53 protein-coding genes (2 of these 53 running past the window's edge) are annotated in these 55,939 nt (G+C 63.6%); 24 read left to right on the forward strand and 29 right to left on the reverse strand.

Features of this window, described 5'->3' with window-relative positions; translation table 11 throughout:
• The 6 genes from AC2YJX_RS10945 to AC2YJX_RS10970 form a co-directional block, all read left to right on the forward strand.
• Positions 1-404, forward strand: partial view of an SAM-dependent methyltransferase gene (locus tag AC2YJX_RS10945; RefSeq protein WP_436129633.1) — the 3' end only. The gene continues 820 nt to the left of window position 1, outside the view; only the last 404 of its 1,224 coding nucleotides appear in the window; its start codon lies beyond the left edge, outside the window; it ends in the stop codon at positions 402-404.
• Between the two features lie 89 nt (positions 405-493).
• Positions 494-991, forward strand: coding sequence for a chalcone isomerase family protein (locus AC2YJX_RS10950; protein ID WP_121421602.1), 498 nt, complete (start codon positions 494-496; stop codon positions 989-991).
• Positions 988-2,283 (forward strand): MFS transporter, encoded by a 1,296-nt coding sequence (locus AC2YJX_RS10955; protein ID WP_487256048.1) that lies wholly within the window; start codon positions 988-990, stop codon positions 2,281-2,283. Before AC2YJX_RS10950 ends, AC2YJX_RS10955 begins: the two co-directional genes overlap by 4 nt.
• 26 nt (positions 2,284-2,309) lie before the next feature.
• A complete protein-coding gene (locus AC2YJX_RS10960; RefSeq protein WP_487256049.1) occupies positions 2,310-2,852 on the forward strand; it encodes a DUF3833 domain-containing protein in 543 nt (180 codons plus the stop codon).
• Positions 2,849-3,631, forward strand: a complete 783-nt coding sequence (locus AC2YJX_RS10965; protein WP_121508179.1) for an SDR family NAD(P)-dependent oxidoreductase — start codon at positions 2,849-2,851, stop codon at positions 3,629-3,631. Before AC2YJX_RS10960 ends, AC2YJX_RS10965 begins: the two co-directional genes overlap by 4 nt.
• 5 nt (positions 3,632-3,636) lie before the next feature.
• Positions 3,637-4,092: a nuclear transport factor 2 family protein gene (locus AC2YJX_RS10970; RefSeq protein WP_055394683.1), complete on the forward strand. Its 456-nt coding sequence runs from the start codon at positions 3,637-3,639 to the stop codon at positions 4,090-4,092.
• A gap of 30 nt (positions 4,093-4,122) precedes the next feature.
• Here the strand turns inward: AC2YJX_RS10970 and AC2YJX_RS10975 are convergent, their stop codons facing one another.
• From AC2YJX_RS10975 to AC2YJX_RS11010, 8 genes are all read right to left on the reverse strand, one after another.
• A complete protein-coding gene (locus AC2YJX_RS10975) occupies positions 4,123-5,028 on the reverse strand; it encodes a sugar phosphate isomerase/epimerase family protein (protein ID WP_487256050.1) in 906 nt (301 codons plus the stop codon).
• A 15-nt stretch (positions 5,029-5,043) separates the two neighbouring features.
• Positions 5,044-5,943: a VOC family protein gene (locus AC2YJX_RS10980; protein WP_487256051.1), complete on the reverse strand. Its 900-nt coding sequence runs from the start codon at positions 5,941-5,943 to the stop codon at positions 5,044-5,046.
• Positions 5,944-5,976: 33 nt separating this feature from the next.
• Positions 5,977-6,840 carry a shikimate dehydrogenase gene (locus AC2YJX_RS10985; RefSeq protein WP_487256052.1) on the reverse strand — a complete coding sequence of 288 codons (864 nt, stop codon included), beginning with the start codon at positions 6,838-6,840 and terminating at the stop codon, positions 5,977-5,979.
• Between the two features lie 131 nt (positions 6,841-6,971).
• Positions 6,972-7,976, reverse strand: coding sequence for a TRAP transporter substrate-binding protein (locus tag AC2YJX_RS10990; protein WP_121508184.1), 1,005 nt, complete (start codon positions 7,974-7,976; stop codon positions 6,972-6,974).
• A gap of 71 nt (positions 7,977-8,047) precedes the next feature.
• Positions 8,048-9,328 carry a TRAP transporter large permease subunit gene (locus AC2YJX_RS10995; RefSeq protein ID WP_487256053.1) on the reverse strand — a complete coding sequence of 427 codons (1,281 nt, stop codon included), beginning with the start codon at positions 9,326-9,328 and terminating at the stop codon, positions 8,048-8,050.
• A 23-nt stretch (positions 9,329-9,351) separates the two neighbouring features.
• A complete protein-coding gene (locus AC2YJX_RS11000) occupies positions 9,352-9,939 on the reverse strand; it encodes a TRAP transporter small permease (RefSeq protein WP_487256054.1) in 588 nt (195 codons plus the stop codon).
• A gap of 179 nt (positions 9,940-10,118) precedes the next feature.
• The gene (locus AC2YJX_RS11005; RefSeq protein WP_487256055.1) at positions 10,119-10,835 is read right to left on the reverse strand and encodes a TetR/AcrR family transcriptional regulator; all 717 of its coding nucleotides are present in this window, start codon (positions 10,833-10,835) and stop codon (positions 10,119-10,121) included.
• 69 nt (positions 10,836-10,904) lie between these two features.
• Entirely contained in the window at positions 10,905-11,519 is a 615-nt protein-coding gene (locus AC2YJX_RS11010) for a glutathione S-transferase N-terminal domain-containing protein (protein ID WP_055394547.1), read from the reverse strand.
• A gap of 119 nt (positions 11,520-11,638) precedes the next feature.
• Here AC2YJX_RS11010 and purB point away from each other — a divergent pair, with 119 nt between their 5' ends.
• Together purB and AC2YJX_RS11020 are read left to right on the forward strand one after the other, a co-directional pair.
• The gene (gene purB, locus AC2YJX_RS11015) at positions 11,639-13,018 is read left to right on the forward strand and encodes an adenylosuccinate lyase (RefSeq protein ID WP_121421591.1); all 1,380 of its coding nucleotides are present in this window, start codon (positions 11,639-11,641) and stop codon (positions 13,016-13,018) included.
• Between the two features lie 186 nt (positions 13,019-13,204).
• Entirely contained in the window at positions 13,205-13,765 is a 561-nt protein-coding gene (locus tag AC2YJX_RS11020; RefSeq protein WP_008903834.1) for a YaeQ family protein, read from the forward strand.
• Positions 13,766-13,840: 75 nt separating this feature from the next.
• On the opposite strand, the gene AC2YJX_RS11025 is transcribed toward AC2YJX_RS11020, so the two are convergent.
• Positions 13,841-14,146: a putative signal transducing protein gene (locus AC2YJX_RS11025; RefSeq protein ID WP_055394551.1), complete on the reverse strand. Its 306-nt coding sequence runs from the start codon at positions 14,144-14,146 to the stop codon at positions 13,841-13,843.
• Between the two features lie 94 nt (positions 14,147-14,240).
• Positions 14,241-14,681, reverse strand: a complete 441-nt coding sequence (locus tag AC2YJX_RS11030) for a DUF3717 domain-containing protein (RefSeq protein ID WP_487256056.1) — start codon at positions 14,679-14,681, stop codon at positions 14,241-14,243.
• 488 nt (positions 14,682-15,169) lie between these two features.
• Between AC2YJX_RS11030 and AC2YJX_RS11035 the strand changes: the two genes are divergently transcribed.
• The 3 genes from AC2YJX_RS11035 to AC2YJX_RS11045 all read left to right on the forward strand — a co-directional run bounded on the left by AC2YJX_RS11035 (position 15,170) and on the right by AC2YJX_RS11045 (position 16,881).
• A complete protein-coding gene (locus AC2YJX_RS11035; RefSeq protein ID WP_055394555.1) occupies positions 15,170-15,904 on the forward strand; it encodes a TerC family protein in 735 nt (244 codons plus the stop codon).
• Between the two features lie 78 nt (positions 15,905-15,982).
• Positions 15,983-16,441, forward strand: a complete 459-nt coding sequence (locus AC2YJX_RS11040; RefSeq protein WP_436129347.1) for a hypothetical protein — start codon at positions 15,983-15,985, stop codon at positions 16,439-16,441.
• Positions 16,442-16,527: 86 nt separating this feature from the next.
• A complete protein-coding gene (locus tag AC2YJX_RS11045; RefSeq protein ID WP_055394559.1) occupies positions 16,528-16,881 on the forward strand; it encodes a phage holin family protein in 354 nt (117 codons plus the stop codon).
• Here AC2YJX_RS11045 and AC2YJX_RS11050 read toward each other — a convergent pair.
• On the reverse strand, positions 16,849-18,450 hold the full coding sequence (locus AC2YJX_RS11050; protein WP_487256057.1) for a M48 family metalloprotease: 1,602 nt from the start codon (positions 18,448-18,450) through the stop codon (positions 16,849-16,851). The genes AC2YJX_RS11045 and AC2YJX_RS11050 overlap by 33 nt on opposite strands.
• Before the next feature lie 68 nt (positions 18,451-18,518).
• Here AC2YJX_RS11050 and moaC point away from each other — a divergent pair, with 68 nt between their 5' ends.
• The 5 genes from moaC to AC2YJX_RS11075 all read left to right on the forward strand — a co-directional run bounded on the left by moaC (position 18,519) and on the right by AC2YJX_RS11075 (position 26,782).
• Positions 18,519-19,004, forward strand: coding sequence for a cyclic pyranopterin monophosphate synthase MoaC (gene moaC / locus AC2YJX_RS11055; protein WP_487256058.1), 486 nt, complete (start codon positions 18,519-18,521; stop codon positions 19,002-19,004).
• A gap of 47 nt (positions 19,005-19,051) precedes the next feature.
• The gene (locus AC2YJX_RS11060; protein ID WP_487256059.1) at positions 19,052-19,981 is read left to right on the forward strand and encodes a glycosyltransferase family 2 protein; all 930 of its coding nucleotides are present in this window, start codon (positions 19,052-19,054) and stop codon (positions 19,979-19,981) included.
• Complete coding sequence (locus tag AC2YJX_RS11065) at positions 19,971-20,699, forward strand: class I SAM-dependent methyltransferase (RefSeq protein ID WP_487256060.1); 729 nt, start codon at positions 19,971-19,973, stop codon at positions 20,697-20,699. The genes AC2YJX_RS11060 and AC2YJX_RS11065 overlap by 11 nt, the downstream gene beginning before the upstream one ends.
• A 415-nt stretch (positions 20,700-21,114) precedes the next feature.
• Entirely contained in the window at positions 21,115-23,019 is a 1,905-nt protein-coding gene (locus tag AC2YJX_RS11070) for a hypothetical protein (protein ID WP_487256061.1), read from the forward strand.
• A gap of 739 nt (positions 23,020-23,758) precedes the next feature.
• On the forward strand, positions 23,759-26,782 hold the full coding sequence (locus AC2YJX_RS11075) for a fused MFS/spermidine synthase (RefSeq protein WP_487256062.1): 3,024 nt from the start codon (positions 23,759-23,761) through the stop codon (positions 26,780-26,782).
• Here AC2YJX_RS11075 and AC2YJX_RS11080 read toward each other — a convergent pair.
• The 9 genes from AC2YJX_RS11080 to sucC form a co-directional block, all read right to left on the reverse strand.
• The gene (locus AC2YJX_RS11080) at positions 26,755-27,573 is read right to left on the reverse strand and encodes a TfpX/TfpZ family type IV pilin accessory protein (RefSeq protein ID WP_487256063.1); all 819 of its coding nucleotides are present in this window, start codon (positions 27,571-27,573) and stop codon (positions 26,755-26,757) included. The genes AC2YJX_RS11075 and AC2YJX_RS11080 overlap by 28 nt on opposite strands.
• Before the next feature lie 141 nt (positions 27,574-27,714).
• Positions 27,715-28,242 (reverse strand): pilin, encoded by a 528-nt coding sequence (locus AC2YJX_RS11085; RefSeq protein ID WP_487256064.1) that lies wholly within the window; start codon positions 28,240-28,242, stop codon positions 27,715-27,717.
• A 371-nt stretch (positions 28,243-28,613) separates the two neighbouring features.
• Positions 28,614-29,405, reverse strand: coding sequence for a 3',5'-cyclic-nucleotide phosphodiesterase (locus tag AC2YJX_RS11090; RefSeq protein ID WP_487256065.1), 792 nt, complete (start codon positions 29,403-29,405; stop codon positions 28,614-28,616).
• A 33-nt stretch (positions 29,406-29,438) separates the two neighbouring features.
• Positions 29,439-31,700 (reverse strand): CHASE2 domain-containing protein, encoded by a 2,262-nt coding sequence (locus AC2YJX_RS11095; protein ID WP_487256066.1) that lies wholly within the window; start codon positions 31,698-31,700, stop codon positions 29,439-29,441.
• 63 nt (positions 31,701-31,763) lie between these two features.
• Positions 31,764-32,417: an FHA domain-containing protein gene (locus AC2YJX_RS11100; protein ID WP_218300858.1), complete on the reverse strand. Its 654-nt coding sequence runs from the start codon at positions 32,415-32,417 to the stop codon at positions 31,764-31,766.
• Positions 32,418-32,461: 44 nt separating this feature from the next.
• Positions 32,462-33,250, reverse strand: coding sequence for a Stp1/IreP family PP2C-type Ser/Thr phosphatase (locus tag AC2YJX_RS11105; protein ID WP_121421578.1), 789 nt, complete (start codon positions 33,248-33,250; stop codon positions 32,462-32,464).
• Between the two features lie 17 nt (positions 33,251-33,267).
• Positions 33,268-35,898: a CHASE2 domain-containing serine/threonine-protein kinase gene (locus tag AC2YJX_RS11110; protein WP_487256067.1), complete on the reverse strand. Its 2,631-nt coding sequence runs from the start codon at positions 35,896-35,898 to the stop codon at positions 33,268-33,270.
• Between the two features lie 357 nt (positions 35,899-36,255).
• Complete coding sequence (gene sucD / locus AC2YJX_RS11115) at positions 36,256-37,152, reverse strand: succinate--CoA ligase subunit alpha (RefSeq protein WP_056056609.1); 897 nt, start codon at positions 37,150-37,152, stop codon at positions 36,256-36,258.
• A gap of 15 nt (positions 37,153-37,167) precedes the next feature.
• Entirely contained in the window at positions 37,168-38,328 is a 1,161-nt protein-coding gene (gene sucC, locus AC2YJX_RS11120) for an ADP-forming succinate--CoA ligase subunit beta (protein ID WP_121508197.1), read from the reverse strand.
• Positions 38,329-38,543: 215 nt separating this feature from the next.
• On the opposite strand from sucC, the gene argC reads away from it, so the two are divergent.
• Positions 38,544-39,476: an N-acetyl-gamma-glutamyl-phosphate reductase gene (gene argC, locus AC2YJX_RS11125; RefSeq protein ID WP_487256068.1), complete on the forward strand. Its 933-nt coding sequence runs from the start codon at positions 38,544-38,546 to the stop codon at positions 39,474-39,476.
• A 162-nt stretch (positions 39,477-39,638) separates the two neighbouring features.
• On the forward strand, positions 39,639-42,332 hold the full coding sequence (locus tag AC2YJX_RS11130; RefSeq protein ID WP_487256069.1) for a chemotaxis protein CheW: 2,694 nt from the start codon (positions 39,639-39,641) through the stop codon (positions 42,330-42,332).
• A gap of 33 nt (positions 42,333-42,365) precedes the next feature.
• Here the strand turns inward: AC2YJX_RS11130 and recX are convergent, their stop codons facing one another.
• Together recX and recA are read right to left on the reverse strand one after the other, a co-directional pair.
• A complete protein-coding gene (gene recX, locus AC2YJX_RS11135) occupies positions 42,366-42,848 on the reverse strand; it encodes a recombination regulator RecX (protein ID WP_487256070.1) in 483 nt (160 codons plus the stop codon).
• A gap of 82 nt (positions 42,849-42,930) precedes the next feature.
• The gene (gene recA, locus AC2YJX_RS11140; RefSeq protein WP_121422935.1) at positions 42,931-44,007 is read right to left on the reverse strand and encodes a recombinase RecA; all 1,077 of its coding nucleotides are present in this window, start codon (positions 44,005-44,007) and stop codon (positions 42,931-42,933) included.
• Positions 44,008-44,148: 141 nt separating this feature from the next.
• Between recA and AC2YJX_RS11145 the strand changes: the two genes are divergently transcribed.
• Complete coding sequence (locus AC2YJX_RS11145) at positions 44,149-44,661, forward strand: MarR family winged helix-turn-helix transcriptional regulator (RefSeq protein ID WP_436131451.1); 513 nt, start codon at positions 44,149-44,151, stop codon at positions 44,659-44,661.
• A 6-nt stretch (positions 44,662-44,667) separates the two neighbouring features.
• On the opposite strand, the gene AC2YJX_RS11150 is transcribed toward AC2YJX_RS11145, so the two are convergent.
• From AC2YJX_RS11150 to AC2YJX_RS11160, 3 genes are all read right to left on the reverse strand, one after another.
• Entirely contained in the window at positions 44,668-45,195 is a 528-nt protein-coding gene (locus tag AC2YJX_RS11150; protein ID WP_487256071.1) for a Clp protease N-terminal domain-containing protein, read from the reverse strand.
• On the reverse strand, positions 45,150-45,440 hold the full coding sequence (locus AC2YJX_RS11155) for a helix-turn-helix domain-containing protein (protein ID WP_487256072.1): 291 nt from the start codon (positions 45,438-45,440) through the stop codon (positions 45,150-45,152). The genes AC2YJX_RS11150 and AC2YJX_RS11155 overlap by 46 nt, the downstream gene beginning before the upstream one ends.
• Positions 45,441-45,510: 70 nt before the next feature.
• Positions 45,511-46,488, reverse strand: coding sequence for a LysR substrate-binding domain-containing protein (locus AC2YJX_RS11160; protein WP_487256073.1), 978 nt, complete (start codon positions 46,486-46,488; stop codon positions 45,511-45,513).
• Positions 46,489-46,596: 108 nt separating this feature from the next.
• Between AC2YJX_RS11160 and AC2YJX_RS11165 the strand changes: the two genes are divergently transcribed.
• Entirely contained in the window at positions 46,597-47,562 is a 966-nt protein-coding gene (locus tag AC2YJX_RS11165) for a Bug family tripartite tricarboxylate transporter substrate binding protein (RefSeq protein WP_121421568.1), read from the forward strand.
• 121 nt (positions 47,563-47,683) lie between these two features.
• The gene (locus AC2YJX_RS11170) at positions 47,684-48,613 is read left to right on the forward strand and encodes an N-formylglutamate amidohydrolase (protein ID WP_487256074.1); all 930 of its coding nucleotides are present in this window, start codon (positions 47,684-47,686) and stop codon (positions 48,611-48,613) included.
• Positions 48,614-48,642: 29 nt separating this feature from the next.
• On the opposite strand, the gene AC2YJX_RS11175 is transcribed toward AC2YJX_RS11170, so the two are convergent.
• From AC2YJX_RS11175 to AC2YJX_RS11185, 3 genes are read right to left on the reverse strand one after another with little or no spacing between them, the layout of a single operon-like run.
• Positions 48,643-49,833 (reverse strand): serine hydrolase domain-containing protein, encoded by a 1,191-nt coding sequence (locus AC2YJX_RS11175; protein ID WP_487256075.1) that lies wholly within the window; start codon positions 49,831-49,833, stop codon positions 48,643-48,645.
• A 50-nt stretch (positions 49,834-49,883) separates the two neighbouring features.
• Complete coding sequence (locus AC2YJX_RS11180; RefSeq protein ID WP_487256076.1) at positions 49,884-51,299, reverse strand: sensor histidine kinase; 1,416 nt, start codon at positions 51,297-51,299, stop codon at positions 49,884-49,886.
• Positions 51,296-51,952, reverse strand: a complete 657-nt coding sequence (locus tag AC2YJX_RS11185; RefSeq protein ID WP_487256077.1) for a response regulator — start codon at positions 51,950-51,952, stop codon at positions 51,296-51,298. Before AC2YJX_RS11185 ends, AC2YJX_RS11180 begins: the two co-directional genes overlap by 4 nt.
• Positions 51,953-52,070: 118 nt before the next feature.
• Here AC2YJX_RS11185 and AC2YJX_RS11190 point away from each other — a divergent pair, with 118 nt between their 5' ends.
• The 3 genes from AC2YJX_RS11190 (at position 52,071) to AC2YJX_RS11200 (ending at position 55,537) form a co-directional block, all read left to right on the forward strand.
• Positions 52,071-52,745, forward strand: coding sequence for a response regulator (locus tag AC2YJX_RS11190; protein ID WP_055394601.1), 675 nt, complete (start codon positions 52,071-52,073; stop codon positions 52,743-52,745).
• A gap of 232 nt (positions 52,746-52,977) precedes the next feature.
• Positions 52,978-54,429: a sensor histidine kinase gene (locus AC2YJX_RS11195; protein ID WP_055394603.1), complete on the forward strand. Its 1,452-nt coding sequence runs from the start codon at positions 52,978-52,980 to the stop codon at positions 54,427-54,429.
• Between the two features lie 106 nt (positions 54,430-54,535).
• The gene (locus AC2YJX_RS11200; protein ID WP_218300871.1) at positions 54,536-55,537 is read left to right on the forward strand and encodes an MBL fold metallo-hydrolase; all 1,002 of its coding nucleotides are present in this window, start codon (positions 54,536-54,538) and stop codon (positions 55,535-55,537) included.
• Between the two features lie 45 nt (positions 55,538-55,582).
• Here the strand turns inward: AC2YJX_RS11200 and AC2YJX_RS11205 are convergent, their stop codons facing one another.
• Positions 55,583-55,939, reverse strand: the 3' portion of a protein-coding gene (locus AC2YJX_RS11205; RefSeq protein ID WP_487256078.1) for an SPOR domain-containing protein. 402 nt of this gene lie beyond the right edge of the window; the window shows 357 of its 759 coding nt (coding positions 403-759); its start codon lies off the right edge, out of view; its stop codon occupies positions 55,583-55,585.

Genomic DNA, 55,939 nt, shown 5'->3' on the forward strand with positions numbered 1-55,939 from the left:
GGCCCACCTATTTCCAGTCGGTGAACCGCCTGCTCAAGCCCGGTGGCAAGGCCTGCATCCAGAGCATCGTGATCGACGACAGCCTGTTCGAGCGCTACATCAGTTCCACGGATTTCATCCAGCAGTACATCTTCCCCGGAGGCTGCCTGCCCTGCCCGCGCGAGTTCCGCCGTGAGGCCGAGGCGGCAGGCCTGCGCGTGGTGGACGAGTTCGCGTTTGGCCAGGACTACGCCGAAACCCTCAAGCGCTGGCGCGAGCGCTTTCTGGCGCAGCGCACGCAAATCCTGCAGCTGGGGTTTGACCAGCGCTTCCTGCACATCTGGGAGTTCTACCTGGCGTACTGCGAAGCGGCATTTGCGATGAGCAACATCGACCTGGTGCAGTACACGCTGGTGAAGGATTGAATGCTATGAAAAACATAGCTATTACCGCTTTATGGATAAGCGCTGGAGCATTTTTTTATTCAAATTCCGCTATCGCGCAGGCCGTGCCAATGGCCCAGGCGGCAGAGTCGGCCACCGCCACGCCCCTGTCAGGCGTGCGCCTGGCGGGCCAGGGCGTGCTCCGGTTTCTGGGCTTCGAGATCTACCGCGCCCGCCTGTGGGTGCAGCCCGGCTTTGACGCCGACAACTACGGCGCCCAGCCGTTGGCGCTGGAGCTGACCTACCACCGCGACTTCACGGCCGAGGCCATCGCCAAACGCTCACTGGAAGAGATGCGCCGCGTGGGCAGCTTCACGCCCCAACAGGCCACGCGCTGGCAGCAGGCGCTGCAGGCCGCGTTGCCGGATGTGAAGTCGGGCGACCGCCTGCTGGGCATTCACCAGCCGGGCGTGGGTGCGGTGTTCAAGATGGCGGGGCGTGTCGTCGGTGAGGTGCCGGACGCCGAGTTCTCGCGCCTGTTCTTTGGCATCTGGCTGTCTCCGCAGACTTCCGAACCCGGGCTGCGCCAGGAATTGCTGGCCGCCACCCGCACTGCAGGCCAACCATGACCTCCACGCAGCCCATCCGCGCCAGCGCAGGCCTGGCCTATGGGCTGCTGGGCTTGCCGCTGGCGTTTGTGGCGCTGCCGCTGTATGTGCTGCTGCCCAACCACTATGCGCGCGAATTTGGCATGCCGCTGGCCACGCTGGGCTCGGTGCTGCTGGCGGCGCGGTTGTTTGATGCGTTCACCGACCCGCTGCTGGGCCGCCTGTCTGACTACCTCTTCGGCCGTTCGGTGCGCGCCGTGCTGGCGGTGGGCGCGGTGTCGGCGGTGGTGCTGGCACTGGGGCTGAGCAGCCTGTTCTTTCCGCTGGTGCGCGGGGCCGATGCGCTCATTGCCTGGGCACTGGTGGCATTGCTCATCACTTACACCGCCTACAGCCAACTCAGCATTGCACACCAGTCCTGGGGCGCGCGCCTGGGCGGCGACGAGCTGCAGCGTGGCCGCATCGTGGCCTGGCGCGAGGGTGCTGCACTGGTCGGCGTGGTGCTGGCATCGGTGCTGCCCGCGCTGCTGGGCCTGCCGGTGATGCTCAGTGTGTTTGCCATCACCCTGCTGCTAGGCTGGTGGGCCTGGACCAGAGCCCCGCGCCCCGCAGCGCATGCGGGTGTCGCCGTGGCCGGTGTGTACCGCCCCCCGCAGCGCGCCAGCCTGTGGCGGCCCTGGGGCCGCCCTGCTTTCCGCCGCCTGCTGGCGGTGTTCATGCTCAACGGCATTGCCAGCGCCATACCGGCCACGCTGGTGCTGTTTTTTATTCAGGACCGGCTGCAGGCCCCGCCCGCGCAGGAGCCCATGTTCCTCGCGGCCTATTTCGTGTGCGCTGCGCTGTCCATCCCGCTGTGGCTGCGTGCCGTGGCGCGCTGGGGCCTGGCGCGCACGTGGTTGGCGGGCATGCTGCTGGCGATTGCCGTGTTTGTGTGGACTGCGTTTCTGGGCGCGGGTGATGTGGTGCCGTTCCTCGTCGTCTGTGCGCTGTCCGGCGTGGCCCTGGGCACCGATCTGGCCCTGCCCAGCGCCTTGCTGGCTGGCGTGATTGCCGCCGAGGGCGACAGCGGCCAGCACGAGGGCGCGTACTTTGGCTGGTGGAACTTTGCCACCAAGCTCAACCTGGCACTGGCGGCAGGCCTGGCGCTGCCCCTGCTGGGATGGCTGGGCTACAGCCCCGGAACGCGCAGCGATGACGGTTTGCAGACCCTCGGCCTGGCCTATGCGGTGCTGCCCTGCGTGCTCAAGTTCACCGCTGCGGCCGCGCTCTATCTCCTCATTCTGCGGCGCCCGCATGGCGCGGCGATTGTTTGAATTCGAACCGACCAAGGCCCACCACCATGATGCAAAGACGTCTCCTCCTTTCGGCCGCTGTGGCCGCACCCGTGGTGCTGTCTGGCTGCGCCAGCCAGAACCTCGATGGCTACGCCAGCGAAAAGCCGGTGCTCGACCTGGCCCAGTATTTCAACGGCAAGATCGACGCCTACGGCATCTTCCAGGACCGCAGCGGCCAGATCGTCAAGCGCTTCACCGTGGTCATGGACTGCAGCTGGAAAGGCAACGAGGGCGTGCTCGACGAAGCCTTCACCTACTCCGACGGCACCACGCAACGCCGCATCTGGCGGCTGATGAAGCATGCCGACGGCCGCTACACCGGCACCGCCGACGATGTGGTGGGCACGGCCAACGGCCAGACGCGTGGCAACGCCTTCCGCTGGAACTACACGCTGGCCCTGCCTGTGGATGGCAAGGTCTACAACGTGGACCTGGACGACTGGATGTACCTCATCGATGACCGTGTGATGCTCAACCGCGCCACCATGAGTAAGTTCGGATTCCGCCTGGGCGAGATCACCCTGTCCTTCACCAAACGCGTACCATGAGCCTCAATCCTCCCCTGCGCGACTGGCATGGCCGCCGGGCCTGGCTCATCGGGGCCAGCAGCGGCATTGGCCGGGCCACAGCGGCTGCGCTGCATGCGCGCGGCGCGCAGGTCATCGTGTCGGCGCGCAGTGGTGATGCGCTGAACGCCTTTGCCCGGCAGCACCCCGGCAGCACGGCGCTGGCTTTTGACACCGCCGAACCGGCACAGGTGCAGGCCGCCGCCGCGCAGGTGCTGGCGGGTGGTGTGCCCGACATGGTGTGCTATTGCGCGGGCTACTACCGCGACATGCGCGCCACCGACTTCGACCTGGACGTGATGCTGCGCCACGAGCAGATCAACTACAACGGCGTGCTGCATGTGCTGGCTGGCGTGTTGCCCGCCATGCTGACCGCAGCGCAGGCCGGGCGCCCGGGCCATGTGAGCCTGATCAGCAGCGTGGCGGGCTTTCGGGGGCTGCCCAAGAGCCTGGCCTATGGTCCGACCAAGGCGGCGCTCATCAACCTGGCCGAGGCGCTCTACCTGGACCTGCATGACCTGGGCATGGGCGTGAGCGTGATCAACCCGGGCTTTGTGGCCACGCCGCTCACGGCGGGCAACGACTTCACCATGCCGGCCCTCATCTCACCCGAAGCTGCGGCGGCTGCCATCGTGCAGGGCTGGGAGCGGGGGCATTTCGACATCCACTTTCCCAAGCGCTTCACGCGGGTGATGAAACTGCTGCGTGTGCTGCCGTATCGGTGGTACTTTCCGGCGGTTCGCAAATTCACAGGTCTTTGAACGGTATGCACCCACCGGAAACCACGATCGCTACGGAAGAAGCCGTTACGCGCGTCATTGCGTTCTTTGAAAACCTGTCGCCCGCCGATGTGGCGACCATCGGCCAGTTCTATGGGCCTCAGGCGCGCTTCAAGGATCCGTTCAACGAGGTGGTGGGCGTGCCTGCCATCCAGGGCATCTTTGCTCACATGTTCGAGGCACTGGAGCAGCCGCGTTTTGTGGTCACCGGCCGCGTGGTGCAGGGGCAGCAATGTTTTCTGACCTGGGACTTCCTGTTCGCCTTCAAGGACTTCCACAAGGGCGTGACGCAGACGGTGCGCGGTGCCTCGCACCTGGTGCTGGACGAACAAGGCCTGGTGAGCTTGCACCGCGACTATTGGGACGCTGCCGAAGAGCTGTACGAAAAGCTGCCCGTGGTGGGCGCACTGATGCGCTGGCTCAAGAAGCGCGCCAACAGCTGATCGTTGGCCGCTGCCGCTTTGACGCGTTGGTCACGCCAGGGTCTTGATGCGCGGGTGTCCGGGCAGCGGCACGGCGCGCTGCAGCACCCCCTCCGCCAGCCACAGCGCACTGTTCCACGCGCGTTGCGCCACATAAGGCAGCGGCAGCTGCTGGTAGTCGTCGTTGAAGACCTCGAAGCTGTAGTCGCCCTGGTAGCCCATGCCATCGAGCGTGCGCACCAGCTCGGCGAGGGCCTGGCTATGCACGCCCTCGCCAGGGAACACGCGAAAGTGCCGCGCGGTCTCAATGCGCTCCTGCACCGTGCGGGTCTCCTGCCACATGAAGTCCGACAGCTGCACCAGATAGATCTTGGCGGGGTCCACGTCTTCCAAGGCCGAGAGTGGCGTGCTGGTGGCGAACTGGTGGTACGAGTCGATGGCCAGACCGAGGTTGGGGCAATCGGCCTGCTCCACCGCGGCCCAGGCCTGGTGCACTTCGTTGATGTGGCGGCCCCACGAGAGTCCTTCAAACGCCACGCGAATGCCGTGTGGCAGCGCCAGCAGGGCGAGCTTGCGCAGGTCGCGCGCAATCGCCTCGGCATCGGCCGTGGCGTGGGATGAGGTGGAGCTGCAGGCCAGCAGCACGGGCGCGCCCAGGTCGCGCGCCATTAGGATCATCTGCTTGGCAATGTCCACCTTGTAGCTGTGCAGGTGGCCCGACAGGCCCTCGAAGTCGCGCAACACCTGAAAGCCCGTCACGCGCAGGCCGCTGTTGCGCACCGCGTCCACAGCGGCTTCGATGCCCTCAGGGTGGCCCACGATGTCGCGCGCGGCCAGCATGATCTGGCCGAAGCCGGCGGCTTTCACGGCGGCCAGCTTGGCCTCCAGTGGGCCCGCCAGGCTGATGGTGTCCATGCCGAAATCGGCGACGTTGCGTTGCATGGTGGATTGGCGCATGGGCGGTCTCCTGGCTCAGCGGGCGCTGCGCACCAGCTCGAAGCTGGGCGAGGCCGCATCGGCACGCGTCAACGCACCGCGCGTGCCGGTGTGCACGCCCGTGGGCGACTCGACAAACTCCACACCGCGCGCACGCAGCGCTTGCACCGTGGCCAGCACGTCGGGTGTGCCAAAGGCCACGCGCTGCAGCAGCTCCTCGGGGTCGGCATCCAGCACATCGACCAGCGGTTCAATCAGCTGCCAGTGCAGCGTGCCGCAGGGGCTGGCCAGGATGCGGCCATGGGTGAGCACGCCAAACGACTGGTCGGGTGCCAGCTCGGCAAAGCCGAACAATTCCGCGTAGAAGTGAATCCAGTCTGCTGCGCGGCCCAGGCCGATGTACTGCACCACGCCAAACAGGTGCAGGCCCTGCAGCGCGGGCGGGCGCGGGTTGACGGTGGGGATGGGCACAAAGTCCACGTCGTAGATCGAGAACTCTTTCCAGCGGTCCACAAAGTAGATGCGGCTCGCGCCCACGCCGTGGATGGCGGGGATGTTCAGCTCCATCACCTCGACCTCGGTGTGCACGGCCCACGCGCCCAGTTCCAGCACGCGGCGAAATGCTGCGGCTGCATTGCCCACGCGGAAGGCGATGGCGGCCAGCACGGGTGTTTCCGTGAGTGCGGGCGGCGCATGCACGCCGGTGCGTTCGGTGTCCTGGTGCGCGTTGACGATGATGTTCATGTCACCCTGGCGGTACAGCAGCACCTCGCGCGAGCGGTGGCGCGCCACGGGCTGAAAACCCATGCGCTCCAGCGCCTGGCCCAGCGCCTGCGGGCGGCTGGTGGCGTATTCGATGAACTCGATGCCCTGCAGGCCCAGGGGGTTGGGCATGTCGCCCAGCGCTTCGCGGGTGGCCACCATCGGGGTGCTCATGGGTTCAGCTCCTTGTGTTGTTGCGCGGAAGGGTCAGCTGGCGCTGCTGACCAGGCGGCGGAAATGCGCGTCCATGCGCGCCGCATCCGGGGCCTCGCCGGTGAACAGCTCAAACGCTCCCACGGCCTGGCCCACGGCCATGCCGCCGCCGTCCGATACCCGGCAGCCCAGCGCGCGCGCGGCCTGCACCAGGGCGGAGTCGAGCGGGAAATACACGACTTCGGACACCCACATGGCGGGGCGCAGCAGGCCCACATCCAGCGGCAGGCCCGGCAGCTTGTCCATGCCCGTGGGCGTCGCGTGGATCAGGCCGGTGGCCTGCGCCATGGCCGATTGGATGTCGGAGGCTTCAGCACGGGCTCCGTAGAGCGCATTCACGTCGGCCGCCAACTGCGTCGCACGCTCGGGTTGTGCATCGACGATGCTCAGGTGCTCGGCGCCCAGCCGCAGCACGGCATGCGCAATGGCAGCGCCTGCGCCGCCCGCGCCCAGCAGCACCACGCGGCGCAGGTCAGCGCCGGGCAACGCGCGGGTAAAGCCCCAGGCCCAGCCCGATCCGTCGGTGTTGTGTCCCACCAGTTTTCCGTCGCGGATAACCACGGTGTTCACGGCGCCCATGGCGCGCGCTTCTTCCGACAGGCTGTCGAGGTGCGGGATCACCGCCTGTTTGCAGGGGTAGGTCACGTTGCAACCCGCATAGCCCATGATGCGCGCTGCCGACAGCAGCGTGGGCAGTTGTTCGGGTGACGACGCCGAGCGGTCCAGGTCGATGAGCTGGTAGTGCAGGCGCATGCCGTGGTGGCGTGCTTCTTCTTCGTGCAGGGCAGGCGACAGCGACTTCTGGATGCCGGCACCGATCAGCCCGATCAGCACCTTGCGGGGGCTAGTGGAAGACATGGTGGACGTGGTGGGGATGACCGGGGGATCGAGGCGCTGGAGGCTCATGGGGCGGGCGGAATGCGGGGTGAGCGCGCTGCCGGGTTGCTGGTGTGTTCACCGCTCGGCAGCGCAGGGGTTGCAGCGGTTGCTTACTTGCCGCCGCGCAGTTTGGCCAGCGTGGAATAGACCTCTTGCACGGTCTCGGCGCCCACCTTCTCGCTGTGTTTTTCAACGACGGGTTTCACCTTGGCGCGCAGCTTGTCCAGCTCGGCAGGCGAGAACTCGGACACCTGCATGCCCGCCTTCTTGAGGTCTTCGAGCGCCACGTTGGCCTGCACGCGCGACACGCCGCGCTGGAAGGTCGTGGCCTCGGCCATGGCGTCGTTCAGCGCCTTTTGGTCGGCGGGGTTCAGACTGTCCCAGAATTTCTTGCTCACGATCACGGCCTGGGGGTTGTACATGTGGCGCGTGACGGTGAGGTACTTCTGCACCTCGGCAAACTTGGACGACAGGATGGTGGAGAACGGGTTCTCCTGGCCGTCCACGGCCTTCTGTTCCATGGCGGTGTACAGCTCGGGGAAAGGCATGGGCACGGCATTGGCGCCCAGCGCGTTGAAGAGGTCGATGTAGATCGGCGACTGGATCACGCGGATCTTGAGACCCGCGATGTCCTCGGCCTTGGTGATGGGTTTTTTGCTATTGGTGAGGTTGCGGAAACCCAGCTCCCAGTAGCCCAGACCGACCAGGTTTTTGGCCTGAAGCTTGTCGAGCAGTTTCTTGCCGAAGGGGCCGTCGGTCACGGCATCGGCCTCTTGGGGCGTGGCGAACAGGAACGGGAAGTCGTAGATGCCGAACTCCTTGGACTGCGCGGCCAGGATGCCCGCGTTGAGCACGGTCATCTCCACCGTGCCGCCCTGCAGGGCCGACACGGTCTGCAGGTCACCGCCCAGCGTGCCACCGGGGAAGAGCTTGACGGCAATCCGGCCGTTGGTCTTGGCCGCCACGAGGTCGGCAAACTTTTGCGCGCCCTGGGCCTGGGGGTGGTCCTTCTGGTTCTGGAAGGCGAACTTGATGGTGCGCTCCTGGGCGTGTGCAGCGGGCAGCAGCGACGCGGCAACGAGGGCGGTGGCGAGCAGGGTTTTGAGCAGCTTCATGGAAATGTCTCCTTGAGTTTTAGGCGGGGCAGAAACGGAGCGGAAAGAAAAGGGCCGGGGCGCAGATGGGGTCAACCACTCAACCAGCGCAGCGGCACCATGACGATGGAGGGGAACAGCACCAGCAGGAACATCACGGCCAACTGGGCCAGCATGAAGGGCGTGACGCCGCGTGTGACCTGCGACATGGACATGCGCCCCACCCCAGCCACCACGTTGAGCACCGTGCCCACGGGTGGGGTGATGAGCCCGATGGCGTTGTTGATGATGAAGAGCACGCCGAAGTACACCGGGTCGATGCCTGCGGCCTTGACCACCGGCATCAGCACGGGCGTAAGGATCAGGATGGTCGGCGTCATGTCCATGGCCGTGCCCACCACCATGACCAGCAGCATGATGGCGATCAGCAGCAGCGTTGGGTTGCCCATGAAGGGCTCCAGCATGCCGATGACCTTGGAGGGCAGGTCGGCCACGGTGATCAGCCAGGCGGACACCATGGCGGCTGCCACCAGGAACATCACCACCGCGCTGGTGCGGGCCGAGGCGCGGAAGATGTCGGCCAGCTGGCGCCAGCTCAGCTCGCGGTAGACCATCATGGACACGAACAGCGCATACACGGCGGCCACCACGGCGGCTTCGGTGGGGGTGAAGACACCCATGCGCAGCCCCACCAGGATGATGATGGGCAGGCCCAGCGCCCACACGGCTTCGCGCAAGGCCACGGCCAGTTCGGCTCGGGTGGCCCGCTTTGGGGGCGCCACATCTTCGCGCCGCACCAGCCACCACCAGGTGAGGGCCAGCGCCACCCCCAGCAGGATGCCGGGCACGATGCCCGCCAGAAACAGCTTGCTGATGGACACGTTGGCCGCCACGCCAAAGATCACGAAACCGATGGACGGCGGGATCACCGGGGCGATGATGCCGGCCGACGCAATGAGCCCGGCCGAGCGTTCCTTGTTGTGGCCCGCAGCCACCATCATGGGCAGCAGCAGGGAGGCCAGCGCTGCCGCATCGGCTACGGCCGAGCCCGATACGGCGGCCAGGATCACCGCCGCCATGATGGCTACATAACCCAGTCCGCCGGGCACATGGCCGACCAGCGTGAGCGCCAGCTTCACGATGCGCTTGGACAGGCCGCCCACATTCATGATCTCGCCCGCCAGCATGAAGAAGGGCACGGCCAGCAGCGGAAAGCTGTCGGCACCGTTGATCACGTTCTGCGCCAGGATCTGCGCATCGAACAGGTCCAAGTGCCACATCAGCGCCACGCCGCTGATGAGCAGCGCAAACGCGATGGGAATGCCGATCGCCATGGCGAGCAGCAGGGAGCCGAGGAAGATGGTGACGGTCATGGTGGAGAGCCTGTGCGGAGGGTTCAGGGGCGGCGGCTGCCGGGCGCTTCGTGGGATGCATCGGTGCCCGCAGGGCGGTGCGCCAGGGCCCCCAGTTCTTCGCTCTCCTGCACCATGACCAGCTCGTGCTCAGCCAGCGGAACGAACAGCGTGCGCAGCAGGTCGTGCAGCAAGATGGCAATCCCCGACCCGCCCATCAGCACGCCACTGGCGTAGAAGATGCCCACCGAGGCGCCGGTCACGGGTGCTTCGGTGTCCCAATTAATCAGCATTTGGGCCCAGCTGCCACTGAGCAGCAGCCACGACACGTACAGCATGGCGATCTGTGCCAGCACCAGGCAGGCCTTCTTGCCCACAGCGGGTAGGCGCGACACCAGCGCATCCGTGCCCAGGTGGCCGTGTTCGCGCAGCGCCACCACGGCGCCCATGAAGGTCAGCCACACAAACAGCCAGCGCGAGAGTTCCTCCGACACGGTGATGCCGGAGTTCAGGGTGTAGCGCAGCACCACATTGCCAAACACCAGCACCACCATCACCGCCAGGCACAGGCCAGCCAGTACATCCAGCACGCGGGTGTATCCCCGCAGCACGCGGTCGGCCAGTGCAAACATGGTGTCTCCAGTCGTTGTATTGAAACGCTGGAAGAATTTTGTACGAACTGGTTAGTATTTGATCTAGGTGCAAACCCTGCATGGTTTGTCATGGCAGCACGCAGCCATGCACGGCGCGCGACCAGGGTGCCGATGAGGAGCTTTTTGATGTGGGCCGGTGTGCGCCCGGGCCGGGAGGGTCAGGGCCGCAGAAAGCGCACGATCATCTCGATGATCGATTCACGGCGTTGCGCCGTGGCGGCAGGGGTGTCGAGGGAGCGCTTGAAAATTGCGCCAAAGGTGTGGCGGTTGGCCTCGTTGAAGAAACACAGGGCCGAGATGGACATGTGCAGGTCCACCGGGTCCACGTCCGGTCGGAACACGCCCGCCGCCACACCACGCTGGTACACATCGCGCACGGCATGGATGACGGGGATGTTCAGTTCCTGGATCGTGGCCGACTTGGTGATGTACTCGCCCCGGTGCATGTTCTCGTTCATCACCAGGCGGATGAAGTCGGGGTTGGCGAGCTGGTAGTCCACCGTGAAGCCCACCAGCGTGCGCAGGGCCTGCTCGGGCGCCAGGTCTTCCAGGTGCAGCTCCGATTCGATGCGCCGGATGCGGCGGTAGGCCTCCTCCAGCACCGCGACATACAGACCTTCCTTGCTACCGAAGTAGTAGTAGATCATGCGCTTGCTGGTGCTTGTCAATGCCGCGATCTCGTCGATGCGCGCCCCAGCCAGGCCCTTGTCCGCAAACTCTGCCGTGGCTACCTGCAGGATGTTGGCCATCGTGCGGTCGGGGTCGTTGACGCGCACCCGGTCCGCCCCGGGCGTGGTGGCGGCCTCGCGCGCCGCGCGCTGGAGGGTAGCCCGCACATCGCCAGGTTTCGGAGGGGTTTGAACCATTTCGTTCATAAGCGCCCAAGCATACGGCAAGCTCGGCGCAGGGGGGGCAAAAAACCCATGCCCGCTCTCGCTGGCCGCTCAGGACGGTTTGGTATCGGCGAAGCTAGGGCGCAGCATCAGCTTGTCGAGCAGCTTGCCCAGGTTGGGGTACTCGCTGCGCCAGGCGATGTCGGGGAATCGGAATTCCAGCCAGCCCAAGGCGCAGCCCACGGCGATGTCGGACAGACTGAGGTGGATGCCGCTGCAATACGGCTTGTCGCCCAGGCCCTGGCTCATGGACTTGAGGCCGTCGTTCACCTTGATCAGCTGGCGGTCGATCCAGGCCTGGCTGCGCTCGCTGTCCTTGCGGTGGGCCCAGGTGGCTTCCAGGCGGGCCAGGATGGCGGCATCCATCACACCATCGGCCAGTGCCTCCCAGGTCTTGACCTCGGCGCGTTCGCGGCCTTGCGACGGGATCAGCTTGCCCACGGGCGACAGGGTGTCGAGGTATTCGACGATCACGCGGGAGTCAAACACCGCCTCGCCGCCTTCCATTACCAGGCAGGGCACTTTGCCCAAGGGGTTGGAGGTGGAAATATGGGTGTCGTCTGCCCAGACGTTTTCTTGCACGAACTGGTAGTCGAGCTTTTTCTCGGCCATCACGATACGTACCTTGCGTACGTAGGGGCTGGCGGTGGCTCCGATCAATTTCATGGTGTGTCTTCCAGGGCGCGGGATAGGCTGAACGATTCGAGATTGATTCTATCGGCAGCTGCCCGCCCGCAAGCTGACGGCTGCGTGGCGCTTACACACCACGCCTACAATGGCGCGCCATGAGCCTGTCCACCATTACCGCCCTGTCGCCGCTTGACGGCCGTTACGCCAGCAAACTTGCCGCCCTGCGCCCCATCATGAGCGAACACGGCTACATGCACCGCCGTGTGCAGGTGGAAGTGGCCTGGTTCATTGCCCTGTCGGATGCCGGTTTTGCCGAGTTCAAGCCCCTGACCACGGGCGCCCGCGCCTATCTGCTCGGCCTGATCAAGAACTTCTCCGAAGCTGACGCCGCCGCCATCAAAGAGATCGAAAAAACAACAAACCACGACGTCAAAGCCGTCGAATACTGGATCAAGAGCAAGTTCGAGGCGCGCCCCGAGCTGGAAAAGGCCTCCGAATTTGTGCACTTTGCCTGCACCAGCGAAGACATCAACAACACCAGCCACGCGCTGCAGCTGCGTTCAGGTCGCGACCAGGTCATCCTGCCGGGCCTGGACCGCATCGTGCTCAAGCTGCGCGAAATGTCGCACGCCTTTGCCGACGTGCCCATGCTCAGCCGCACCCACGGCCAGACCGCCAGCCCCACCACCGTGGGCAAGGAAATGGCCAACGTGGTGATGCGCCTGCAAACGGCCTGCGAGAAGATCGCCGCCGTCAAGATCATGGGCAAGATGAACGGCGCCGTGGGCAACTACAACGCCCACCTGTCCGCCTGGCCTGAGTTTGACTGGGAAGCCTTCAGCAAGAAGGTCATCGAAACGCCCGAACCGCTGGGCCTGGGCCTGACCTTCCAGCCCTACTCGATCCAGATCGAGCCGCACGACTACATGGCCGAGCTGTTCGATGCCGTGGCCCGCGCCAACACCATCCTGATCGACCTGTCGCGCGACATCTGGGGCTACGTGAGCCTGGGCTACTTCAAGCAGCGCCTGAAGGCGGGCGAGATTGGTTCCAGCACCATGCCGCACAAGGTCAACCCGATTGACTTTGAAAACGCCGAAGGCAATCTGGGCCTGGCCAACGCGCTGCTCAAGCACCTGTCTGAAAAGCTGCCCATCAGCCGTTGGCAGCGGGATCTGACCGACAGCACCGTGCTGCGCAACATGGGCGTGGCCCTGGGCTACGCGGCGCTGGCCTATGCCTCGCTGTTGACCGGCCTGAACAAGCTGGAGCTGAACGAAGAAGCGCTGGCCGAAGACCTGGATGCTTCGTGGGAAGTGCTGGCCGAGCCCATCCAGACGGTGATGCGACGCTTTGGTGTGCAGGGCGCTTACGAAAAGCTCAAGGAAGTCACGCGCGGCAAGACCGTGACGGCCGAAGCGCTGCATGGGCTGATTGCCTCGCTGGAAATCCCCCAGGCTGAAAAAGACCGCCTGCTCGCGATGACTCCGGGTAGCTATGTGGGCAAGGCCGCCGAACTGGCACGAAGGGTGTGACCCCCCTGAGACGCTGCGCGCCTTCCCCCCGAGGGGGACGCAACCCGTGGCCCGGCAAAGCCGGTTCCACGGTTGCGCTGGCTTGGGCACCGCCGGTTGCGTGCGCTGCCGGTCTTTTGAGATATTTTTTGCCTCTGGCGCTTTTCCGATAAGCGGCGGCAGCTATCAATTTAATAGTGAGGCTGCATGGCCATCAAATCCACCATCTTCAAGGCGAACCTCCAGATCGCCGACATCGACCACGGCTACTACGCTGACCACGCCCTCACGCTGGCGCGCCACCCCAGCGAGACCGACGAGCGCATGATGGTCCGGCTGGCTGCTTTGGCCATCCAGGCGCACCAGCTCAACGACCTCTGCAACGGCGACGCCACGCTGGCATTTGGTGCGGGGCTGTCGGACCCGGATGACCCGGATGCCTCGCTCACCGACTTTACCGGCCGCAAGCGCGTGTGGATTGAGGTGGGCCAGCCCGAAGACAAGCCGCTCACCAAGGCCTGCAGCAAGGCCGATTCTGTGATCGTCTACTGCTTCAACCACGCCGCAGAGATCTGGTGGAAAGGCATCGAGACCAAACTGTCACGCCTGGAAAAGCTGCAGGTCTGGCGCATCCCCACGGAGGCATCCCAGGCACTGGCGCAGCTGGCCGAGCGCAGCATGCAACTGCAGGCTACGGTGCAGGAAGGCGCGATCACCCTGAGCAGCACGCAGGGCAGTGTGCATGTGGAGCCCGTGCGCTGGAAGTGACTGGAATACTGTTCAAAATGGCCTCTGGCGCTTGATGGATAAGCGCTAACAGCTATCAATTTGGTAGTTTCTGGCTCAGTCTCGTGGCATGAGCGCGCCACACTGCCAGCACTGCTCGAATCCGCCTTCGACCGTCTCGCCGCACTGGCATGCCCAGCGGCGCTGTGGCAAATCCTGAAGCTCCTGCAGCAGCGCGCGTGCGCGGGTGGCGTGTTCGTCGTAGTCCAGCCAGATTTCGGGCAGGCACTGGTCCGGCGGCAGGTGCCCCGCAGCGGCACCCAGATACTGGCGCTGCACGGAGGCCGTCATGCCCGCTTCGCACAACAAGTCCGCCCACAGCGTGGCGATGGCGATGTTCGGGGCTTGGGTGAGGCGCAGCATGGGCCCACCATAGCCGTTTGACCGCCGGGCGTACAGCCCCCGTATGTTTGCAGCTTGCGAGGCGGGGCGACGTGTTGAAAAGAAAAGGAGCGGGTTAGGTCGCGTTCGCTGGCGCCGGCGCTTTGGAAACCCCTTCGGCCGCCCGTTCTGCATAGCGGTTGAACCGCCACGCAGAGTGCTCCAGCGTGATGCGTCGCCACACCGCGCGTTTTTCGGCAGGGCCCATCGCGGGCCAGAACTGCACTTCGTCAAACGTGCGCCCGCACCCCTTGCACAGGTCGTCGCCCTGGCTGGTGGAGCAGATGGCGATACAGGGCGTGTCGGGCGTGGTGCCGTACCAGGCATGCCAGGCATCCAGGGCATCCGGGGGCAGGCGGTCTTCTTCCACCACGTCCTCGCGCCGGAACACCATCTGCGCATAGACCTCTGCCAGCGCGCGGATCTCCGGGGCCAGGGAGACTCCGTCGGGCGAAGGCACCCGGCTGCGCCAGTGGTTGATGGCAGCTTCGATGTCGGTGATGTGGATGGCGGCCATGGAGGTTTGAGCGAAGGGGCTGGATCATAGCCGCGCGGACAAGGCAACCCTGGCAAAGGTGTTTTGTAGGGAGCAACGGCCCCTTTCTGGCAGCCCTTGAGGGGGCGTGTACGCAATAACCACAATCGTGCTGCCCTTGCGCGACCGTGCGGGCGATGTTCCAATCGACGCTTCGAAGGGGAGTAGCTCCCGACTTGCATTCCGGCATTGCCAATTTTTGGTGCGTGGGGGCGCGAGGCATCGGAACCGTCGTCAGTACGAAGCGAAACATCGCTTCCGGCGGTCCGGGTTCAGCGCATACCGCAAGGGCGCCGGGCTGAGCAAGACCTTTGATGGGCCCGCTGGGGCTGATCAAGGCCGTCCTTTCGTTGCTTGCCCTGTCAGGGCAGTCCTTGATCCCCCGACCGCAGGCCCTTTATCCCATGGGTGGACTCGGCGCTACAGTGGCGGCGAACTCCCCCTTCGCGTGTATTGATACTGAGGAATTTATGGACTTTTTGGCTTCGCCCGAATTCTGGCTCGCACTCGGCCAGATCATCATCATCGACATCTTGCTGGGCGGCGACAACGCGGTGGTCATCGCGCTGGCCTGCCGCAAGCTGCCTCCGGCCCAGCGTACCAAGGGCATCATCTGGGGCACTGCCGGGGCCATTGTTCTGCGTGTGATCCTGATCGCCTTTGCGATGACCCTGCTGGCGCTGCCGTTCCTCAAGTTCGTGGGCGCGCTGTTGCTGGTGTGGATTGGCGTCAAACTGCTGGCTCCCGATGAAGAGGGCCACGGCGACGTGCAAGGCAGCGACAAGCTGCTGGCCGCCATCAAGACCATCATCGTGGCCGACCTGGTGATGAGCGTGGACAACGTGATCGCCATTGCGGGCGCTGCGCAGAATGCGGGCGAGCACCAGTTCCTGCTGGTCGTGCTGGGCCTTCTGATCTCTATCCCGATCATCGTCTGGGGCAGCCAGCTGGTCATCAAGCTCATGGAGCGTTTCCCGATGATCATCACGGCGGGCGGCATGCTGCTGGGCTGGATCGCTGGCGGTATGCTGGTGACGGACCCTGCTTTCTCGAACCCCGACAAGTGGCAGTGGATGCTGAAACTGCCACAGACAGACATGATCAAGTACGGTGCCAGCGTGGCGGGTGCGCTGCTGGTTCTGCTGGCTGGCAAGATCATCGTTGCGCGCCGCGCGGCGGCGGCACCTGCCGAGCAGCAGGGCTAAAGGCAGGCATACGGAACCGACCATTACAAAAGGGGGCTCTATGCCCCCTTTTGTCCTTGGTCCTCAATGGGAGTCGGTATGGACAGAGTCATCGTGTATGTAGACGACGCGGTTTATGCGCAGCAGGTGCTGGCACCTTTGTTCGCGCGCGACGCGGCCGCCAGAACACAATGGGTGCTGGTGGCCTGCGCGCCCCGGATGACCCACCGCATCAGCAAGTGGGTGAGCCACAGCGCCCGTGAAAACTGGCGCGCCAAGTGGGCTGACAAGCTGTTTGCCCAGATCCTTCCCGCGTTGCGGGTGCCCACAGACAGAGTGACCACCGTACTGGCCAAGGGGCCGCTGGCGGAGCTGACCGATCAGCTGCAGGCTGCAGGCGCCTCCGCGGCCCAGGTGGTAGATGCGCGCCGGCCCAAGACGAATATGGCACAAGAGCCTGCGCCTGTGCGCCCGGACAAAGGCTGGTCGCCAATGCCAGGAACGCTGGGCAGCCTGCTCACGGGTTGCGGAGCGTTGTGGATGCTGGCTTTCGAATAAGCAGTCAGCGCAGGGGCAGATTGCCAGGGGCTTGGCTCCCGCTTTGCGCATTTCTTGGTTCCCTCGGCCGGTGCTATTCTCCGGCCATGAAACTCCTCCTGAAATGGCTTCTCAGCGCCGCATCTCTGCTGTTTGTGGCCTATGTCTACAGCGGTGTGGAAGTGCAGAGCTTCACCTCCGCGCTGATCGCGGCCTTTGTCATTGGCCTGTTCAACGTGGTGTTGCGGCCCGTGCTGGTGGTGCTGACGCTGCCGGTCACCATCGTCACCGTCGGCCTTTTTCTCTTCGTCATCAACGCGCTCATGTTCTGGGCCGCCGCCAGCGTACTGGACGGGTTCCACGTCAATGGCTTCGGCGCGGCGCTGCTCGGGTCGCTGATCTATTCGCTGCTGGGTGTGCTGATTGAATCAGCGCTCGGCGGCCTGTTCGCGAAGAAGTGACTCCACCGCGCGCAGCCGGGTGTCGATGATGGACGCCTCAATGTGGTCCACCTGCGGTCCACCCCGCCGTGCCAGATCCTGACCCGCCTTGAAGCGGTCTACCGCAGCTGCATAGTCATAGCGCGCGGCGTGGGCCTCTGCCTCGGCGCGCACTGCGCGCAGTGCCTGGCCTTGGGCCTGCCAGGTGGACGCCAAAAGCTGCCACGCCGTCGCATCCCGGGGGTTTGTGGCTACCCAGGTTTGCAGGGCGCTGGTTCCTTCACCAGCGCGCCCGGCGCGCAGCAAGGCCTGTGTGCGCAAAACCAGTTCAGGGCGCCGGTTGCTGCTGCTGCCGCTGCTGGTGTTGTTCGCATCGGCAGCCAGTGCGTTGACAGCGGCCGCAGCGTCGCCTGCTGCCAGTTCGATCTCGGCGGCGAGCAGCTTTGCCAGTCGGTGGGCCGCGGCATCATTGCGCACCAGGTCCTCCAGCTTCTTTGCGGCAGCGCGTGCACCTGCAGCGTCTCGAAGCTGGTTGCTGCCCAGCGCAGCCGCGTACAGCACGCCCACGCGCCGGGAGGCGGGCAGGGCTGCAAAACCGGAACCTTGCGGCTCGGCAATCCACTGGCGCAAGGTGTCCACGCCGGGGTTGGCCAATACCCGAGCACGCGCTGCAACCATGGCGTGTTCCAAGGTCGATGGCACTGTGGCCGCTGCGGCAGCCTCTCCGGGCGGAAGGCGCGAATGCATGTCTGCCATGCGCTCGGTGGTCAGCGGGTGGCTGCGCAGATATGGCCACGAACCGTTGTCGTTGAGCCGGTTGGCCTGCTGGAGCTTGTCAAACATGCTGACAAAGCCCTGCGGCGCGAACCCGGCAGGAGCCATCAGGCCGTAGCCAATACGGTCCGCCTCCCGCTCCATATCGCGAGAAAAGTTCAGCTGGTTCTGCATGGCCAGCGCCTGCCCCCCCACCACCAGCGCCTGCGTGGCGCCCGGATTCTTGCTGGCCGCCAGCGCGCCCAGAATCATCGCCCCCAGCAGCAGGGGCGTCTGCTTGCTTTGCTGGGTGATCAGGCGCGAGATGTGGCGCTGGGTGACGTGGCTGAGCTCGTGGGCCAGCACCGAGGCCAGCTCGTCGCGGGTGGTAACGACCCCGATCAGGCCGAGGTGCACGCCCAGATAGCCGCCCGGCAGCGCAAACGCGTTCACCGTGCGGTCGCGCCCCAGCAGGATCTCCCACGCGAAGCGCTCATCCAGCTCCGGCGAGAGCTCCCCGCGCGCCTTGGCTGCAGCCATCAAAGGGCGCCAGATACCCTGCACATAGTCGGCAATGACGGGGTCGTCGATGTAGTCGGGGTCTCTGTAGAGTTCGCGGATGATGCGGTCACCCAGGCGGCGCTCGGCGCTGGTGGTGAGGTCGCTGGGGTCGCCGAGGGTGGGGAGGCTAGTCTGGGCTATCGCGGGGACCGTCCAACCGATGATTGCTATAAAAAAAGAAGTTTCTAGCGCTTTCCTAATGAGCGCTAGAAGCCAGTTTTTATCAAAATATCTGCCAGGCAGATCTCTGAGACAAAGCAAAATCGTGGTGCGCATGCCCGTATGATGCCTCGCCCCCCTGTATGTTTCATACCCTGTAGTAAACCAGTGCACCTGCCTGATCCATGAGCAACCCCCCCCTCACCCATTTCGACGAGCACGGACAAGCCCACATGGTGGACGTTGGCGGCAAGCCTGCGACCCACCGCGTGGCCGTCGCCAAAGGGCGTATCGACATGCAGCCGCAGACGCTGGCGCTCATCGAATCAGGCACCGCCAAGAAAGGCGATGTGCTGGGCATTGCCCGCCTAGCAGGCATCATGGCGGCCAAGAAGACCAGCGATCTGATCCCGCTGTGCCACCCCCTGGCACTGACACGCGTGGCCTTGGAATTTGAACTGCTCCCCGCCGAACAGGCCGTGCTATGCACCGCCACCGTTGAGACCGTGGGGCCGACCGGGGTGGAGGTGGAGGCGTTGATGGCGGTGCAGGTGGCACTGCTCACCATCTATGACATGTGCAAGGCGGTGGATCGGGGGATGGTGATCAACGTGGTGCGGGTGGCGGAGAAGCGGGGGGGGAAGTCGGGGAGTTTTGTTGCGTTGGGCTAAATGGGAGCGCCGGACGGACCCGAAAAACATAGGCCAGAAAATAATTCATGATTTCACTTGCATGCCCTTTTTATAACGAAGCCGCCGTAGTTGACTCCTTTATTGAAAGGGTGGCGATTGTTATGCAGAGCCTGGGTATGGCATATGAAATTGTTTGCGTCAATGATGGGAGTACTGACGATACGCTGAATTTGCTGCGTGCGCATGCCCGAATCAATCCGGCTGTGCGTGTTATTGATTTGTCTCGCAACTTTGGAAAAGAGGCCGCGCTCTCGGCTGCTATCGATCACTCGAGAGGTGCTGCGGTCATCCTTATTGATGCCGATCTACAAGATCCTCCCGAACTGATCCCGGAAATGATCGCCCGTTGGCTCTCAGGCAATGAAGTGGTTCTGGCCCGACGCAAGGACCGCTCCAACGATAGTTGGCTCAAGCGAAGTACCTCGCATGCTTTTTATCGCCTTCACAACGTTGTAGCTGAGAGGCCAATACCTGCAGATGTCGGCGATTTCCGGTTGCTGGACCGCAAGGTGGTACGCGCTATTCAAAGGCTTCCTGAGCGTCGTCGCTTCATGAAAGGGCTGCTTTCGTGGGTAGGCTTTCAGACCACTATTGTCGACTATGTTCGTGAACCTCGTGCAGCAGGTAGTACAAAATTTTCAGCTTGGAAATTATGGAACTTCGCCCTGGAGGGTATCACTTCATTTAGCACTGCTCCACTTCGAATTTGGACCTATATTGGCTTTGTTGTGGCCTTTGCATCATTTTGTCATGGTATATTTATCGTGATTTACACTTTGTTGGGTGGGGTGGATGTGCCGGGATATGCGTCCCTTCTCACTGCTATCTTGTTCTTGGGTGGAGTGCAATTGATCGGAATAGGTGTTTTGGGGGAATATATCGGTCGAATTCACGCTGAGTCTAAGCAAAGACCTATATACATAGTCCGCTCAATATATCCCCACGATGTCACCTGAAGTCTACGAGGAAATGGCCCGGCTTGAGGATGAGCACTGGTGGTTCGTAGCTCGGCGCGCAATTTTACAAAGCGTCTTACAGGCATTACCACTGCCCGCCACCCCCCATATTCTGGAGCTTGGATGTGGAACGGGGGGGAATCTTCCAATGCTGCGGGAGTTCGGAGCAGTCACGGCAGTGGAGATGAATGATTCTGCCCGCAGATATGCACACGCGCGCAATGACTGCAGTGTGTTGCCGGGCCATTTACCCCACCATCTCCCCTCATTACCTCCAGTTGATCTGGTCTGTCTTTTTGATGTGCTTGAGCATATCCCCGACGACTTTGCCGCGCTTCAAAGCATTCTGAACAATGTCAAACCCGGGGGGCATCTTGTGCTGACCGTACCAGCATATCAGTGGCTTTGGAGTGAACATGACATCGCCCATCACCATCAGCGAAGGTACCGGGCCGGTCCCTTGCGCGCCATGGCCGAGCGAGCGGGCTGGCAGGTCCGCCGAGTAGGTTACTTCAATACGTGGCTATTGCCTCTGGTGGCCGCGCATCGCATCAAACAGCGGCTTCTTTCAAGGAGCAACACGAAAAGTGATGCTCGCCTACCTGCGCGCTGGGTTAACTCGTTACTCCAGCGCGTTTTCGCTTCAGAGGCGCGCTGGCTGCGCCAACATACTTTTCCTTGCGGTGTATCCATTGTTGCTGTGTTGGTGCGCAAGTAATGAATAGCCCAAAGATTGCGTAATGCTCATTTAAACGCTCGATGCATTTGAGTCAATATTATTTTGCCGCTCAATGATTTTGAAATAATTATCAATGTTTTAATATGTGTATTGATGCCGTAAAATTTTATCGAAAATATCGAAGACTGTAGAAAAGGCTCTCTAAATATCTAGCTGAAATTTATTTGTTTGTATATTTTATTTTATTATTATATTTCTTGATATTTTATATTAATTGCCCTCCTCGGGCAAATTCTTACCTCTGTTTTTTCATCCACATTTGAGGCGAAGGCGAATAGAAAATTTAAAGTAATAATGTAAATGGCCGTATCGAAAGAGTTCTGACTCCAAATGACATCTCCGGGGTGCGACAACTAGCGGATGTGAGGCATGTAACGCGGCAACAGTTGCACATATGCCATGCACCACGCCTATCAATGACTCCACCATTTTCCATATGCCCAATGGTTTCAAATTTTCGTCTGCCACGCACATAAAGCTGCAACGGCCATACTCGGATTGCTTTGCGCTACTTTGCTTGGTCTTGCTGGTGTTCGCACTTCACCAGAGTGCTTTGTCGGGCTCCTGGCGTTGGGACGACGGCATGCATCTGCTCCATACGACCCAGTATCCATGGATCAGTGTGTTTCTTGATCCAGATGTCATGCGATCTGTGTCAGGCAACCAGTTCGCGCCATGGAATCTATTTTTGTACTACGTCAACAGAGCGCTCTTTGGTGCCAACGTACGCTGGTATTACGCCCATCACCTTCTGTCACTTTGGGCTGCAGCTGCTGGGTTGTACGTGCTCTTGCGACAATGGCTTCCGGCACATCGCGCATGGGTGACCCCGGCTTTGCTGTTGGTCGGCGTCCCGGCGGCTCAGATGGCTCAGCAATTGATGGTGGGGCACTACATTGATGGGCTGGTATTTGCTAGCTTCGGACTTGTATTGCAGATACGCGCCGTCAATGCCTGGGAAACTGCCCATGGCAAAGCTCTGGGTATGAGCCTTGCTGGGGCATTGCTTTATGGATTGGCATGTCTATGCAAGGAGATCTATGTCCCCTGGATATTGATGTGGCTTGTTGTGCCATGGGTATTCGTGCCATCAGCGCGCAGAGTTGCGGTTTGTGCTGCACCGGCCATGCTGGTGGCCTTGGCGTACACCTTGGCGCGCTTGCAAATTTTTGATGGTGCAGGGGGCTACTACGGCGGCGGTGGAAGCAGTTGGGAAGTTTCCAATGTTATGCGCAGTCTCGCTTCTATTCCTGGCGTCCTGTTTGGAGACGCTGCATACGGCCTGATAGCCTTTTCCCTGGTGTGCATGGCATTGTTTGGAGGAGGTCGATATTCATTCGCTTGGGGCGTGGTGTGCGCCTCTGCTCTTGTCGTTACGCTACTGCCCCTGGTGGTTCTGGCGGGTAGCAATCCTCCGTGGGCACTACACGCACGTTATCTCTGGGCCCCATGGATTCTGGTTTGCTTGATCTGGGCCGTTCCATGGAAGGGGGCGCTCCGCTGCATGCAGTGGTTCGCCTGCCTGCTTTTTGCAACTTTGGTCATGTGGCAAATGGCTATCCTGCGCCCGGACGATCAACAGCGCGAAGCGCTGTTCGACGCCCACTCCCGGATGGTGCTGCAGCCGACTTCCGAGATAACGCATTGGGTACCAGCGGTATTCAACGGCGCTAGCTATGTGACCTTTGTAACTTACGCCGCTCACGAAGCGTTGCGTCGCACCGGCCACGCTGTGGGCAACCCGCCAAAAATCCTGCGTACCTTTTCCAGCAACACTGTCGATCAAGCGTCAGTACAGGTCTGGGACGCATTGTGCAACTGCTTTCGGCCACTCCTGACGCTGACATTGGTTGAGCGTGAAGCAGCGCTTGCCCGAGCGCAATCCGAAAAGGGCCTGCTGTTGCCAGGCATCCACCCACTAGCAGATGCCTATCAGGGGCCCACTCCCGAGATGCGTGTGGAGGGCAATAAATTGCTTGTATCCGGCATAGCGGCCTCGGAAGGCGCTGGGCATGTGCTGATCTTGGCCGGCTGGGCGCCAACTAGATTGGTTGCATCCAGCGTGACTGTGCAAGCACGTACGGATAACCCTGCGGCTAAGGACATGAAGTTCGAGATCGTGCTCGAGGCTCAAGATGCCACTGCCATACGCCAAACTCGAGACCGTCTATGTATATTGATGCAAAGTCAGACCCATCCATATACTTTCATTGCGCTGGACGCCGCGGCACCCTCCACCGCATGCCGCGCCCTGCTGACACCGTTGGGGCTGCGGCAACCGCCCGAAGCATCACCGTGAAAGAAGCGTATCGCCCCAGAGCGTGCCTGAAGCGACCCGAGCATTCGTCTTTATTCATACCTGATGTGTTTGGAGGAGGTGTTCGCCGAAGCGACCTGGGGCACTAGTGCCCAGATCAACGCCATCGCACAACGGGTCCGAGGCCGCTTGGGCCGTGGTCTGCGAGGGAATGAGATTGAGTCTCTTCAAAAATAATAGCAACAAACGATTTACCAGTGTGCGTAAATGGTCAATAACGGTTGTGCTTTGTGAGTTGGATGACGTCCACGCCTCGCGCGGGGGCTGCGCGAGTAGGCGGAGGCGCGGTCCGCCTGCACGTATGATGGTGTGCTCCGCTGTGGTTTCAGCGGAATCTACTGTCTCACGGACTCCGGCCCGTCATGTCTCTGATCACGCAATTCAACGCCCAAAGTCAAGCGTGCATGGTCGATGTGGATGTCAAGCCCGTAACGTACAACATTGAGATGGCGCATCAATTTATTACAGGCATAAATCCTAGTCATCATCGCGTCTGGAGGCGCTCGGTAGCGTGACCCAATCGGCATCGTCCGCATCAGGTCGCCCAGCAAGCCGACGGCCCGATCCTGCTGCGCGATCAGCGCGCGCTGAGTGGGTGGCGGTCAAGTTCAAACTTCTGCCCCCGAACCAGCAATCGCCTGTCCGAAGGCGCAGGAGGTTTTCAAACGGCATCAATCTTGCTGCAATCTTTAATCTGCAAAAAACCCCGGAGATGTAACGAATGAGTTCCGAGATCACCAAGAACCGCCAGCAGGGCTGGTTGCTTGCCATATTTATTCTTTCGGGTTTTGCAGGGCTCATTTACCAGTCCATTTGGTCTCACTATCTCGGTCTTTTCCTGGGCCATGCTGCCTATGCGCAGGCACTCGTCCTTGCAATCTTCATGGGCGGTATGGCTGCAGGGGCGGCCTGGATCGCGCATGCCGGGCAGCGCTGGCGCAATCTGATTCGCTGGTATGCCCTCATTGAGGCGGCGATCGGCCTGCTGGGGCTGTTGTTCCATTGGGTGTTTGGTGGCGTCACCGCGTTCAGCTATGAATGGCTAATTCCAACACTGGGGGCTCCCGCGGCTATTGATATCGCGCGCTGGTTGATTGCTGTTTTACTGATACTGCCGCAGACCATTTTGCTGGGTATGACGTTCCCACTTATGAGCGGCGGCCTCATCCGCCGCTTTCCTGGCAGCGATGGCAGGTTGCTTGGAGGGCTCTACTTCAGCAACAGTATTGGCGCGGCTGCGGGCGCGCTGGTGGCTGTCTTCGTGCTGCTGCCTTGGATCGGACTGCCAGGAGCCATAACAACAGCTGGCCTGCTCAACCTGATAGTTGCCGCCTTGGCTTGGTGGCTCGCTCGTGATCCCGAGCCTGCTGCCCCTGTTGCAAGCGCCGCGCACACTGAAACTGAGAAACGTCTCGCCAGGAGTCCTTTGCTGCGCGTCGTGTTGCTCAGCACGGCACTGTCCAGCGCTGCCTCTTTCGGGTACGAAATCATCTGGATCCGTATGCTTAGCATGGCCGTGGGCAGCACTATGCACGCCTTCGAACTAATGCTTGCCGCGTTCATCGGTGGCTTGGCTTTGGGGGGGCTGTGGATTAGCAAGCGCGCCGATACGACGGACAACCCACTGCGGTTGGTGGGCTGGATGCAAATTCTGATGGGCGTTGCTGCGCTGGCTTCTCTGGCCGTGTACGCCAACGCCTTTGCTTGGGTGGGTTGGTTGATTGATTCTTTGACCAAAACCGATGGTGGCTACGCCCTCTTCAACCTGGGCACTGCCACCATCGCCATCGCCATCATGCTGCCAGCCGCTTTTTTTGCTGGCACCACACTACCGCTGTTCACCGTCGCCCTGTTGCGTGCGGGGCATGGTGAGCGGGCCATTGGGCGGGTCTATGCCTGGAATACCCTCGGCTCTATCGTCGGCGTTTTTGCGGCAATCCACCTGCTGATTCCCGTGATTGGCCTGAAATTGGCCCTGTGCGTAGCAGCATTGGTGGATTTGGCCATTGGCTTGGCTTTGCTGCGCTGGCAGGCCGATAGCCAGCGGCAGATGCTGCGGTTCGCTTTGGCCACAGGGTTGGCCGCAGTGGCTGCGATCATCGCTGTGCGCATTCCCTATGATCCGCTAACGCTGGCATCTGGCGTTTTCCGGCATGGCCGCACGCAGGTGGGCGAGGGATCGCGCATGCTGTTCTATCGGGATGGCAAGACAGCCAGCGTGTCGGTGTTCCATGCGCCCAATGGTTTTACGACTATTGCCACTAACGGAAAACCAGATGCAGCTCTGCAAATGGCCAAGGACGGCCCCCCAGCGGCCGATGAACCGACGATGATTTTCGCTGCGGCTTTGCCGCTGGCATTGATGGACAAGCCGCAGGAAGTTGGTGTCATTGGCTTCGGCTCTGGTTTGACAACGCATACCTTGCTTGCCGATCCGCGCGTGAAGTCAGTTGATACGATTGAGATTGAGCAGGCGATGGTGGATGGGGCGCGCGCCTTCGGGCCCCGTGTGGCACGTGCCTATACAGATCCGCGCTCCAATGTGGTGATCGATGACGCAAAAGCCCACTTTTCCGGACAACGCCGGAAGTTCGATCTCATCATCTCCGAGCCTTCTAATCCGTGGATTAGCGGAGTGGGAACCCTTTTTTCTAAAGAGTTTTATAAGTTTGTGCCGCAACACCTGACGGAGAACGGCCTTTTCGTCCAGTGGGTGCAGCTTTATGAGATTAATGACGAGCTCGTAGGCTCAGTGCTGCAGGCGCTTACCCCCGCTTTTTCTGACTATGCCGCCTGGATTTCCAACCACTCCGACCTGATCATCGTTGCCAGCCCACACGGTAAGCTACCTAAGCTGGATTTCGGGCGCTTGGCGCCTGAACTGCAAAACGAGTTGGCAGCGCAGGGCGTCACTAAAGTGGAGCATCTGGCCTTCCGGCAGGTGGCAAATGCTCCCTTGCTACGCGCCTTTGCCTCTGCCCATTCCACTCTGCCGCCGAATTCCGATTTTCTCCCTGTGCTGGGCTTGAAAGCTCCGCAGACACGTTTCCAGATGACGGCAGCCCAATCTATGCTGACCCTGCCTTTCATGAACTCCACCTTGCTGGATGCCATGGGAACGCGCTCTCCTATGCCATCCAATGTGAGCTTGCCAGATTTCACACACTTCCCTGCGGAAGAAGCAACGAAAAAAGCACGCTCTTTGGCAGAAGAAATGCGTGGCACCTCCCTCAGTGGGAGCCATCCCGGTGCCGTGCTTTTGAAATCGATGAGCGGGCCAGATTGCTGGGCGTTTCGGCAGGATGCGGATGCCCGCGCGCGCTGGTCCAACCAAGTGCGCGCGCTCTACGACGTGACACTGCAGTTCCTGCCCCCCGATTTGCTCCAGGGCGTATGGGTTGCGCCAGCCTGGCAGCGCTGCACCACTCTTGGACCTGATTTTCAGCGGGTACTGGACATGATAGCCAGTCACGCCCGGCGCGACTACGTCGCGATGGAACGCCTGGGGCGGGAGTGGCTAACAAACAAGCCGAGCCAGGGCAACGCTTTCCTTCGCCGGGACTTTGATCCTGTTGCGCTGTCAGGTCTGTTGCTCGCCCTCGTACATCAGCAGCGTTGGGGCGACATCGAGGCCGCGCTTGATCAATACCGCGCCGTTCCCGCACCCGACCAAGAACACCGCGCCCAGCGCGAGCTCATCGCGGCACTCGCACGCACTCAGAAGAATCCGTCCAGCGGAATGTAGCTGACGAGGGCTGCGGTAGCTGGGTCGATAAGCACCACCCAATCCGCAGTCCTACGGCCGACCAATGGCAACCAGAGCAATGGCGCATTTCGATTGCCGGCAGCGCGCTCGACGGCCGCATCGATGAGTGCCACGTCCAGCGGGTAGCGGGCGCGCAACGCCTGCAGTGGCCGAGCGCGCTCCAGTACGTCAGCCCGGCTCAAAGCAAAATCCTGCCAGCGCACTGGCCGCTGAGCGGCATCCACTCCCTGGAGCGCGGCTTGCACGCTCGCTGTCTTGGCCTCCAACTCTAGAGCTTCCGGCTTGGTGAGGCCCATCAATCGCGGCGGCTGCAGGTTCCACGGCGTAAACCATTCGGTACCTACCGCCTGTGACAACTCCTCTTCAGGCACGTCTGCGTGGCTGATAACGCGAAATCGGTCAACCTCGAACACCACGGCCAAGGGCCGCGCCTGGGCCAGGGCATGCACACCATAGCCAAGAGCGCCAAGTTGCAGGCATACGATCAGTGACGCATCAACGGCCAATGCACGACCGGACTTGCCAGGCCGAATCAGCAGCCAAGTGAGCAGCGGCCCGCAGACTACGTCCACGCCCAATATCCACCAGAACAGGCGCATGCCACCACCCATCTGGTGGTGCGGCGTGGGAAACCAGAAGCCATACACCAGCAACCCTAGTCCCAAAGCCAACAATAGCGACAGCCCCAAATGCCAGAGCGGCAGCCACTGCAGTCGTCGGGAGTAGTTCAAGCGGGAAAAGAAAGAATTCAAGGCAACGCTGCTTTTCATGGTGAATAGAAAGAGGAAACTAGAATATGGTGATGCCCGCACTTACCGCAAGCTAGTCAAAAAAAAAGCGCCCGCAATGCGGACGCTTGAAGACTTATCTGTTTTTTGCCGCAGCGAGCGGCAAAAAACGTACCGCTTTACTCAACGGCACTCGGAAGGAGCGTACTTCGCAGGAAGAGTACCCAGCACCACGTTCTTGAGACTTCGCGCGGTTGCTGTGAGCGTTGTGTTGGAACCGCAGGCCCAGTCGATGGCTCCCTGAGCACCGGCAACGGGGACTACGCCGTTGACGTTGGGTGCAAAAGTGATGGTTTGGCCATTCAAGCCAGTAGGAATACCGTTTTTACCGTCTGCCTTGATTGCCACGGAGAAATTCCAAGGTGTCTTTGTGGCAGTGACAATGTCGTTCACGTACTTGGACTGCTTCTCGGCCGTTGCAACCTTTGCATATGCAGCTGCTGCGTTATCGAGACCCGTGATGCTGTCAGTCTGGAAGGCTTCGCTGTACAGCGACTTGACGGATGAACCGGCAATAACGGCTTCAGACACCTTGGCGCGAACCGTATAGTCTTGGTAAGCAGGCAGGGCCACTGCGGCCAAGATACCGATGATCGCCACGACGATCATCAGTTCAATAAGGGTGAAACCCTTTTGCATGAAACGCTTCATAAGAAACTCCTTGGGAGGTCAATTGCAATTGATAACCTGCAGAAGAATTCTTCAGGTTCATCAGATCCCAGCATCTTTCGTGCCATGTTGCATTCCTTCTAGGCGGCGGCGAGTGCTACGGCAAAGAGCCGTGAACTGACCACACGCGTAAAAATACAGAGCAAATTCCGCTATGAATGACATTTTTGCGCTGCCAAGAATGTCACCAATTGCATCCTCCTCGGATCATTGGAGCAAGATGGGGCCGTTCGGTCCCTGCGGCCCATCCAGATCCTCCCGCACATCTCAACCCTCGATCCAAATTATTTGTATAGCAATAAATCCAACGCCATTCAGCGCAAAAGCTGAATCAGAACGTTCAATTCTCACACCTAGACCACCAACTCTTGTCCTGCCTGCAGCCACCGTATGTCGTGGAGCGCGGCGAAGCCTCGTGGCGTGTACGCATCGAACTGCCGGATCTCCTCCATGATGAGCCCGGTTTCCGATGGCTTGGTGTGTGTGATGTAGATAGGGTAAGGCGCGCCCGGCCGTATGTTGGACAGTTCTTCGGCCAGGGTGGAGGGTGACAGATGTAGGCTGCGGCTGGCGAGGTCGCGCTCGCGGTTGCTGAAGGCGGTCTCGATGACGAGCATGGCTACGGGCAGAGCGTTAACGCGGACCCAGAAGGCGGGGTTGCGCTCGGTGTCGCCGCTGAACACCCACCAGCCGTTGCTGCCTTGGGCCGCAAAACCAACGGCGGGCACCGTGTGCACGGCGGGCAGGGCCTCCAGGATGGTGCCGTCGATGTCGATGCGCTGGCCGGCTTCGATGGAGCTAAAGCGCATGAAGGGCTGGGCGGGGGTGGGGATGGCGCTGAAGTCCGGCCAGATGATGTTGTTGAACACATGGGCCTTCAGCGCAGCAATGGTGCCGGGCAGGGCGTGGACCTGCACGGGGGTGCCGCGTAGAGACGAAACAGCGTCAAGCATCAGCGGCAGGGCCGCGATGTGGTCCAGGTGCGAATGCGTGAGAAACACATGGTCGACGCGGCGCATCTGCTCCAACGTGAGGTCGCCCACGCCGGTGCCGGCGTCGATCAGGATGCTGTCGTCAATCAGGAATGAGGTAGTCCGGCAATCTTTGGCAATGGCTCCGGAGCAACCCAGTACGCGAACCTTCATGAACCCGCCTTGTCCTATTGGTTGTTCATTGGCTTACTTGGTATCGAAACTGGTGGCGCTGTCCCACGCGGGATCGAAAGGCTGCCCTCGCAGGGCCTGCACGCGGTTGGCATACAGGCAATAGAGCGAGGAGTGCGGGGCGTTGTGCTGCAAGTCTGTCAGCAGTGTGCCGCATTGTGCCCAGTCCTGGGCACGATAGGCTTCGAGAAAGTGTTGCCAAGTGGATATTTCTGAGGTCCGCACGGGGGACAGTTTGCCTAGGGGGGACATTGGCGAGTAGATAACGACCGCCTGGGCCTTGCCCTTGACGCGCACGCGGTCGAGTTCCTGCCAGGCGAACTGGGGCACTCGGGCGTGGGTAGTTTCGCTCACCACGGTACGCACGCCATAGTGCTTGGACAGGCCTTCCAGGCGAGACCCCAAGTTCACCGCATCTCCGATGACCGTGTAACTGCGTCGGATGTCCGAACCCATGTCGCCCACGCACATGGTGCCGGTGTTAAGCCCTATGCCAATACCGATTTCCGGAAGCCCGCGCTCCCGGTGCAACAGGTTGATCTGCTCAACCGCACGCTCCATGTCCAGCGCTGCCTGCACTGCGAGTTGCGCGTGTTCTGCGGTTGGCACCGGCGCTCCCCAAAACGCCATGACGCAGTCCCCCATGTACTTGTCGATGGTGCCTCTGTGGCTGCGAATGATGTGGGTCAACTGGCTGAACACGTCGTTGAGCAGGGCTTGCAGCTGCAGGGGCTCCATCTGCTCTGACATGGCGGTGAACCCCCGCATGTCGCAGAACATGACGGTCAGTTCGCGGCTGGTGGCCTGCATGCTGTAGTTTTCGGGCTGCTTGACCATCTCGTCCACCAACTCGGGTGGCACGTAAGTGCCAAACAGTGCAGCCAGTTCCCGCTTGGATCGGCTTTCCACAAAGTAGCCGTAGACCATGTTGAGCGCGAATGCCAGTACCGCCATCACGATTACCGTCGCCAGTGGCATTGCCAAGCCTTGGGCGAGATAAAGCCACAGGTTGAGGCCTGCCAGCGCTGCAACCACCCCCAGGCTGAGAAGCACCGCGTAGGTGGCTGACAGCGCGGGCAGGGCGAGGGCCAGCAAAACACCTGCGCAGAGCAGTTGTGCAGCGTCAAAGCCCACCGCGTAGTCGGGTCGCACGATGCTTTTGCCATCGAGAAAGGCGGACAGCATATTGGCGTGGGTTTCCACGCCGGGATAGGTTCGGCCTACGGGGGTTACGCGCAGGTCGAGCAGACCGGGGGTTGTTGAGCCCACCAGAATCAGTTGGCCTTGCAGGTTGTTGGCAGGCAGTTTGCCCTCCAGTACATCCGACGCGGAAACATAGCGGAATGACCCTCCGCTCACGTCGCCGGGGCCGCGAAAGGGTATGAGTGTTGCTAGCCGGTCGTCTACAGGCAGCGCAAGTTCGCGGCCATCCTGGCGCAGCACGATGCTGTGCAAGGTGTCGTGGGTGCCTTGGGGGGCGGCGCTGACATAGTTGGGATGTACTTCCGGCAAGCCAAGCAGCGTGCGAAACATCGCAAGCGCCAAGGATTCGTAGTACTTTCCCTGGTGCTCCGCAAGGAGAGGAAGGGAACGGACAACGCCATCGTCATCGGTAACCGAGTTGAAAAAACCCGCAGCAGGCACAGCATTGGCCAGTTTTTCAATGTTGCTGCCGTATCCACCCCAGGAGGTGGCCCGCAATGCGAGACCACGAAGTCTTTCAGTGGGCAAGGCAGGAGGGGGTAGAACGCCTTTTGTTCTCCCGTCCCGGTCACTGGTGAAGTAGTAGCCTAGAACCGCAGGTCGGCCTTGCAGAGCGTGGGCAAAGAGTGCGTCGTAGTCAAGAGTGGGAGCCAGGCGCGCCAGTTGTTCCTTGAAGCCCGTCTGCGCCCGCAAAGGCCCTTTGGCCAAACGCTCCAGGTTTGCGAGACCCGAGCTTCCGTCTGCTTCCGCGAAGAGGACGTCAAACCCCACCAGCGCGACCTGTTGCCGTTCAAATAGCTCCTGCGTCAAAGCAGCAAGCTTGTCCCGTCCCCAAGGCCAATGCCCCACCCTATCAAGGCTTTTTTCGTCAATATCCACGATGACGATACGCTCATCCAGCGTACGCGGCATGGTCGCACGCAGCCGGGTGTCGTAGATGATGTTTTCGAGCCGCTCCAGCACCTGGAGATGAAGGGCGCCTGAAATGTGCAGCAGTGCAAACGCTAACGGAATCAGGGTGACTGCCGTGCGGCGAGCGTGCCGTCGGAACAGATGCAAGAGTCTGGATTGCATGGGTTCCGGCGACAAGGTCGGCAGATAAATTGCCAGATGGGGCGCGAGGCCCGGGTGCGGCCGTCAGCTTTGTTCGAACTGCATTTCCGTACCTGCCAACTCCAGCCGATCACCGTGTTTGAGAGGTACAGGAGATGTGCCGATGGAAGCACCATTGAGCAGAGGCATGTCGGGGCCCTCGACATGGGCCAGCACAAAGCCCTGATGCCGCTTGGTAATGGAGGCCACAGCAACGCCAGGTTTGCCGATGGTGGTAACCACCTTTTGCAGCGACACTTCCCGCCCCGCAGCGGCACCAGACATCACACGGATGACCCCGGAGATGGGCGGGGCAGTGGCAGCACCCAGCGGGGCAGGCCGGGATGCCGTGCCCAACGGAGGCACCATTCCCGGTTTGAAGATCATGGTCTTCTCGAAGTTTTGCCCTTCAGCCTCGTGCATGAAACGGATCTTGTACTTGCCCACCTCAACGGTGTCGCCATTGCGCAGTTCCTGGCGCTTGACAGCCTTGGCGTTGACGTAGGTGCCGTTGGTGCTCCCCAGGTCTTCAATTTCCACATCCTGGCCTGCCATGTGAATGACGGCATGTTCGCCGCTCACGGCGAGGTTATCGATCACGATGTCGTTGTAAGGGCGGCGGCCGAGCGTAGTGCGCTCTTTGGTCAGTTGCACTTCCTTGATGACAACCCCGTCGATTGAAACGATCATTCTGGGCATGATCCACTCCTGATGTGATGAGTAATTGTTGTAGTCGGCGCCACTTACGCGGCCCCTAGCAATCGGGACATAAGGCCGCGTTTCTTGCCCCCCGCAGCCGCTTGCACCAGCAGTACGCTGACGTTATCACGCCCACCGTTCGCATTGGCAGTGTCGATGAGCAATGTGGCTTTTTCCTCCAAAGGCAGTGGTGTTCGCACCAGTTCCGCCAAGTCAGAGTCAGCGACCATGTCCGTGAGGCCGTCTGAACACATTAGGAACAAGTCATTGGGGGCCACCTGAAACTCGTTGACTTCCATCATGACATTGGGCTCTACGCCCAGCGCACGGGTAACGAGATTGCGGTTGGACGACAGCGCGGCTTGCTGCGCTGTAAGCAGGCCGGCATCAACCTGTTCCTGGAGCCAGGAGTGGTCACGTGTGATCTGCTGCAGGGTGCCATCGCGCAGGCGATAGCAGCGGGAGTCGCCAATATGTCCGAGGATGAGGCGGCTGCCGTGGAAAACCCCGACCACCAGGGTGGTGCCCATTCCCGCATATTGGGGGTTGGAAAGCGAGGCACCCAGAATGGCATGGTTGGCGTTCTCGACGCAGATCTCCAGGGCTCGCCGCACGTCGGTCGATTGGGGAGTGCTGCCGGCCTGCCCCAACCAGCGGGCCATCTCGGTGCGGATGAACGTGGTGGCCATGCCGCTTGCCACTTCACCAGCGTTGTATCCGCCCATGCCATCGGCGAGGATGGCGACCTGAGCATCCCGGTCGACCGCCACCGCATCTTCATTGTTGGTGCGCACGCGGCCTTTGTCGGTGCGTGCGAAAAATTCGTAGGTCATGGATGTTGGGGCGAGCGTCATCGGGCGCCTGAAATCGGCGGGGATGCCGCGCCCCGCCCAGCGGGTTGCTCCATCACGGTTCTCTGAAAATCCGCCATTTCATGCCCTGTTGCATCGCGGTCCGCATCATAGACGACTGCTCCCGGCTCCGGCGATCCCGCCTGTCCGGCTGCCACGCCCGCCTGCCGCAGGTCGGCGGCAAATTGCCGGCCCGTCTGGCACCGGGCCTCCGGGCGTTTCTGAAGGGCCTGGGCCACCACGCGCGCCGCGGCGGGGGAAAGCTCGGGGCGCAGTTGCCGAATGTCGGGCGCCTCCGTGTTGGCGATTTTGTGCATCAGCTCCGTCATCGACTCCCCGCGCAGCGGCAGCGAGCCCGTCAGCAGCTGAAACAACGTGACACCCAATGAGTAGAGGTCTGACCGGCCATCTACCTTCTTGCCTGCGAGTTGTTCCGGTGACATGAAACTTGGGGTTCCCAGAACCAGTCCTGTGCGTGTCTTGCTGGAATCCGTGATGCGTGCAATGCCAAAATCCGTCACCTTCACGGCATCCGTGGCGGCGTCGAACATGATGTTGGCAGGCTTGATGTCGCGGTGCACCACGTTGTGTGCGTGGGCGTAGTCCAGCGCCTCGGCAACGCGTGCTCCGATGGAAAGCACCGTGGCCACCGGTAGAAGATGCCCAGCATGGCAGGCCCGCGCCAGGTCTGCGCCCTTGAGGAACTCCATGGCGATGTAGGCCAGATCGTGTTCCTCGCCAGCATCAAAGATCGTCACGATGCAGGGGTGCTGCAGGCGCCCCGCTGTTTCTGCCTCGCGAAAGAACCGGGCTCTGGCGTCGATGAGTGCGTCGCCCTCGAACTCTTCGCCGAGCGCCAGGGTCTTGATGGCAACCACGCGTCCAATCTTTGGGTCTCTTCCCAGGTAGACCACGCCCATCGCCCCTTTGCCAATCTCCCTGTCTATCTGATAGCGGCCCAGCATCGGTATGCCGGTTGCGGCATCACCTGGCAGGCGCGGCGCTGGGGTGGGGGGAATCGATGCGGGTGTGCTGGACGGGGCGCCAGTTTCCTTCTGCAAGTGCGCCCGCACACGCTTGTACCGTGCATGGGCATCCTTGTATCCCTTGTTGTGCTGCAGGATGTGTTTGTAGACGGACTTGGCCTTGGCAAAGTTGCGCTTGCGCTCAAAGTCCTGAGCCAGGTGGTACAGGTTGTCCATCAGGGCATCGCTGGGCGGCACTCGGCGCAAGCGCTCGAAGGCCATGTCCAATTGGCCCTGCCCTTGCAGCGCAAGCCCCATCATGCGATCGGTTTCGGCGGTTTCCGCTGATGGGGGCGTACCTCTTGCGCTGAGCTTGCCCAGCACGGCAAAGGCTGTGATGCCTCCCAACAAAGCCAGCACGCCGGGCGCCAAAGGAATCCAGAGCCCTGCGTAACGCAGCAGGCCCCACTCAGTGGCGGCGAGCAGGAGCAGGAGCCCTGCGCCCAGCACTCCACCGGCTGGACGAGAGAGTCTCGGAAGGGCCAGCGCAACAAAGAGCAATGCTCCCAGTGCGCTGCCCCAGGACGCCGTCCATGCCCACTCAGGCCGTTGCACCCCGAGGCCCAGCCTTATGGCGGACAGCGTTTGCGCCAGTACCTCCACGGGATACATCGTGCGCGTGCTGGACTGGACCCACGGGGTGACCAGCGCGTTGCTTGTCTCACCCAGCAGTACCACTTTGTCCTTGAAGTCCTGTGGCGGAATCTTGCCGCTGGATACCTGGGCAAAAGACACCACAGGGAATGCGGAGGCACCGTCCGGCGCCGCGTGAAATCGCGGGTGCATCACCGCCGAACCGTCGGTCACAACGTGCAGCCCACCCATGCGAATGCCCTGAGGCTCCGTCTGAACCCGCAGTTCGTTTTGGCCCAGGTGCAGACTGTGCCTGGCCGCGAGCAAGGCCAAGGAGGGCACGCCGACGTCGTCGTACCGCAGCAGAAGGGGAATGCCGCGAAGGTGTCCATCTTCGTCCAGGGCGACCGAAAGATGACCGACGCCTGCCGCCACCGAACCGATCCCGGCTACCGGGTTTTGCGCCGATGTGGCGGGGATCGCAAAGCTTGCCGGGTTCGGCAAAACGCTGCGGTGCACATAGGCGGGCAGCGGTGTGCGGGCACCGCCCGCCAGGGTGTAGCGCGAGGCCAGGAAAACGTTGCCGGCCCGTTGGATGCTGGCGGCCAGGCGCGCGTCAGAATCCAGAGCCTTCTCCGCCTCGTCTACGGTGCGGCTCAACTCCGTCGCCAGCGGGGATGTGTCCCCCGCCCGCGCCATCGTGTCCCGCATTTTGCGAAGGTAGGCAAGGCCACGGTCGGACTGGGGTTCGGCAAAAGACGGGGTCAGGACAATGGTCTTGGCGCCAGCCGCCGAAAGCTGGTCGATCAACTTGGCGTAGACATCCCGAGACCAGGGGCCGTTGCCCAAGCTTTCAAGGGTGGCATCGTCGATGCCGATGATGGCAATTTCAGGCAGCGGGGCTGGCGTGTGGATGCTGGTCGCAGCGTCATACACGCGGTACTCCAGCCACTGGAACAGACCCGTGGCTGCGCACAGTGCAACCAGCACCGCCGCAGCCAATGCGCCCCGCAAACCATCGGTACGCCACATGCCAAGCCACCGCCCCGAGGTTGTTCGTCCCACTGCTGATATTCCACTCTCTGTATTGAGAGCTGTTCAAAGCAATATTTAAGCCGGGGCGCCAGGGGGCTTGGTGTGACCCCCAACCGCGTGCGACGGGTGGTTCATCGAGGATTCGATGGCGGTTCTTGTCGGGGCAGGCAGGATGCGTGAATCGGGTGTGCCATTTTTGTCACCCGAATGCGACGAGCCACCGGACACACTTTGGCCCACCCATGCAAAAAGCGCCCGGAGCGTTGGTTCCGGGCGCTTTTTTTTGAATTCGCCTTCCTCTGCGAGCCCTCAAGCCCGAGATGTCCGCGGTGACGCGGACGGGCGTAGCGAGATTTACTTCAGCTGGGCCTTGAGCAGCTTGCCCAGTTCCGAAGGATTGCGGGTGATGATGAAGCCCGACTCTTCCATGATCGCCAGCTTGGCATCGGCCGTGTCGGCGCCGCCAGAGATCAGCGCGCCAGCGTGGCCCATGCGCTTGCCGGGAGGGGCCGTCACGCCAGCGATGAAGCCCACGATAGGCTTCTTCATGTTGGCCTTGCACCACTGGGCGGCTTCGGCTTCGTCAGGACCGCCGATTTCGCCAATCATGATCACGGCGTCGGTGTCTGGATCGTCGTTGAAAGCCTTCATCACGTCGATGTGCTTGAGACCGTTGATGGGGTCGCCACCAATGCCCACAGCGCTCGACTGGCCCAGGCCAACTTCGGTCAGCATGGCCACGGCTTCGTACGTCAGCGTGCCCGAGCGGGACACCACGCCGATACGGCCCTTGCGGTGGATGTGACCGGGCATGATGCCGATCTTGATTTCGTCAGGCGTGATCAGGCCAGGGCAGTTGGGGCCCAGCAGCAGCGTCTTCTTGCCGCCAGCGGCTTCCTTGGCCTTCATCTTGTTGCGCACCATCAGCATGTCCTTGACCGGAATGCCTTCGGTAATGCAGATGGCCATGTCCAAGTCGGCTTCGACGGCTTCCCAGATGGCATCCGCAGCGCCTGCTGGAGGCACGTAGATCACCGACACGGTGGCGCCAGTCTGTTGGGCGGCTTCCTTGACGGATGCGTAGATCGGGATGTTGAAGATCGACTCGCCCGCCTTCTTGGGGTTCACGCCCGCCACGAAGCAGTTCTTGCCGTTCGCGTATTCCTGGCACTTTTCGGTGTGGAACTGGCCAGTCTTGCCCGTGATGCCCTGGGTGATGACCTTGGTGTCTTTGTTGATGTAGATCGACATGTGTGTTCTCCGGGCTTACTTGACGGCAGCAACGATCTTGGTCGCAGCTTCGGCCATGGTGTCTGCAGCGATGATGGGCAGGCCGGACTCGGCCAGCATCTTCTTGCCCAGCTCTTCGTTCGTGCCCTTCATGCGCACGACCAGCGGCACGTTCAGGTTCACGGCCTTGCAGGCGGTGATCACGCCGGTGGCGATGGTGTCGCACTTCATGATGCCGCCGAAGATGTTGACCAGAATGCCTTCGACCTTGGGGTTCTTCAGCATGATCTTGAAGGCTTCGGTCACCTTCTCGGGGGTGGCACCGCCGCCCACGTCCAGGAAGTTGGCTGGCTCGCCGCCGAACAGCTTGATGGTGTCCATGGTGGCCATGGCCAGGCCGGCGCCGTTCACCAGGCAGCCGATGTTGCCGTCCAGGCTGATGTAGGCCAGGTCGAACTTGGAGGCTTCCACTTCGGCCGGATCTTCTTCGTCCAGATCGCGGAAGGCCACGATTTCGGGGTGGCGGAACAGCGCGTTGGCGTCAAAGTTGAACTTCGCGTCCAGGGCCATCAGGTTGCCCTTGGAGTCGCAGTTCAGCGGGTTGATTTCCACCAGCGACGCATCGGTGTCCATGTAGCATTTGTAGATCTTGGCGAAGATGTCCACGGCCTGATCGATCGATGCACCGGTCAGGCCGATGGCTGCTGCCACCTTGCGGCTCTGCGCCTCAGTGATGCCGGTCAGCGGGTCGATCATCTCGGTGATGATCTTCTCGGGCGTGGAGTGGGCCACTTCCTCGATGTCCATGCCGCCTTCGCTCGAAGCGATCAGGGCGACCTTTTGCGTGGCGCGGTCGGTGACCAGCGACACATACAGTTCGTTCTTGATGTCGGCGCCGTCTTCGATGTACAGGCGGCGAACCTTCTGGCCCTCAGCGCCCGTCTGGTGCGTGACCAGCTGCATGCCCAGGATTTCGCTGGCGCGTGCCTTCACGTCGTCAATGGTCTTGGCAACCTTCACGCCGCCGCCCTTGCCACGGCCACCGGCGTGGATCTGGGCCTTGACCACCCACACGGGGCCGCCGAGCTTCTGGGCTGCTTCAACGGCTTCTTGCACCGTGAATGCGGGAATGCCACGCGGAACGGGCACACCAAAATTGCGCAAGATTTCCTTGCCTTGGTATTCGTGAATCTTCATGAGGTCTCTCTCAGGGAAGGGTGGTAGTTACCCGTTTACCATGAACAGATGTCTGGCCGCGGGCTTGGGACATGGCAACCCGCGACTGTATCATGTTGCAACGCACCATCCTTGTGCCTAACTTACACCCTGGGCTGGGCTGGTAGCCTTCCCATACCCCCTTTTTCTCTTTTCTATTCCGGCAGCCGCTGCCGCCTTTTTGCAGGAGCACCTCCATGTCCAAAGTCTTTATCGATGGCGAAGCCGGTACCACGGGCCTGCAGATCCGCGAGCGCCTGCAGGCCATGCCGCAGATCGAGCTGGTCAGCATTGCGCCCGAGTTGCGCAAAGACCCGGCCGCCAAGAGCGACCTGATCGCGGGGGTGGACCTGGTGGTGCTGTGTCTTCACGACGATGCAGCGCGCGACACCGTGGCCATGGTGGACGAGATCGAGCGCACCTCGGGCCGCAAGGTCAAGGTGATCGACGCCAGCACGGCCCACCGCACGGCCGATGGCTGGGTGTACGGGTTTCCAGAACTCGCTGCATCGCAGGCGCAGGCGGTGCGCGACGCCACCCGTGTCTCTAACCCCGGCTGCTACGCCACGGGCGCGATTGCCATGCTGCGCCCGCTGGTGGACGCTGGCCTGATCCCTGCGGACTACCCTTTGAGCCTGCCTTCGGTGTCGGGCTATTCCGGCGGCGGCCGCACCATGATCGAAGCGTACGAGGCAGGCACTGCAGCGCCGTATGAGGCCTACGCCCTGGGCCTGACGCACAAGCACATCCCCGAAATCCTGCGCTACACCGGCCTCACACGCCGCCCGGTGTTCATCCCCGCCGTGGGCAACTTCCGCCAGGGCATGCTGGTGCAGTTGCCGCTGCACCTGGACCTGTTGCCCGGCGCCCCCAAGGCCCGCGACCTGCACGACGCGCTGGCCAGCCACTACGGCCGCACCAACACGCCCGAGCAGTGGGTCAGCGTGCTGCCGCCCACCTATGATTTGAAGCTCGCCGCCGACACGCTGACCGACACCAACAAGCTGGAGCTGCGCGTGTTTGCCAACGAGCAATACCGGCAGGCCGTGGTCATCGCGCGCCTGGATAACCTGGGCAAAGGTGCCAGCGGCGCCGCAGTGCAGAACCTGCAGCTGATGCTCGGTCTCTGAACCGCTACGGATTTCCCCACCCTCCTGTCTGCCCGGCAGGTTTTCGACGCGCCAGACCTGGCGCGTTTTTTCTATGGGCCTCCCTGGCGGAATCGTTTAAGCTGATTCCAGACCGCTGACCACGCCAGGCCCACTGGCGCACGCCGTATGTTTGGGGGGCTGATGGGTTTTCCACTGTCTTATGACATCGTGGCGCCGCAGATGCGGTCGCTGCAGAAGCTCGAAGCTGCGTTGCAGCGCCTGGATCTTCGCTGGGAGGTCATCGACACCACTGCACGCATCGTGTGCCCGGGCGAGGCGGCGGGTTTCCTGCATACCCTGGACCAGACGCGTACCGCGTTCGCCACGCTGGCCCAGGAGATGGTGGAGCACATTGCCACCACCCACCTGAGCAACCGCATGGGCGACCTGGCGTCCCGCGCCCAGGTGGCCATCGATATTCTGGTGCGCAACCTTTTCGAGCGCACGGCCGATGTCGGCTTCATCGCCACCGATGGACCGCTGGTGGCTTTTGTGGAGGCTGCGGCAGTCCAAGGCGACCCCGATGCCGCCACGCTGCTGCGCCAGCGGTTGCAAGAGTACCGCGCCAAATACACCGTCTATGACGACATCCTGCTGCTGGATGCCTGTGCCCATCCGTTGCTGGGCCTGCAAGACCGGCAGGTGACTGAGGCCTTGGTTGTGCAGGAGCCCTCCTGGTGGCGGGGTGCGATGGACAGGTCCGGTTATGGCGAGCACTACGGTGCCTCGGGCTGGTATCCCGGCGAAGGCGATCTGCTACTGTATGTGCACCGCGTTGTATCGGCGCAGGGGCGCGCCTGCGGGGCCGTGGTGCTGCGCTTTGGACTCCATTCCGAGCTGGAGTCGATCTTTGCCGACCTGCGCGACCCCGAGGACCGCGTGGCGCTGCTGCTCGTAGATGGCAGTGACCGTGTCATTGCGTCCAGCAAGCCCGCTGAATTCTCGGTGGGCGAGGTCCTGGCCACTGGCTCTCTGCAGTCGCTTGACGCCCGCCCCTGCACCCACCGGGGCCACGACTACCTGGCGCAGGCGCGCACCACCCGGGGCTATCAGGGCTACCAAGGCCTGCCCTGGCGGGCGGTGGCGCTGGTGCGGCTGGATGCGGCGTTCAAGGGCGAGCAAGGTATGCAGGAGTCTGCAGGGGGCGGTGGCGCGCAGGCGACGGCTGAGGCAGCGCGCATGGAGGTGGACGATCCCATGCTGCGCGCCATTGTGGAACGCGCCCGCGCCATCGAAGAAGGGCTTACCCGCGTGATCTGGAATGGCAAGGTGGCCGAATCGGCGGTGAGTGCAGGCTCGTCGATCCATGCCGTGTTTGACCAGATCGGGCGCACGGGCAAGGACACCATTGCCGTCTTCGACGGTGCCATCCAGGAACTGCGCGGACTGCTGCTGGCAGGGCGCCGCGCCGAGATGAAGGCCCATGCCGGCCTGGCGGTCCGCATCATGGACCGCAACCTCTACGAACGTGCCAACGACTGCCGCTGGTGGGCGCTGTCCGAAGAACTGGCCCATGCGCTGGGTGACATCCAGGCGCGGGGCGCGCCCGGGCAATCAGCCGCTGCAGCACAGCGCGCGGCACAGATCCTCGCGCACCTCAACAGCCTCTACACGGTGTACCGGCGCGTGGCGCTGTTTGACCGCCAGGGGCTCGTGGTGGCCGTGTCCTGCGATGCCAACACGCTGCCCGCCGACCTGCAGCTGGATGCCGACCTGGTCCGGCGCACCCTGGCCTTGCAAGGTTCGCAGGCCTACGCCGTGTCGCCCATGCAGCCCCAGGCGCTGGCCGATGGCTTGCCCGCCTATGTGTACTGCGCCGCGCTGCGCGCTGCGCCGGGCGGCCCGGTGGTGGGCGGCATCGCGCTGGCTTTCAACTGCGCCACCGAGCTGAAGGCCATGCTGCGCGACGCACTGCCGCAGGGCCAGGGCATGCGCGGCTTCTTCACCGATGCGCAGGGACGCGTGCTGGCCAGCGCTGACGAGGATGGCCCGGATGCCGCTCTGGGCGGTGCCCAACCTGTGCTGCCTTTTGTGGCAGATATCGCACGGGCCGCAGTGCCACCCGCCGCCGCAGGGCGGCAGCCCGGGCAGGGCGCAAGAACTTCCTCTGCGGCGACTGCGTCTGTCCTGCCCGCCACCGCGCAGCGCGTGCACTGGCAAGGGCGGGACTATCTGGCGGGTGTGGCGGTCAGCACCGGATACCGGGAATTCAAGCGCGACGATGGATACCGGGAACCCGTGTACTCCGTATTGCTGATGCCCGTGCAGCCCGCCGTGGTCAGCGGCGGTGCCCTGGCCTTGCCGCAGTCATCTGTGCAGGGGGCGGGCGGCAATGTGCGCCGCTATGGTGTGGTGGCCTGTGGCGCCCTGCTGCTGGCCATTGACAGCATGCACGTGCAGCAGGCCATGTCGGCCGCGCGCCTGGTGCAGGTGCCGGGCCCGGCGCAGCTGGCCGGCATGCTGGAGATTGCCCACGAAGGCGGCACCCGCATGGCGCCCGCCTATGACGCCTGCCGCATTGCGGGCCTGTCTGCATTGGCCGACCCTCGGCGGGCCGTGGCGGTCGTGGTCAAGAGCCAGGGCCGCCCGGTGGTGCTGTTGGTGGAGCGTCTGGTGGGCGTGGTGTCGCAGGACAGCGTGCACCCTGTGCCGGGCAGCGTGTCCGCACATGCCCCATGGATCACGGGCATCCTGAGCGACCGAGGCTCGGGCCAGGCCATCGTGTATGTGGTGGACCCCAATGGCCTGGATGCCCGGTGGGTACCCTTGCCACCCGAGGTGCTTGCGGCACCCTCAGCCAGCAGTACCTCTGCAGAGTTGACAACACAGCGCTGACCGGGCCTGGTCTGTGGACGCTGCCCGGTTGGGTCAGGTGGCGCCGCCAGGGTCCTCGTCATTCGTGTCGCCGTCCGTATCGCCACCAATGGCTTTCTGGATGGCATGCATCGTGAAGCCGCGTGCCATCAGGAAGCGGACCTGGCGCGAGCGTTCTTTCATGTCCAGCGGCACCTGGCCAAACTTGCGCTGCCATACCTCTCGGGCACGCTGCACCTCGGTGGTCAGCAGCGGGGCCGTGGCCTCGCGCACCAGCTCATCGGCCACTCCCCGGTTGCGCAGTTCCCGAACGAGGCGGGCTGCACCCAGGCGGGGGCCACGGCGGTGCACCAGGGATTGGGCCGCGCGCTGGTCGCTCAGCCAGTCCTGCTCCACCAGCATGTCCAGCAGGGCGGCCAGCTCCTCGGGGCTCTCTGCATGGGGCGCCAGCTTGGCGGCCAGCTCGCTGCGGGAATGCTCCCGCTGGCTTAGCAGGCGCAGGGCCCGGCCCTTGAGCGAGAGCGTGGTGAACCCCATGAATCTATTTGCTTCAAATTTAATAGCTGCTGGTGCTTGCCAATCAAGCGCTAGCAGCCAATTTTGCTTGAAACTTCGGAGTTCACTCGTCCGCAGTGGCGGCAGGGGCCTGCAGTGCGCCAGGCAGCAGCGCAATGCCCAGGCCTTCGCGCACCTTGTTCTCGATCTCGCGGGCGAGGTCGGGGTTCTCACGCAGGAACTCACGCGCGTTGTCGCGGCCCTGGCCGATTTTTTCGCCGTTGTAAGCGTACCAGGCACCGCTCTTTTCCACGATCTTGGCGGTCACGCCCATGTCGATGATTTCGCCCTCGCGGCTGATGCCCTCGCCGAACAGGATGTCGAACTCTGCTGTCTTGAACGGGGGCGACACCTTGTTCTTGACCACCTTGACCTTGGTTTCGTTGCCGATGGCTTCGTCGCCCTTCTTGATGGTGCCGGTGCGGCGGATATCCAGGCGCACGGAGGCATAGAACTTGAGCGCGTTACCGCCGGTGGTGGTTTCGGGCGAGCCGAACATCACGCCGATCTTCATGCGGATCTGGTTGATGAAGATGACCATGCAATTGGTCTTCTTGATCGTGGCGGTCAGCTTGCGCAGCGCCTGGCTCATCAGGCGGGCCTGCAGGCCGGGCAGCGCGTCGCCCATCTCGCCTTCGATTTCGGCCTTGGGCGTGAGCGCGGCGACCGAGTCCACCACGATCAGGTCCACGGCGCCGGAGCGCACCAGGCTGTCCACAATTTCCAGCGCCTGCTCGCCGGTGTCGGGCTGGCTGATCAGCAGGTCGGACAGCTGCACACCCAGCTTCTGGGCGTACTGCACATCCAGCGCGTGTTCGGCATCCACAAACGCGCAGGTACCGCCCAGCTTCTGCATCTCGGCAATCACCTGCAGCGTGAGCGTGGTCTTGCCCGACGATTCCGGGCCATAGATCTCGACCACACGGCCACGGGGCAGACCGCCCACGCCCAGCGCGATATCGAGGCCCAGCGAGCCGGTGGAGACAACCTGGATGTCCTCGATCACCTCACCTTCACCCAGGCGCATGATCGTGCCCTTGCCAAACTGCTTCTCGATCTGGGCGAGCGCAGCGGCCAGGGCCTTGGCCTTTTCGGTGTTCACGGGCAATGCGGGGTTGGTGCCTTTGACTGCGACGTCCATGAGAAACTCCTTGAAAAACAACAGGTTGGATGCTTGCATCGCTCTGCGGTTAATCACAGGCTGGATGCTTGAACAGTAGTTTATGCGAGCTGTTGCAAGGTCTTCAAGGATAATTTAGTCAGTTTGCCTGACAATTCGGTGATGCCTGATTTGCCCCTTCCATCCCCTGCCGAAGACGGCTGGCGCCAGACCCACCTGGGTCGCCTGTTCGGCCACGCCATGCGGCGTTTTGACGCGCGCGTGCTGCAGCTCATGGCGCGCAATGTGGAGGTGCCGCTGGCGCTGTCCAACCTGGCGGCGCGCGACCAGGTGACGGCCGCGCATGTGCACATCACCCGGCACCTGGCCTTGCAGGGCGACCGACTGACCGACCTGGCCCAGCGGGCGGGCATGACCAAGCAGGCCATGGCCAACCTGGTGGACCAGTGCGAGGCCTGGGGCCTGGTCACGCGCGAGGCCGACCCGCTGGACGCGCGCGCCCGCCGCGTGTGTTTTACGTCCACGGGGTTGGCCTGGCTGCAGGCGTTTCGCGATGCTGTGGCGCAGGCGGAGGCCGAGTTCCGGGCCGAAGTGGGCCATGACGTGGCCACTGTGGTGGCGATTGGGCTGGAGGCCTATGCGGGCGGCGATGGGGCGGGCATGTTGATGCGCTGAACCCGGCTAGTCGGCTGTACCCGTTGCGGTTGCTGTTGCCGTTGACACCTGGGCCTGCGCCACTGCCACCAGCTGGTCAGCGTCAATGCCCATGGCACGCAGCGTGCGTGCCGCCACGCCGTGCGGCATGGTGGCCACCGCTGCCACCACGTGGGCGCCCAGAAGGGGGCCGCCCTGGCTCTTGCGGGAGCGCGCCAGCGTCTGCATGACCTCCTGGCCCGATGGCTGTGCCCGGTAGAGGCCCGGGGCCGGTGGCGCGAGGGCTGGCGCCTCCGGCAGGGTTGCATCCAGCCCCACGCTGCGTAGCGCATCGCGGTACTGCTGCTCGATCGCATCCCGCACGGCGGCGGGTGCGACGCCCATGCTCTCCAGCGCACGCCGGGCCGACCCATCGGGAAGGTCGATGGCGGCCAGCAAAAAATGCTCTGCCCCCGGTGCGGCTTGGCCGCTTGCGCGGGCATGTGCCTCGGCGCCGGTGCACAGGCGGCTCAGGGTGCGCATGCTCTGGAAGCGGTGCTGCAATTGGCGAAACATGGTGATAACTCCTTCTCAAGAACGGGGCGCTGTGGGGCCTGGGGCATGTGGGGTGACAGGCGCTTGTGCGCTGCCTGCTTGCTCACGCCCAGGGCCTGGGCAATCTGTGCCCACGACCACCCTTGCTCCAGCGCCGCAGCCACGGCGGCAGCTTCCAGCCGGTCGGCCATCAGCCGCAAGGCGACTACGGCAGCCAGCGCGGCCTCGGGGTTGTCGGGTGAGGGGAGTGCGGGTGGCGCTTGCATTCGTCAACTATAGTTGACGAATAGCTCTATCGTCAACCCATGTTGACGACGGCCTGTTCACAGCAAGGCGTCACCGCGGAACGAGCGCGATCGGCCCTGCACCCGGTGTGGGTGGCGAAAGCACTGTCTCACCCCCGGGCGATTCACACGCCAGCAACCACTGTCGAAAGCACTGCAGCGCCTGCAGCTGCGTGCGGCCCTCGGGGTAACAAAACCAGTAGCCCATGTCGCTGCGGAAGCCGCCGCGCAGCGGATGGCCGGCAAGGGGCTCGCGCACCAGGCCCGCCGTGATTTCATCCTGCACCAAGCAGCGCGGTACCAGCGCCAGGCCCATGCCGGCCATCACCGCGCGGATCATGGTTTGGAACTGGTCGAACTGCGGCCCGGCCAGCGGGTCGATGAGGGCTTCCACCCCGTGTGTCTCGCTCCAGCGCAGCCAGGCCTCGGGCACCGTCACGTGGCGCATCAGTGTGTGGTGGGCCACATCGCCTGGCGTGTCGATGGTCCAGTCGGCCACGCGGGTGCGCGGGGCGATCAAGGCCACCTCGTTGCCCGTGATGTAGTGCGCGTGTGCGCCGGGCCAGTGGCCTTCACCGAACAGGATGGAGCAGTCCAGCTCGGGCCGCTCGAAGTCGTAGCTGTGCACGTAGGGCACGAAGTGCAGCGTGACCTGCGGGTGCAGCTGCTGGAACTGCGGCAGGCGCGGGATGAGCCACTTGGCCGCAAACGTGGGCAGACTGGACAGGTGCAGCGCCCCGCCACCGTCGTCGCTGGTGATCAGCTCCAGGGTGGCGGCCTCCAGCTGCGCCAGCACCGCGCGCACGGCTTTCTCGTAGCGTTCGCCCGCGGGCGTCAGCGCCAAGCGCTTGCGGCTGCGCTCAAACAATGCCACGCCCACCCAGCCCTCCAGCTCCTTGACCTGCTTGCTGACCGCGCTTTGCGTGAGGTGCAAAGCCTCGGCAGCGCGCGAGACGCTGCCAAACCGCGTGACCATGGAAAACGCGCGCAACAGGTGCAAAGGGGGCGACAGCCGACGAAGGGAGGACATGGTTGTTGGATTTAATCATTCCAGAATGGAATGTTATCAGGCGTATCCATTGCTTGGCGGTTGTGTATGCCTCACTTAACCTTGTGGCTCCTTATAGGAGAAGAACCCATGCAACGCCGTCACATGCTCTCAGCGCTGGCCGCTGTATCTTTCGTTCCTGGAATGTCCTTGGCGCAAGAGGTCAAGCCTCTGCGTATCATCGTGCCCTTTCCCCCCGGCGGCGCTACCGACATTACCGCCCGCAGCTTGCAGGAGTCACTGGCCCGCATCCTCAAGCAGCCCGTGGTGCTGGAAAACCGGGGCGGCGCAGGCGGCTCCATCGGCATGGCTGAAGTGGCGCGGGCTTCTGCGGACGGTCTGACCCTGGGCGTGGCCACGTTGTCCACCCACGGTGTGAACCCCGCCGTGTACAGCAAGCTGCCTTACGATCCGATCAAGGACTTTGTGGGCGTGACCGAGATCGTGAAAGCGCCCGGCGTGGTGGTGGTCAACCCCGCCGTCCTGCCCGTCAAAGACCTCGCCGAGCTGGTGAGCTATCTCAAGGCCAACCCCGGCAAAGTGGCTTATGCCACTCCGGGCAACGGCACCATCGGACACATGTGGGGCGAGCTGTTTAAGCGCAGCGCAGGTGTCTCCATGGTTCACATCCCTTACCGCGGTGCGGGTCCGGCCATCAACGACGTGCTGGCTGGCCAGGTCGGGGTGTACTTTGACCAGGTGGCTTCCTCGCTGCCCCACATCAAGGCTGGAAAGCTCAGGGCGCTGGCCGTGTCGTGGCCAGTGCGGCTGGAAGTCCTGCCCGATGTCCCCACCTATGCGGCGGTGGGCTACAAACAGGCCAACGAGCCCTCCTGGTTTGGCATGGTGGCCCCGGCGGGGACGCCCGCCGCGGCCATAGACCGCATCCAGCAGGCCGTGGCCCAGGCCCTCAAGGAACCCGCCGTGCGCGAGCGCCTGGCGGGTCAGGGCCTGTACCCCTCCGGTACAACCTCCAAGGAATTCACCGCACAGATCGCCCGTGAGATCGAGAAAATGAAGGGTGTTGCCGCCTACGCCAAGGTGGTGCTTGATTGAACCCACACCGGGCCCGCGGGCCCGGCGGCCATAGCCGGGGAAGACCATCACAGGGATAACCATGGTCTTCGCCCGGTCTGGACGGCTAGGCCAGCCGCCCCATTTTGCGCACACTCTGCCTATGCATTCAGCCTTGAAACTGATCCACCACCGCTTTCAGCACGCCCAACCGGGAGCCACCGGTTCACCCGGGCAGGCCACGCAACCATCTGCCACCGTCACTGCGGTGTCCGGCAGCACACCGCTGGTGCTTGACTCTCCCCACAGCGGCACTCAGTACCCCGCCGACTTTGGCTCCGCCCTCGCCTTGGCCACCCTGCGCCGTGCGGAAGACACCCATGTCGAAAAAATCTACGCCTTTGCCCCTGCGCTGGGCGTGGCCTGGGTCGAGGCCCACTTCCCCCGCATCTACCTGGATGCCAACCGCGACACCACCGAGCTGGATACCAGCCTGATCGACGGCGAATGGACCGACCCCATCTCCACCGACCCCAAGGTGCTCAGCAAGGTGCGCCTGGGCAAGGGCCTGATCTGGAAGTTCACCGACGAGGGTGAGCCCATCTACCACCGCCAGCTCACCGTGGCCGAAGTGCGTGCGCGCATCGACCAATGCTGGCGCCCCTACCACGCGGCAGTGGCCCAGGCCATCGATGCCGCCCATGCGCGCCACGGCTACAGCATCCACCTTAACTGCCACTCCATGCCCGCCGTGGCCGGGCGCTTTGCCACCGAGTTTCCGGGCCTCGAACACGCCGACTTCGTGGTGGGCGACCGCGACGGCACCACGGCCAGCCCCGCGCTGTCCGCACTGATCTGCGATCACCTGCGCGCGTGTGGCTACAGCGTGGAATACAACCACCCCTACAAAGGCGTGGAGCTGGTGCGCCGCTATGGCAACCCAGCGCAGCACCGGCACAGCGTCCAGGTCGAGATCAACCGCAAGCTCTACATGGACGAGCGCACGCTGGCGCAGGTGCCCGAGGGCATGGCGCGGCTGCAGGCCGACCTGCAGGCGCTGGTGCGCAGGCTGCTCGCGCACGATCCGCGCTGACGGGGGCGAGCCGCTTTCAGAACCGCTTCTCAGGCCAGCAGTACCGAAACGCCTTCGTACAGCAGCGCGATGCTGTCCTCGGTGGCGATGTTGCTGTGCGCAAAGGCGGCGCGCGACCCGTCCATGGCCACCAGCGACAACGCCTGAAACCCGCCGGTTTCGCCCGTGTGCAACAGCCAGCCTGCGCCCTGCATGGCGTGCGTGATCCACCCCAGCGCATAGCGGTTGGCAGGAGCGCGTGCCAGGTCTTGCAGCCCCTGCACATAGCTGCGGGGCAGGGGCGTGGCGCCGCCCTTGAGGGCGTGCAGGTGCCATTGCAGCCACAGGGCGTCGTCCCGCGCGGCCAGGCTCACGGCGCCGGCTGGGTTTAGGATCTCCAGCCATGCGCGCTCGGGCGCCCCGGGCAAGCTTTGGGGCTGTAGTTGCCCACCTTCCAGTGCATGGCCTGCGGGCTGGTCGCTGCCCCTTCGCAAAGGCTCGCCCACGAACAGGGAGATGCCCAGCGGCTGGGCCAGACGTTGGCGCAGCAGGTCTTCCCAGTCCTGGCCCGTGGCGGCGCGCAGCATGTGGGCCGCAAGCGCATAGCCAGCGTTGGAGTACGCAAAATCCGGGTCGGCCCCCGTGCCCCGGACAGGGGCCTGGCGCAGCAGCCACTGCAGGAAGAAGTCCTCCACTTCGGCGGGCTCTTGCAGTCGGGTGAGCACGTCGGTGCCGACTTCGCCGAGGAACATCGCCACATCCTCCGGTTTGTTGAATGCCATCACACCCGCACGGTGGTCCAGCAATTGCCGCAGCGTGACACCCTGGTAGGCGGGCAGGGCCTCGCGGGCCAATCCGGGCAGCGTCTGCGCCAGCGTGCTGTCCCAGCGCAGCAGGCCCTGGTCCACCACGCTGGCGGCCACACACGCCGTCATGGCCTTGGTGTTGGAGCCAATTGCCATCAGGTCGCCGCGCTCCAGCGCGGCGGTGCCGCCCAACCTGCGCAGCCCGGCCACCGCCACCTGGGCGCGCGTGGAATCCGTCCAGCCGGTGGCCGCACCCACAACGCCTTGGGACACCAGCTTGCTGGCCTGCGACTGCAGGCGCTCCAGCAAGGCGTCAGCGCCATCGTCGCTACCGCCGCCACAGGCGGTCACCAGGGTGCCCAGGCCAGCTGCGGCCAGCCAGCGGCGACGAGAGAGGACGGCGCCGCGCGCCGCAAGGAAATTCAGGAAGTTCATGGCATCTCGCAAAGAAAAGATGCCCGATTGTTGGAACGCGAACCTTGGGCCTACCCAAAGGTCTCAGCTGGCCAGCGCAGCGTGAAGCCCACGCCCCGGCCCTGCAGGCCCGTGCCGACAGTGACCCGCCCGCCCAGGTGTCCCATGGCCTGCTGCGCGATGGTGAGCCCCAGGCCGGAGCCGCTGCTGCGCGCGCGTGGCGAACGCCAGAACCGCTCGAAGACCCGTGTCTGCTCGCCGGCCTCAATGCCTGGGCCGTCATCGGCAATCCAGACCACCACGTCGCCACCGTCCTGGCTCACGCGCAACTGCACCTCGTGCCCGGCGCCCGGTCCGCAGCCATGCTTGAGGGCGTTGTCCAGCACATTGCCCAGCGCCGACCACAGCAGCTGGCGGTCAAAGGCCAGCACCCAGGCATCGGGCCCTTCGAGCGACAGCTCCACGCCCGTCTCGTCCGCCCAGCGCATGCGCTGCGCCAGGCAGTCCTGCAGCAAGGCCATCAGGTCCTGCCGTTCGGCGCTGGGGGGCGGGGCTTCCTCCAGCGCAGCCAGCGTGAGCAATTGCTCGCTCAGGTGGGCCGCGCGCTCAACGGCGTGCATCAGCGCCTCAGAGGCCCGCGCCCGCGCGGGGCCCTCGGGCGCCTGGAGAAGCACGTGGGCCTGGGTGGCAATGACTGCCATGGGCGTGCGCAGCTCGTGGGCCGCGTCGTGCACCAGCGCCTTCTCACGTGCCAGATGGGCGCGCAGTCGGTTGAGCAAGTGGTCGAATGCCTGGGCCAGCCCGCGCAGTTCGCGCTCGGGCGGTAGGTCCTGTAGGGGGCGCAGGTCGTGGGCAGAGCGCGCCGCGATCTGGGCACCCAGCCGCGCCAGTGGGCGCAGGCCCGTGCGGACGGCCAGCCACAGCGGCAGTCCCACCAGGGGCAGCGCCAGCAGCACCGAGGCCGCGAGGTCTTCGCCCATGAAGCTGAGCAGGCGCGCGTCGGACAACAGGGGCTCGGCCACCAGCACGCGCCACGCGCCCGAGGTTTCCCACGCGGCCCAGTGCGGGCGCCCGGCAATCACCATCTTGGCGTGGCCGGACGGGCCGGCCAGGGCCACGGCGGGGAGGTCGGCGGCGCTGCTGTGAAACAGCTGCCCGTGCGTGTCCTGCAGCTGCAGCACGACTTTCTCGCCCTGCAGCAGTTCCACGTCCAGGCGCATGGCGTTGAACGTCTGTGCCGTGCCGCGCACCAGCGCGCGGGCTTCCACCGGGTCGGGCATGGAGGCCAGCGGCACTGCCAGCCCCTGTGCCAGCTGGCGCACGCCCGGGTTGGTGCCCATGGTCTCGTAGTGGGTGTAGGCCATCTGCGCCAGCAGCACCAGCCACACCAGCCCCATGGCTGCAAGCAGCGCCAACAGGGTGCGCCGCGTGAGGCTGGGGCCCCACCATCGGTTCCATGCGCCGTGTGCAAGGACAGGCCACTTCATGGCTGCAGCCGGTAGCCCACGCCGCGCACCGTGACCACGCGCTGGGCGCTAATCTTCTTGCGCAGGTTGGAGATATGCACCTCCAGCGTGGCGGCGTCCAGCGCATCGCCCAGCGGTTCGAGCCGCTGGGCGAGCACGTTCTTGGCGACCACGGTGCCGGGCTCGCGGGCCAGTTCCACCAGCAGGCGGAACTCGCGCGGCGACAGGGCCAGCAGGGCGTCGCCCTGCCAGGCCTCATGCCGCCGGGGCGCAATCCGCAGTGTGCCCAGTGTCCATTCCTCGCAGGCCTGGCGGGCGCTGCGCCGCAGCACCGCGTGCAGGCGCGACAGCAGCTCGGGCACGTGAAAGGGCTTGAGCACATAGTCGTCCGCACCGGCGTCCAAGCCGTCCAGCCGGTCCTGCAGCGCCGTGCGGGCAGTGATGACGATCACGGGCACCGCGAGCCCCGCGCGCCGCCAGTGGCGCAGCAGCGCCATGCCCTGGCCGTCGGGCAGGGTCAGGTCCAGCAGCACGGCGGCAATCTCGTTGGCGTCGGGCACGGGCGGTGTGGCAGCCATGCTGCGCAGCCATTGCACCGTGAAGCCGTCCAGCTGCAGGGCCTGCAGCAGCGCTTGTCCCAGGTCCAGATCGTCTTCAATGAGCAGGATGTGCATGGCGGTGATTGTCCCCGCCCAAGCTTGCACGAAACCAAAGACCGGGGGGGAGCCAGACGCCTAAAATCACAGCACAGGCGCGGCACCAGACCGCCGCCACCTCACCAGGAGACAACGCATGCGCATTCTCATTGCCGAAGACGACCAGGTGCTGGCCGATGGCCTGCTGCGCACCCTGCGCGCCTCGGGAGCCGTGGTGGACCACGTGGCCAGCGGCACCGAGGCCGATGCAGCGCTCCTGACCAACAACGAATTCGACCTGCTCATCCTGGACCTGGGCCTGCCCAAGATGCACGGGCTGGAGGTGCTCAAAAAGCTGCGCGGCCGAGGCTCCGCCTTGCCCGTGCTCATCCTCACCGCCGCCGACAGCGTGGAAGAGCGTGTGAAGGGCCTGGACTTTGGCGCCGACGACTACATGGCCAAGCCCTTCAGCCTGCAGGAGCTCGAAGCCCGCGTGCGCGCCCTCACGCGGCGGGGAATGGGCGGCACCAGCAGCGCCATCAAACACGGCCCGCTGGTGTACGACCAGGCCGGCCGCGTGGCCACCATCGACGGCAAGATGATCGAGCTGTCGGCGCGCGAGCTGGGCCTCTTGGAGGTGCTGCTGCAGCGCGCGGGCCGCCTGGTGAGCAAGGAGCAACTGGTGGAGCGCCTGTGCGAGTGGGGCGAAGAAGTCAGCAACAACGCCATCGAGGTCTACATCCACCGGCTGCGCAAGAAGATCGAAGGCGGCCCCATCCGCATCGCCACCGTGCGCGGCCTGGGCTACTGTTTGGAAAAGATTCCAGGTTGATATGAAGCACCCCCTGAGTCGCTTCGCGCCTTCCCCCTCTCCTTCGGGAGGGGGACGCACCCGGTGGCCTGGCGGAGCCAGTTCCACGGGTGCACTGGCGTTGGCCGCGTCAGTTGCACATGCTGTGGACGGACATGACGTGCCGATTGAATACTTTAAAAATGATAGCAACTAGCGCTTGATGGATAAGCGCTAGAGGCCAATTTCATTTAAAACCGCCACGGCGAACGCCTTGAAAATATTCCAGCGAGAGCAGCGATCCCTGTTCGGCGAAATCCTCGACTGGATGCTCACGCCGCTGCTGCTGCTGTGGCCCGTCAGCCTGGCGCTGACCTGGCTGGTGGCGCAGGGCCTGGCCAACAAGCCGTTTGACCGGGCGCTCGAATACAACGCCCACGCCCTCGCCCAGCTGGTGGGCGTGGCGGGCAACAAGGTGCAGTTCAACCTGCCCCAGCCTGCCAGCGAGATCCTGCGGGCCGATGAGTCCGACATCGTCTACTACCAAGTGCTGGGCCCCGGCGGGGAGTTCCTCTCCGGCGAGCGCGAGCTGCCCGAGCCGCCCGCCGACGAGGTGCCCATGTCCGGCGAGGTGCGCCTGCGCGACGGCGAAATGCGCGGTATCGAGATCCGCGTCGCCTACATCTGGGTGCGCCTGCCCTTGCCAGATACCCCCGTGGCGCTGGTGCAGGTGGCCGAGACGCGCGAAAAGCGCAGCGTGCTGGCCACCGAAATCATCAAGGGCGTGATGCTCCCGCAGTTCGTGATCCTGCCGCTGGCCGTGTTGCTGGTGTGGCTGGCGCTGGCGCGGGGCATCCAGCCGCTCAACCAGCTGGAGCAGCGCATCCGCGCGCGCAACCCCGACGACCTCTCCCCGCTGGACGACCGCACGGTGCCGCTCGAAGTGGCGCCCCTCGTTGCCTCGGTGAACGACCTGCTGCAGCGCCTGAACGACTCGCTGGCCACGCAAAAGCGCTTTCTGGCCGACGCGGCGCACCAGCTCAAGACGCCCCTGGCAGGCCTGCGCATGCAAGCCGACCTGGCCCAGCGCGAGGGCACCAGCACCGAGGAACTCAAGCGCTCGCTGCAGCAGATTGGCCGCTCCAGCATCCGCGCCACACACACCGTCAACCAGCTGCTGGCGCTGGCGCGCGCCGAGGGCAGCGGCGTGGGTTTTGCGCGCCAGCCCTGCGACCTGGCCCGGCTCACCATCGAGGTGGTGCGCGACTCGGTGCCCCGCGCCCTGGAAAAACACATCGACCTGGGCTACGACGGTGCAGAGCCGGGCTCGTCCGGCGTGATGCTCGACGGCAACCCCACGCTGCTCAAGGAACTGGTGCGCAACCTGGTGGACAACGCCCTCAACTACACCCCTTCCACGCCCGACAAGCCGGGCGTGGTCACGGCCCGCGTGCTGGCCGATACGTTTGGCCATGTGCTGCTGCTGCAGGTCGAAGACTCAGGCCCTGGCGTGCCCGAGGCCGAGCGCGAGCTGGTGTTCCAGCCGTTCTACCGTGCGTTGGGCAGCGAGGCCGACGGCTCCGGTCTGGGCCTGCCGATCGTGCTGGAGATTGCGCGCAAGCACGATGCCGAGGTCACCCTGGAAGACGCACGCCCGGGCCAGCAGCCGCCGGGCGCGCGCTTCAGCGTGCGTTTTGCCGCGCGCGATGAAGTGGCCGGCGGCTGAACAGCACTGCCCGAATACGGGCACGCCGCAGGGGCGATGCACTAGACCCCACCGCCCCGCACCGGGCTGCGGCATCATGCGACCTCTTTGACCCCAAGCTGCCACCATGACCCCATCACCCCGCCGTTTTGCCAACACCCACCCCGGCGTCGTCATTGGCAACTTCCCCTGGTACGAGATGGTGTGGCGCTCGCTGCGCGGCGATTTCAAACCCCGCTCGGACCCCGCCGGGGGTTATGAAGCCTTTGCCCGGCAGTGGAGCGCGCCCGTGGACCACGCGCGCCTGGCCCAGCGCCCGCAGGCACCGGTCGTCACCTGGCTGGGCCATGTGTCCATCCTGCTTCAGGTGGCAGGCCTGAACGTGCTCATGGACCCGACGCTGTGCGGCTTTGCCGGGCCACTCGGCCGCTTTGGCGCACCACGCCGCGTACCGGCACCGCTGACCCCCGAGCAGTTGCCGCCCATCGACGTGGTGCTGATCTCGCACAACCACTACGACCACCTGTGCTACGGCACCTTGCGCCGCCTGCGCGACGCCGGCCAGTCGCCGCGTTTTGTGGTGCCCCGGGGCTTGGGAGACTGGTTCACCCAACGCGGCATGGGCCCCGTGACCGAGCTGAACTGGTGGGAACACACCGACATCGCCCCGGGTGTGCGGGTGCACTTCACGCCCGCCCAGCACTGGAGCCGCCGCACCCCATGGGATACCAACGCCTCGCTGTGGGGCGGCTACGCGCTGGAATGGGCGCGCCCGAACGCTGGGGACCCCTGGCGGTTTCTGTTTCCGGGCGATACGGGCTACAGCGACGACTTCAAGGCCATCCGCCAGCGCCTGGGGGCTGTGGATTTCCTGGCCCTGCCCATCGGCGCCTACCTGCCGCGCGATTTCATGAAACCCATGCACGTGAACCCCGAGGACGCCGTGCAGCTGATGCTGGATGTGGACGCCAAGCAGGCCATGGGCGTGCACTGGGGCACGTTCATGCTGACGCAGGAGGCGTTTGACCACCCTCCGCGCGACGTGGCCGCTGCACTGGCGCAGCGCGGCCTGCCGCAGGACCGGGTCTGGCTCATGCGCCACGGCGAGACGCGCGCCGTCCCGATGTGACAACCGGCGGCGCAAGCGATGGCTCCGCCGTCGCCGCTGCTGCGGTTACGCGCAGTTGCGCAGCGTCTTGCCCGCCATGGCGCTGCGCAGCGCATCGAACTGCGGGCGCAGTGCGTCGGTCACGGCGGGCAGGCGCAGCGTGAAGCCGGGGGACTCGGGCCGCTCCTGGATCACGCGGGCCGTGCGCACGCCCTTGTTGCCCAGGTTGGCCAGTTCGCGCTCTGCGGCCTCTTTGGACGAAAAACGGCCGAGCGAGAGGCCGTACTCCAGTGTGCCGCCTGCCCGGTCGTGGTCCACCTTGCGGGCCCGCAGTTCGGCGCGTTTGCGGTCCAGCGTTTCCAGGTCTTCAAAGCGGCCCATGTAGACCATCCAGCGGCCCGGGATGGGCGTGGGCTCCAGCAG

Source organism: Acidovorax sp. SRI_002 (genome assembly GCF_057586455.1).

Coding starts and splice junctions, on each gene's coding strand:
- AC2YJX_RS10950 (WP_121421602.1), top strand. CDS start 494: ATGGCCCAGGCGGCAGAGTCGGCCACCGCCACGCCCCTGTCAGGCGTG.
- AC2YJX_RS10955 (WP_487256048.1), top strand. CDS start 988: ATGACCTCCACGCAGCCCATCCGCGCCAGCGCAGGCCTGGCCTATGGG.
- AC2YJX_RS10960 (WP_487256049.1), top strand. CDS start 2,310: ATGATGCAAAGACGTCTCCTCCTTTCGGCCGCTGTGGCCGCACCCGTG.
- AC2YJX_RS10965 (WP_121508179.1), top strand. CDS start 2,849: ATGAGCCTCAATCCTCCCCTGCGCGACTGGCATGGCCGCCGGGCCTGG.
- AC2YJX_RS10970 (WP_055394683.1), top strand. CDS start 3,637: ATGCACCCACCGGAAACCACGATCGCTACGGAAGAAGCCGTTACGCGC.
- AC2YJX_RS10975 (WP_487256050.1), bottom strand. CDS start 5,028: ATGCGCCAATCCACCATGCAACGCAACGTCGCCGATTTCGGCATGGAC.
- AC2YJX_RS10980 (WP_487256051.1), bottom strand. CDS start 5,943: ATGAGCACCCCGATGGTGGCCACCCGCGAAGCGCTGGGCGACATGCCC.
- AC2YJX_RS10985 (WP_487256052.1), bottom strand. CDS start 6,840: ATGTCTTCCACTAGCCCCCGCAAGGTGCTGATCGGGCTGATCGGTGCC.
- AC2YJX_RS10990 (WP_121508184.1), bottom strand. CDS start 7,976: ATGAAGCTGCTCAAAACCCTGCTCGCCACCGCCCTCGTTGCCGCGTCG.
- AC2YJX_RS10995 (WP_487256053.1), bottom strand. CDS start 9,328: ATGACCGTCACCATCTTCCTCGGCTCCCTGCTGCTCGCCATGGCGATC.
- AC2YJX_RS11000 (WP_487256054.1), bottom strand. CDS start 9,939: ATGTTTGCACTGGCCGACCGCGTGCTGCGGGGATACACCCGCGTGCTG.
- AC2YJX_RS11005 (WP_487256055.1), bottom strand. CDS start 10,835: ATGAACGAAATGGTTCAAACCCCTCCGAAACCTGGCGATGTGCGGGCT.
- AC2YJX_RS11010 (WP_055394547.1), bottom strand. CDS start 11,519: ATGAAATTGATCGGAGCCACCGCCAGCCCCTACGTACGCAAGGTACGT.
- purB (WP_121421591.1), top strand. CDS start 11,639: ATGAGCCTGTCCACCATTACCGCCCTGTCGCCGCTTGACGGCCGTTAC.
- AC2YJX_RS11020 (WP_008903834.1), top strand. CDS start 13,205: ATGGCCATCAAATCCACCATCTTCAAGGCGAACCTCCAGATCGCCGAC.
- AC2YJX_RS11025 (WP_055394551.1), bottom strand. CDS start 14,146: ATGCTGCGCCTCACCCAAGCCCCGAACATCGCCATCGCCACGCTGTGG.
- AC2YJX_RS11030 (WP_487256056.1), bottom strand. CDS start 14,681: ATGGCCGCCATCCACATCACCGACATCGAAGCTGCCATCAACCACTGG.
- AC2YJX_RS11035 (WP_055394555.1), top strand. CDS start 15,170: ATGGACTTTTTGGCTTCGCCCGAATTCTGGCTCGCACTCGGCCAGATC.
- AC2YJX_RS11040 (WP_436129347.1), top strand. CDS start 15,983: ATGGACAGAGTCATCGTGTATGTAGACGACGCGGTTTATGCGCAGCAG.
- AC2YJX_RS11045 (WP_055394559.1), top strand. CDS start 16,528: ATGAAACTCCTCCTGAAATGGCTTCTCAGCGCCGCATCTCTGCTGTTT.
- AC2YJX_RS11050 (WP_487256057.1), bottom strand. CDS start 18,450: ATGCGCACCACGATTTTGCTTTGTCTCAGAGATCTGCCTGGCAGATAT.
- moaC (WP_487256058.1), top strand. CDS start 18,519: ATGAGCAACCCCCCCCTCACCCATTTCGACGAGCACGGACAAGCCCAC.
- AC2YJX_RS11060 (WP_487256059.1), top strand. CDS start 19,052: ATGATTTCACTTGCATGCCCTTTTTATAACGAAGCCGCCGTAGTTGAC.
- AC2YJX_RS11065 (WP_487256060.1), top strand. CDS start 19,971: ATGTCACCTGAAGTCTACGAGGAAATGGCCCGGCTTGAGGATGAGCAC.
- AC2YJX_RS11070 (WP_487256061.1), top strand. CDS start 21,115: ATGCCATGCACCACGCCTATCAATGACTCCACCATTTTCCATATGCCC.
- AC2YJX_RS11075 (WP_487256062.1), top strand. CDS start 23,759: ATGAGTTCCGAGATCACCAAGAACCGCCAGCAGGGCTGGTTGCTTGCC.
- AC2YJX_RS11080 (WP_487256063.1), bottom strand. CDS start 27,573: ATGAAAAGCAGCGTTGCCTTGAATTCTTTCTTTTCCCGCTTGAACTAC.
- AC2YJX_RS11085 (WP_487256064.1), bottom strand. CDS start 28,242: ATGAAGCGTTTCATGCAAAAGGGTTTCACCCTTATTGAACTGATGATC.
- AC2YJX_RS11090 (WP_487256065.1), bottom strand. CDS start 29,405: ATGAAGGTTCGCGTACTGGGTTGCTCCGGAGCCATTGCCAAAGATTGC.
- AC2YJX_RS11095 (WP_487256066.1), bottom strand. CDS start 31,700: ATGCAATCCAGACTCTTGCATCTGTTCCGACGGCACGCTCGCCGCACG.
- AC2YJX_RS11100 (WP_218300858.1), bottom strand. CDS start 32,417: ATGCCCAGAATGATCGTTTCAATCGACGGGGTTGTCATCAAGGAAGTG.
- AC2YJX_RS11105 (WP_121421578.1), bottom strand. CDS start 33,250: ATGACCTACGAATTTTTCGCACGCACCGACAAAGGCCGCGTGCGCACC.
- AC2YJX_RS11110 (WP_487256067.1), bottom strand. CDS start 35,898: ATGTGGCGTACCGATGGTTTGCGGGGCGCATTGGCTGCGGCGGTGCTG.
- sucD (WP_056056609.1), bottom strand. CDS start 37,152: ATGTCGATCTACATCAACAAAGACACCAAGGTCATCACCCAGGGCATC.
- sucC (WP_121508197.1), bottom strand. CDS start 38,328: ATGAAGATTCACGAATACCAAGGCAAGGAAATCTTGCGCAATTTTGGT.
- argC (WP_487256068.1), top strand. CDS start 38,544: ATGTCCAAAGTCTTTATCGATGGCGAAGCCGGTACCACGGGCCTGCAG.
- AC2YJX_RS11130 (WP_487256069.1), top strand. CDS start 39,639: ATGGGTTTTCCACTGTCTTATGACATCGTGGCGCCGCAGATGCGGTCG.
- recX (WP_487256070.1), bottom strand. CDS start 42,848: ATGGGGTTCACCACGCTCTCGCTCAAGGGCCGGGCCCTGCGCCTGCTA.
- recA (WP_121422935.1), bottom strand. CDS start 44,007: ATGGACGTCGCAGTCAAAGGCACCAACCCCGCATTGCCCGTGAACACC.
- AC2YJX_RS11145 (WP_436131451.1), top strand. CDS start 44,149: ATGCCTGATTTGCCCCTTCCATCCCCTGCCGAAGACGGCTGGCGCCAG.
- AC2YJX_RS11150 (WP_487256071.1), bottom strand. CDS start 45,195: ATGTTTCGCCAATTGCAGCACCGCTTCCAGAGCATGCGCACCCTGAGC.
- AC2YJX_RS11155 (WP_487256072.1), bottom strand. CDS start 45,440: ATGCAAGCGCCACCCGCACTCCCCTCACCCGACAACCCCGAGGCCGCG.
- AC2YJX_RS11160 (WP_487256073.1), bottom strand. CDS start 46,488: ATGTCCTCCCTTCGTCGGCTGTCGCCCCCTTTGCACCTGTTGCGCGCG.
- AC2YJX_RS11165 (WP_121421568.1), top strand. CDS start 46,597: ATGCAACGCCGTCACATGCTCTCAGCGCTGGCCGCTGTATCTTTCGTT.
- AC2YJX_RS11170 (WP_487256074.1), top strand. CDS start 47,684: ATGCATTCAGCCTTGAAACTGATCCACCACCGCTTTCAGCACGCCCAA.
- AC2YJX_RS11175 (WP_487256075.1), bottom strand. CDS start 49,833: ATGAACTTCCTGAATTTCCTTGCGGCGCGCGGCGCCGTCCTCTCTCGT.
- AC2YJX_RS11180 (WP_487256076.1), bottom strand. CDS start 51,299: ATGAAGTGGCCTGTCCTTGCACACGGCGCATGGAACCGATGGTGGGGC.
- AC2YJX_RS11185 (WP_487256077.1), bottom strand. CDS start 51,952: ATGCACATCCTGCTCATTGAAGACGATCTGGACCTGGGACAAGCGCTG.
- AC2YJX_RS11190 (WP_055394601.1), top strand. CDS start 52,071: ATGCGCATTCTCATTGCCGAAGACGACCAGGTGCTGGCCGATGGCCTG.
- AC2YJX_RS11200 (WP_218300871.1), top strand. CDS start 54,536: ATGACCCCATCACCCCGCCGTTTTGCCAACACCCACCCCGGCGTCGTC.